At 72.4% G+C, this 56,815-nt stretch carries 52 protein-coding genes and 1 pseudogene (1 of these 53 cut by a window edge); 16 read left to right on the forward strand and 37 right to left on the reverse strand.

Annotated elements, in window-relative coordinates:
- Positions 1–264 precede the first annotated feature (264 nt).
- On the reverse strand, positions 265–480 hold the full coding sequence (locus AB0N17_RS13280) for a hypothetical protein (RefSeq protein ID WP_366011363.1): 216 nt from the start codon (positions 478–480) through the stop codon (positions 265–267).
- Positions 481–918: 438 nt separating this feature from the next.
- The gene (locus AB0N17_RS13285) at positions 919–1,506 is read right to left on the reverse strand and encodes a hypothetical protein (RefSeq protein WP_366011364.1); all 588 of its coding nucleotides are present in this window, start codon (positions 1,504–1,506) and stop codon (positions 919–921) included.
- Positions 1,507–1,936: 430 nt separating this feature from the next.
- Between AB0N17_RS13285 and AB0N17_RS13290 the strand changes: the two genes are divergently transcribed.
- From AB0N17_RS13290 to AB0N17_RS13310, 5 genes are read left to right on the forward strand one after another with little or no spacing between them, the layout of a single operon-like run.
- Entirely contained in the window at positions 1,937–3,562 is a 1,626-nt protein-coding gene (locus tag AB0N17_RS13290) for an ABC transporter substrate-binding protein (protein ID WP_366011365.1), read from the forward strand.
- Positions 3,563–3,566: 4 nt separating this feature from the next.
- A complete protein-coding gene (locus AB0N17_RS13295) occupies positions 3,567–4,523 on the forward strand; it encodes an ABC transporter permease (RefSeq protein WP_366011366.1) in 957 nt (318 codons plus the stop codon).
- Entirely contained in the window at positions 4,523–6,496 is a 1,974-nt protein-coding gene (locus tag AB0N17_RS13300) for a dipeptide/oligopeptide/nickel ABC transporter permease/ATP-binding protein (protein ID WP_366011367.1), read from the forward strand. The genes AB0N17_RS13295 and AB0N17_RS13300 overlap by 1 nt, the downstream gene beginning before the upstream one ends.
- Complete coding sequence (locus tag AB0N17_RS13305) at positions 6,493–7,497, forward strand: ABC transporter ATP-binding protein (RefSeq protein WP_366011368.1); 1,005 nt, start codon at positions 6,493–6,495, stop codon at positions 7,495–7,497. The genes AB0N17_RS13300 and AB0N17_RS13305 overlap by 4 nt, the downstream gene beginning before the upstream one ends.
- A complete protein-coding gene (locus AB0N17_RS13310) occupies positions 7,498–8,424 on the forward strand; it encodes a dihydrodipicolinate synthase family protein (protein ID WP_366011370.1) in 927 nt (308 codons plus the stop codon).
- A 173-nt stretch (positions 8,425–8,597) separates the two neighbouring features.
- On the opposite strand, the gene AB0N17_RS13315 is transcribed toward AB0N17_RS13310, so the two are convergent.
- The 3 genes from AB0N17_RS13315 to leuA form a co-directional block, all read right to left on the reverse strand.
- Positions 8,598–9,815, reverse strand: a complete 1,218-nt coding sequence (locus AB0N17_RS13315; protein ID WP_366011371.1) for a sialidase family protein — start codon at positions 9,813–9,815, stop codon at positions 8,598–8,600.
- Between the two features lie 50 nt (positions 9,816–9,865).
- Positions 9,866–10,561 (reverse strand): TerB family tellurite resistance protein, encoded by a 696-nt coding sequence (locus AB0N17_RS13320; RefSeq protein WP_366011373.1) that lies wholly within the window; start codon positions 10,559–10,561, stop codon positions 9,866–9,868.
- A gap of 184 nt (positions 10,562–10,745) precedes the next feature.
- Complete coding sequence (gene leuA / locus AB0N17_RS13325) at positions 10,746–12,467, reverse strand: 2-isopropylmalate synthase (protein WP_366011374.1); 1,722 nt, start codon at positions 12,465–12,467, stop codon at positions 10,746–10,748.
- A gap of 362 nt (positions 12,468–12,829) precedes the next feature.
- On the opposite strand from leuA, the gene AB0N17_RS13330 reads away from it, so the two are divergent.
- The 4 genes from AB0N17_RS13330 to AB0N17_RS13345 are packed head-to-tail and all read left to right on the forward strand — an operon-like array spanning position 12,830 to position 16,827.
- Positions 12,830–13,900: a M4 family metallopeptidase gene (locus AB0N17_RS13330; protein ID WP_366011375.1), complete on the forward strand. Its 1,071-nt coding sequence runs from the start codon at positions 12,830–12,832 to the stop codon at positions 13,898–13,900.
- A 21-nt stretch (positions 13,901–13,921) separates the two neighbouring features.
- Positions 13,922–14,188 carry a protealysin inhibitor emfourin gene (locus AB0N17_RS13335; protein ID WP_366011376.1) on the forward strand — a complete coding sequence of 89 codons (267 nt, stop codon included), beginning with the start codon at positions 13,922–13,924 and terminating at the stop codon, positions 14,186–14,188.
- 57 nt (positions 14,189–14,245) lie between these two features.
- Positions 14,246–15,574 carry a GH1 family beta-glucosidase gene (locus tag AB0N17_RS13340; protein ID WP_366011377.1) on the forward strand — a complete coding sequence of 443 codons (1,329 nt, stop codon included), beginning with the start codon at positions 14,246–14,248 and terminating at the stop codon, positions 15,572–15,574.
- A complete protein-coding gene (locus tag AB0N17_RS13345; RefSeq protein ID WP_366011378.1) occupies positions 15,571–16,827 on the forward strand; it encodes an MFS transporter in 1,257 nt (418 codons plus the stop codon). The genes AB0N17_RS13340 and AB0N17_RS13345 overlap by 4 nt, the downstream gene beginning before the upstream one ends.
- A gap of 1 nt (position 16,828) precedes the next feature.
- Here AB0N17_RS13345 and AB0N17_RS13350 read toward each other — a convergent pair whose 3' ends face one another.
- A complete protein-coding gene (locus AB0N17_RS13350; RefSeq protein WP_366011379.1) occupies positions 16,829–17,689 on the reverse strand; it encodes an NAD-dependent epimerase/dehydratase family protein in 861 nt (286 codons plus the stop codon).
- Positions 17,690–17,813: 124 nt separating this feature from the next.
- On the opposite strand from AB0N17_RS13350, the gene AB0N17_RS13355 reads away from it, so the two are divergent.
- Entirely contained in the window at positions 17,814–18,662 is an 849-nt protein-coding gene (locus tag AB0N17_RS13355) for a helix-turn-helix transcriptional regulator (protein ID WP_366011381.1), read from the forward strand.
- 6 nt (positions 18,663–18,668) lie between these two features.
- Here the strand turns inward: AB0N17_RS13355 and era are convergent, their stop codons facing one another.
- Positions 18,669–19,622 (reverse strand): GTPase Era, encoded by a 954-nt coding sequence (gene era, locus AB0N17_RS13360; protein ID WP_366011382.1) that lies wholly within the window; start codon positions 19,620–19,622, stop codon positions 18,669–18,671.
- A gap of 150 nt (positions 19,623–19,772) precedes the next feature.
- On the opposite strand from era, the gene AB0N17_RS13365 reads away from it, so the two are divergent.
- Together AB0N17_RS13365 and AB0N17_RS13370 are read left to right on the forward strand one after the other, a co-directional pair.
- Positions 19,773–21,083, forward strand: coding sequence for an ammonium transporter (locus AB0N17_RS13365; protein ID WP_366011383.1), 1,311 nt, complete (start codon positions 19,773–19,775; stop codon positions 21,081–21,083).
- Positions 21,080–21,418, forward strand: coding sequence for a P-II family nitrogen regulator (locus AB0N17_RS13370; protein ID WP_366011385.1), 339 nt, complete (start codon positions 21,080–21,082; stop codon positions 21,416–21,418). Before AB0N17_RS13365 ends, AB0N17_RS13370 begins: the two co-directional genes overlap by 4 nt.
- Here the strand turns inward: AB0N17_RS13370 and AB0N17_RS13375 are convergent.
- The 11 genes from AB0N17_RS13375 to AB0N17_RS13425 all read right to left on the reverse strand — a co-directional run bounded on the left by AB0N17_RS13375 (position 21,312) and on the right by AB0N17_RS13425 (position 32,006).
- Positions 21,312–22,322: a DUF916 domain-containing protein gene (locus AB0N17_RS13375; RefSeq protein ID WP_366011387.1), complete on the reverse strand. Its 1,011-nt coding sequence runs from the start codon at positions 22,320–22,322 to the stop codon at positions 21,312–21,314. The two genes, AB0N17_RS13370 and AB0N17_RS13375, sit on opposite strands and share 107 nt — an antisense overlap.
- 112 nt (positions 22,323–22,434) lie before the next feature.
- Complete coding sequence (locus tag AB0N17_RS13380) at positions 22,435–23,772, reverse strand: beta-xylosidase (RefSeq protein ID WP_366011388.1); 1,338 nt, start codon at positions 23,770–23,772, stop codon at positions 22,435–22,437.
- Positions 23,773–23,945: 173 nt separating this feature from the next.
- The gene (locus tag AB0N17_RS13385) at positions 23,946–24,422 is read right to left on the reverse strand and encodes a hypothetical protein (protein WP_366011389.1); all 477 of its coding nucleotides are present in this window, start codon (positions 24,420–24,422) and stop codon (positions 23,946–23,948) included.
- 194 nt (positions 24,423–24,616) lie between these two features.
- Positions 24,617–24,970: a cytidine deaminase gene (locus AB0N17_RS13390; RefSeq protein WP_366011390.1), complete on the reverse strand. Its 354-nt coding sequence runs from the start codon at positions 24,968–24,970 to the stop codon at positions 24,617–24,619.
- Between the two features lie 173 nt (positions 24,971–25,143).
- On the reverse strand, positions 25,144–25,503 hold the full coding sequence (locus AB0N17_RS13395) for an MmcQ/YjbR family DNA-binding protein (protein ID WP_366011391.1): 360 nt from the start codon (positions 25,501–25,503) through the stop codon (positions 25,144–25,146).
- A complete protein-coding gene (locus tag AB0N17_RS13400) occupies positions 25,500–26,801 on the reverse strand; it encodes a hemolysin family protein (protein ID WP_366011392.1) in 1,302 nt (433 codons plus the stop codon). The genes AB0N17_RS13395 and AB0N17_RS13400 overlap by 4 nt, the downstream gene beginning before the upstream one ends.
- A gap of 9 nt (positions 26,802–26,810) precedes the next feature.
- The gene (gene ybeY / locus AB0N17_RS13405) at positions 26,811–27,308 is read right to left on the reverse strand and encodes an rRNA maturation RNase YbeY (protein WP_366011393.1); all 498 of its coding nucleotides are present in this window, start codon (positions 27,306–27,308) and stop codon (positions 26,811–26,813) included.
- Between the two features lie 12 nt (positions 27,309–27,320).
- The gene (locus tag AB0N17_RS13410; RefSeq protein WP_366011394.1) at positions 27,321–28,400 is read right to left on the reverse strand and encodes a PhoH family protein; all 1,080 of its coding nucleotides are present in this window, start codon (positions 28,398–28,400) and stop codon (positions 27,321–27,323) included.
- Positions 28,401–28,542: 142 nt separating this feature from the next.
- Positions 28,543–29,667 (reverse strand): PfkB family carbohydrate kinase, encoded by a 1,125-nt coding sequence (locus AB0N17_RS13415; protein ID WP_366011481.1) that lies wholly within the window; start codon positions 29,665–29,667, stop codon positions 28,543–28,545.
- Between the two features lie 96 nt (positions 29,668–29,763).
- Entirely contained in the window at positions 29,764–31,053 is a 1,290-nt protein-coding gene (locus AB0N17_RS13420; protein ID WP_366011395.1) for a glucarate dehydratase family protein, read from the reverse strand.
- A complete protein-coding gene (locus tag AB0N17_RS13425; protein WP_366011396.1) occupies positions 31,050–32,006 on the reverse strand; it encodes a 5-dehydro-4-deoxyglucarate dehydratase in 957 nt (318 codons plus the stop codon). Before AB0N17_RS13425 ends, AB0N17_RS13420 begins: the two co-directional genes overlap by 4 nt.
- Before the next feature lie 464 nt (positions 32,007–32,470).
- Between AB0N17_RS13425 and AB0N17_RS13430 the strand changes: the two genes are divergently transcribed.
- The gene (locus tag AB0N17_RS13430; RefSeq protein ID WP_366011397.1) at positions 32,471–33,709 is read left to right on the forward strand and encodes an MFS transporter; all 1,239 of its coding nucleotides are present in this window, start codon (positions 32,471–32,473) and stop codon (positions 33,707–33,709) included.
- Here the strand turns inward: AB0N17_RS13430 and AB0N17_RS13435 are convergent.
- The 10 genes from AB0N17_RS13435 to hrcA form a co-directional block, all read right to left on the reverse strand.
- Positions 33,661–34,665: an adenosine deaminase gene (locus AB0N17_RS13435; RefSeq protein WP_366011398.1), complete on the reverse strand. Its 1,005-nt coding sequence runs from the start codon at positions 34,663–34,665 to the stop codon at positions 33,661–33,663. The two genes, AB0N17_RS13430 and AB0N17_RS13435, sit on opposite strands and share 49 nt — an antisense overlap.
- 20 nt (positions 34,666–34,685) lie before the next feature.
- Positions 34,686–35,591 carry a ribonuclease Z gene (locus tag AB0N17_RS13440; RefSeq protein ID WP_366011399.1) on the reverse strand — a complete coding sequence of 302 codons (906 nt, stop codon included), beginning with the start codon at positions 35,589–35,591 and terminating at the stop codon, positions 34,686–34,688.
- Positions 35,592–35,597: 6 nt separating this feature from the next.
- Positions 35,598–35,951, reverse strand: coding sequence for a histidine triad nucleotide-binding protein (locus AB0N17_RS13445; RefSeq protein WP_366011400.1), 354 nt, complete (start codon positions 35,949–35,951; stop codon positions 35,598–35,600).
- Between the two features lie 47 nt (positions 35,952–35,998).
- Complete coding sequence (locus AB0N17_RS13450; protein ID WP_366011483.1) at positions 35,999–39,145, reverse strand: PDZ domain-containing protein; 3,147 nt, start codon at positions 39,143–39,145, stop codon at positions 35,999–36,001.
- A gap of 109 nt (positions 39,146–39,254) precedes the next feature.
- Positions 39,255–39,800: a hypothetical protein gene (locus tag AB0N17_RS13455; RefSeq protein ID WP_366011401.1), complete on the reverse strand. Its 546-nt coding sequence runs from the start codon at positions 39,798–39,800 to the stop codon at positions 39,255–39,257.
- Between the two features lie 92 nt (positions 39,801–39,892).
- A complete protein-coding gene (locus AB0N17_RS13460; protein WP_366011402.1) occupies positions 39,893–40,285 on the reverse strand; it encodes a VOC family protein in 393 nt (130 codons plus the stop codon).
- A 20-nt stretch (positions 40,286–40,305) separates the two neighbouring features.
- Entirely contained in the window at positions 40,306–41,058 is a 753-nt protein-coding gene (locus tag AB0N17_RS13465) for a 16S rRNA (uracil(1498)-N(3))-methyltransferase (protein ID WP_366011403.1), read from the reverse strand.
- Positions 41,055–42,131: a nitronate monooxygenase gene (locus AB0N17_RS13470; protein WP_366011404.1), complete on the reverse strand. Its 1,077-nt coding sequence runs from the start codon at positions 42,129–42,131 to the stop codon at positions 41,055–41,057. The genes AB0N17_RS13465 and AB0N17_RS13470 overlap by 4 nt, the downstream gene beginning before the upstream one ends.
- 446 nt (positions 42,132–42,577) lie before the next feature.
- Positions 42,578–43,714: a molecular chaperone DnaJ gene (gene dnaJ / locus AB0N17_RS13475; RefSeq protein ID WP_366011405.1), complete on the reverse strand. Its 1,137-nt coding sequence runs from the start codon at positions 43,712–43,714 to the stop codon at positions 42,578–42,580.
- Complete coding sequence (gene hrcA, locus AB0N17_RS13480; protein ID WP_366011407.1) at positions 43,715–44,731, reverse strand: heat-inducible transcriptional repressor HrcA; 1,017 nt, start codon at positions 44,729–44,731, stop codon at positions 43,715–43,717.
- 173 nt (positions 44,732–44,904) lie between these two features.
- Between hrcA and AB0N17_RS13485 the strand changes: the two genes are divergently transcribed.
- Entirely contained in the window at positions 44,905–45,627 is a 723-nt protein-coding gene (locus AB0N17_RS13485; protein ID WP_366011408.1) for an MBL fold metallo-hydrolase, read from the forward strand.
- 34 nt (positions 45,628–45,661) lie between these two features.
- Positions 45,662–46,531, forward strand: coding sequence for a DUF3097 domain-containing protein (locus AB0N17_RS13490; protein WP_366011409.1), 870 nt, complete (start codon positions 45,662–45,664; stop codon positions 46,529–46,531).
- Here the strand turns inward: AB0N17_RS13490 and AB0N17_RS13495 are convergent.
- From AB0N17_RS13495 to lepA, 5 genes and pseudogenes are all read right to left on the reverse strand, one after another.
- A pseudogene (locus tag AB0N17_RS13495) lies at positions 46,509–46,709 on the reverse strand (Uma2 family endonuclease); the annotation flags it as partial. The gene AB0N17_RS13490 and the pseudogene AB0N17_RS13495 sit on opposite strands and share 23 nt — an antisense overlap.
- A 162-nt stretch (positions 46,710–46,871) precedes the next feature.
- Positions 46,872–48,104, reverse strand: coding sequence for a radical SAM family heme chaperone HemW (gene hemW, locus AB0N17_RS13500; RefSeq protein ID WP_366011410.1), 1,233 nt, complete (start codon positions 48,102–48,104; stop codon positions 46,872–46,874).
- 27 nt (positions 48,105–48,131) lie between these two features.
- The gene (locus AB0N17_RS13505) at positions 48,132–49,958 is read right to left on the reverse strand and encodes a SpoIIE family protein phosphatase (RefSeq protein WP_366011484.1); all 1,827 of its coding nucleotides are present in this window, start codon (positions 49,956–49,958) and stop codon (positions 48,132–48,134) included.
- Between the two features lie 206 nt (positions 49,959–50,164).
- Entirely contained in the window at positions 50,165–52,039 is a 1,875-nt protein-coding gene (locus AB0N17_RS13510) for an AMP-dependent synthetase/ligase (RefSeq protein ID WP_366011411.1), read from the reverse strand.
- Positions 52,040–52,300: 261 nt separating this feature from the next.
- On the reverse strand, positions 52,301–54,175 hold the full coding sequence (lepA, locus tag AB0N17_RS13515; RefSeq protein WP_366011412.1) for a translation elongation factor 4: 1,875 nt from the start codon (positions 54,173–54,175) through the stop codon (positions 52,301–52,303).
- Between the two features lie 226 nt (positions 54,176–54,401).
- Here lepA and rpsT point away from each other — a divergent pair, with 226 nt between their 5' ends.
- Positions 54,402–54,668, forward strand: a complete 267-nt coding sequence (rpsT, locus tag AB0N17_RS13520) for a 30S ribosomal protein S20 (protein ID WP_031158784.1) — start codon at positions 54,402–54,404, stop codon at positions 54,666–54,668.
- Between the two features lie 188 nt (positions 54,669–54,856).
- Here rpsT and AB0N17_RS13525 read toward each other — a convergent pair whose 3' ends face one another.
- From AB0N17_RS13525 to AB0N17_RS13540, 4 genes are all read right to left on the reverse strand, one after another.
- Positions 54,857–55,252, reverse strand: coding sequence for a nuclear transport factor 2 family protein (locus tag AB0N17_RS13525; RefSeq protein WP_366011413.1), 396 nt, complete (start codon positions 55,250–55,252; stop codon positions 54,857–54,859).
- A 183-nt stretch (positions 55,253–55,435) separates the two neighbouring features.
- Positions 55,436–56,425 (reverse strand): DNA polymerase III subunit delta, encoded by a 990-nt coding sequence (gene holA, locus AB0N17_RS13530; RefSeq protein ID WP_366011414.1) that lies wholly within the window; start codon positions 56,423–56,425, stop codon positions 55,436–55,438.
- 87 nt (positions 56,426–56,512) lie between these two features.
- Positions 56,513–56,758 (reverse strand): hypothetical protein, encoded by a 246-nt coding sequence (locus AB0N17_RS13535; protein ID WP_366011415.1) that lies wholly within the window; start codon positions 56,756–56,758, stop codon positions 56,513–56,515.
- Positions 56,759–56,800: 42 nt separating this feature from the next.
- A protein-coding gene (locus AB0N17_RS13540) for an arylamine N-acetyltransferase (protein ID WP_366011417.1) crosses the window boundary here: on the reverse strand, positions 56,801–56,815 show its end. The gene runs 822 nt beyond the window's last position; only the last 15 of its 837 coding nucleotides appear in the window; its start codon lies beyond the right edge, outside the window; it ends in the stop codon at positions 56,801–56,803.

Raw genomic sequence — 56,815 nt, forward strand, 5'->3', positions numbered from 1 at the left:
GCCGGGGGTCCGGGGGTCGCCCCCCGGGACAGCACAGCATGATCCTGTCCGCCTCACCCGGCTTCCGGGTGCGCAGCACGATGCCGTCGTCGCGGAAGAGACTCACAGCCCACCCCCGCTTCCCGCCGGCCGGGGGTCCGGGGGTCGCCCCCCGGGACAGCACAGCATGATCCTGTCCGCCTCACCCGGCTTCCGGGTGCGCAGCACGATGCCGTCGTCGCGGAACAGACTCATGGCACCCATTCTCGCCCATGCGGGGAGCGGCTAGAGCGTCTCTCCCCGACTGCGGGCGTTGGCGTGCGCGGTCGCCGCGCTCAGCCGCTCGGCGGAGGTGGCCGGCCGTACGGCCTCGGGCTCGGCGTCCCACTCCCGCCCCCCGCCGTAGGGTCTCAACTGAACGTAGGGACCCTCATGCCCCATGACGATCCCGACCCGCCCGGTACGGGTGTCCACGACATGGCTGCCGACGGGGTGCTTCACCGGGGCATCGCCTCCCCCGCGAGCGCTTCGGCCCTTCCCGGAGCCGACCGCAATTCCTTCAAGGTCTCGTCTCCTCCGCCTCTCGGGTTCCAGCCATCCCGCTCCCCGCTCTTTCCGAGTTTCACTCTTCGTACATCGGACGTGACGCTCCGCCTCTACACTCGGCAGGTGTCTGCGTCCTGCAAGTGCGGGGCAGCACACGGGGTTTGGGTGCCCGCCGACGGGGCGCCGGTGACCGAACCCCGCCGCGCGGGCGCCGCTGCCGAGGCAGAAACGAGCTTGTCCGGCCCCGACAGCGCGTGCACAGCGCCTGTCAGGGCCGGACAATGATCAGCACGGGCCGTCACCGGGGCGGCAACCCCGGGGACGGGCGGCCCTGGCGGAGACCCCGGCCCGATTACGGCGGGCCGGGGGATCCACTTCAGGCCGCGAGGAACGTCAGTCCTTGTCGTCGTGGTCGCCGCCGTGGTCGTCGCCGTGGTCGCGCTTGTGGACCACCCGGAAGCTGGCCAGGCAGGGCGTCATGGGGGTGGGCACGCAGTTGCCGTCCCCCGGGTTCTGGGCGATCACGTTGTAGCTGGTGTCGTCGGGCCCGACGTGTGCGATGGGAGCCCCGTTGTCGCACACGTCCCCGCTGAACACGTCGACGTCCCGGTGGCTGTCGTTGAAGATGTTCATGCCGGTGGCGGGGAACCGGAGGACCACGGCGACGCACTCACCCGGGTGGCTGGAGTAGCTCCGCTCGTTGATCTGGATCCGACCCTCCTCGTGGTGCTCGCGGTGCTCGCGGCGCTCACCCTGGCGAGGCTGGGTGATGCCCCCCACCACAGCGACGCCCTCGTTGCCCTTGCTGGCGCTCCCGGGGTCGGTGACGACGGGAGCCGTACCGGTGCCGCCGGCGATGACGCTGGGCGCCCGGGTGGCGCCCGAGGGGGACGCCGAGGCGTAGGTGATGCCGCTTGCGACCAGGGCCGCGGCGGCGGCGATCCCCGCGGTGACAGCGGTGGAGCGGTGGATCTTGAGCATGAAGCTTCTCCTTCTTGCGTCTGGCGAGAGACAGCCGAATCAGTCGGCGTGTGATGAACGTACTAACCACCTGAATACCTGTCATATCGGGCAACTCGGCAGACCCGTTCCCTTGGGCCGAACGAGGGACCCCAAGCGCCTGACGGGCCGTCGGAGGTGACATCAACAGCCGCTACATAGAAGTCAGTTGACATCCAGTTAGTCTTTCAAGGTGATAATCTGATCTATCGTCACCCTCTGAGCTGAGCGACCGTCAGAGCCGGGCTCCCGTCCACCGCTTTCGAGCCGATCATTGGCACGACCTCTGACGGCTCCGCCATTCGCGTGCGGCCCCTTGACCACCCCCACCGGCTTTCCTAAGGTCGCGCTGACCGACCGGACGTAGGACGTCGTACCTCCCCCCTCCCCCACCCACTCAGCAGGAGGACCCGTGCGCGACGACGTGACGATCCCCGACGTACCGGCGCCGCGACGCCGGTCCTTCCTGACGGGTGCCGCGGCGCTGGGCGTGGGCGCCGCGCTGGCGGGCTGTTCCGCCGGCCCCGAGTCCACCAACGACACCGGGAGCGGGGGCAGCGGCAAGGACCGGACGCTGACCGCCGTGATCGGGTACGGCAACGACGGCAGCTGGGACCCCACACAGACGGCGTCGGCGTTCAGCATGGCCGCCAACAACCACATCTACGAGGGGCTGCTGGACACCGACCCGATCACCCGGGTCCCCTATCCGGCGCTGGCCACCGCCGTCCCGAAGGACGCGCACGCCACCACCTGGCGGTTCACCCTCCGCAGCGGCGCGACCTTCCACGACGGCAGGCCCGTCACCGCCGACGACGTGGTCTTCGTCTTCGACCGGATCCTCGACCCGAAGACCCAGACCCTCGCCAAGGGCTTCTTCGAGAGCTGGCTGAAGGAGGCCAGGAAGGTCGACGCGCACACCGTCGAGCTGGTGCTGAAGTTCCCCTTCCCGGACGGGCTCGCCCGCCTCACCCTGGCCAAGGTCATGCCGAAGCACGTGTTCTCCAGGGCCGGCGCCTGGGACGACGCCATCAAGGGGCTGGCGGTGGGCTCCGGACCGTACCGGCAGACCGCGCACCACCCGAAGTCCAACACCACCTTCGAGGCGTTCGCCGCCTACAACGGTCCGCGCAAGCCCGCCTTCAAGCGGATGAACTGGCTGACCATCGTGGACGCCGCTCCGCGCGTCGCGAAGATCTCCGGAACCGACGCCGGCGCGCAGATCGCCGACAACATCCCCTACGCCAACATCCCGCGCCTGGAGCAGGGCGGCATGAAGGTCGCCGGCGGTGCCGGGATGAACAACCTGTTCCTGATGTTCAACACCCGGCACAAGCCGTTCGACGACGTGCGGGTGCGGCAGGCCCTGCACTACGCCATCGACACCGAGAAGATGGTGCAGGTCGCCCTGAAGGGACACGGCCGGCCCGCGTCCTCCTTCCTGAACGAGGGCAATCCGAGCTACCGGCGCGCCAGGACCGTCTACGGCTACGACCCCGAGAAGGCGAAGGCCCTGCTGAAGGCGGCGGGCGTCCGGGATCTGAGGATCGAGATCCTCGCGGTGAACGTGAGCTGGATCGTCGACTGCCTGCCGACCATCAAGTCCTCCTGGGACGCGGTCGGCGTGCGGACGACCCTCGCGCCGCAGGAGACCACGGCCGTGTTCACCAAGATGGACCAGAAGCAGGACTACCAGGTCGTCGCCGCGGCCTCGAACCCCAACCAGTTCGGGCTCGACGCCGACCTGATCATGCATTACAACTACGGGCCGCAGAACCTGTGGATGAGGTACACCCGCTGGGCCGACGACCCGGTCGCCAAGCAGCTCTTCAAGGACATGGACCGGGCCACCCGGGAGCCGGATCCCGCGCGGAAGACGGCGATGGTCCAGGACTACATCGACGTCGTCGCCGAGCAGGCCGTGCTGTATCCGGTCGTCCACAACGAGCTGATGACGGCGTGGGACCCGCGCAAGCTGACCGGGATAAGGGCGCAGCCCTACCCCGGCATCAACCTCCTCCGGGCCACGTGGGCCTGACGGCATGACGGCCGTCGTACGGATCCTGCTGCGCCGCGTCGCGCTGCTGGTGCCGCTGCTGCTCGGGATCGTGCTGTTCGTGTTCCTGGTGATGCGGTTCTCGGACGTCGACCCCGCGTCCGCGTTCTTCCAGGGGGCGAACCCGACCCCGCGGCAGCTGCACGACTTCCGGGCGCGCAACGGGCTGCTCGATCCGCTGCCCGTGCGGTACGCCCACTTCGTCGGCGATCTCCTCCACGGCGACCTCGGCACCAGCGCCCTGACCCGGGCACCGGTCGTCGACCAGGTCACCACGGCCCTGCCGCTCACCCTGCAGCTGACCTTCCTCGGGCTGCTGATCGCGGTCGTCCTCGCGCTGGCCGGCGGGGTCACGGCGGCCGTCTACCGGGACCGGCTGCCGGACCAGGTCATCCGGGTGGTGTCGCTGGTCGGGGTCGCAGCACCCGGGTTCTGGCTGGCGCTGCTGATGATCCAGTACCTGGCGGTGGACCGGGGCTGGTTCCCGACCGGCGGATACATCAACCCGGCCGACTCCGTCTCCGGCTGGCTGAAGACCATGGCACTGCCCGCCTTCGCCCTGTCCCTGCCGGTGGCCGCCCAGCTCACCCGGATCGTGCGGACCTCGGTGGTGGAGGAGCTGGACAAGGACTACGTACGGACCGCGATCGGCAGCGGGCTGCCGCCCCGGGTGGTGGTCGGGCGCAACGTGCTCCGCAACGCCCTGGTCAACCCGCTGACCGTGCTCGGGCTGCGGGTCGGCTATCTGCTGGGCGGTGCCGTCGTCATCGAGACGATCTTCTCGCTGCCGGGCATGGGCAAGCTGATGATCGACGCCGTGCAGAACGGCGATCCGGCCGTCGTGCAGGGCGTGGTCCTCACCACCGCCACCGGGTTCGTCGTCGTGAACCTCGTCATCGACATCCTGTACCTGCTGGTCAACCCACGTCTGAGGGCGGCCTGATGATCACGCGCGCGTCGCTCGCCGAGCACCTCTCACGGCCCGGGGTCCGGCTGCGCGGCCTGCGCCGGCTGCCGCTGCCGTCGAAGGTCGCCGTCTGCTTCCTGACCGTGGTGGTGCTGGTCGCCGTACTCGCCCCGCTGCTCGCCCCGGACGACCCGCTGGACCAGCAGGACCCGGTCGGCGGCACCGGGCATCCGTCGGCCGCGCACTGGATGGGGCAGGACAGCCTGGGCCGGGACATCCTCAGCCGCCTCATGTACGGCGCCCGCTGGTCCCTGGCGATCGGGCTCGGCGCGACCGGGCTCGCCCTGGTCGTCGGCGCGCTGCTCGGAGCGCTCGCCGCCACCTCCCGCAAGGCCGTGGACGAGACGCTGATGCGCTGCCTGGACGTGGTGATGGCGTTCCCGGGGATCGCGCTCGCGGCGGTGCTGGTGGCCGTGTTCGGCGGCGGGATCGGGGTGCTGATCTGCGCGATCGCGTTCCTGTTCACACCACCGGTGGCGCGCGTGGTGCGGGCGAACGTCCTCGACCAGTACGGGGAGGACTACGTCACGGCGGAACGGGTCATCGGCGCCCGTACGCCGCACATCGTGCTGCGGCACGTGGCCGTCAACTGTGCCGCCCCGGTGCTGGTGTTCTGCACGGTGCAGGTCGCCGAGGCGGTCGTGTTCGAGGCGTCGCTGTCCTTCATCGGCGCGGGCGTGCGGCCCCCGGACCCGTCCTGGGGCAGTGTCATCGCCGACGGCAAGAACATGGTGCTGACCGGGGGCTGGTGGGCGACCGTCTTCCCCGGGCTGCTGATCCTGCTCACCGTCCTGTCGCTGAACATCCTCTCGGAGGGCGTCTCGGACGCCTGGGCGGCACCGGCCGCGCGGGAGGTCGAGGCGCCCCGGGACCGGCTGCAGACGCCGGAGACCGGCACCGGTGAGGTGCTGCGCCTGCCCGGTCTGGCCGAGGCGGCCCGGCGGCTGCGCTCCCGGGCCCGGCCGTTGCCCGGCCGCGGCGGGCAGCCGGTGCTCGCGGTCGAGAACCTCGCCATCGGCTTCCCCGGCCGGCACCGGGGCGCGGACGTCGTGGACGGGGTCGGCTTCGAGGTGTACGCCGGGGAGGTGCTGGGGCTGGTGGGCGAGTCGGGGTGCGGGAAGTCGCTGACCGCGCTCGCGGTGATGGGCCTGCAGCCGAAGGGGGCCCGGGTCCGCGGCCAGGTCCGCTTCCGGCAGCGGGACCTGCTCGCCGAGCCGATGCGGGCCCGGCGGCGGCTGCTCGGGCACGAGATGGCGATGGTCTACCAGGACGCCCTGTCCTCGCTGAACCCGGCGATGACGATCCGCGCCCAGCTGAAGCAGCTGGTCCGGCGCGGCGGCCGGCGCGGTCCGCGGGAGCTGCTGGAGCTGGTCGGGCTGGACCCCGAGCGCACGCTGCGCAGCTACCCGCACGAGCTGTCCGGCGGTCAGCGGCAGCGGGTGCTGATCGCCATGGCCCTGTCCCGCGACCCGAAGCTGATCGTCGCCGACGAGCCGACGACCGCCCTGGACGTCACCGTGCAGGCCCAGGTCATGCAGCTGCTGCTGCGGCTGCGCGAGGAGCTGGGCTTCGCGCTGGTCCTGGTCTCGCACGACCTGGCGCTCGTCGCCGACGTCACCGACCGGGTGGCGGTGATGTACGGCGGGCGGATCGTGGAGACCGGGGTGACCGCCGACCTGGTGGCCGCACCGGCCCACCACTACACGCGCGGCCTGCTCGGCAGCGTGCTGTCGCTGGAGTCGGCCGAGGCGCGGATGACGCAGATCAAGGGGGTCGTACCGGCCCCGGCCGACTTCCCGGCGGGCTGCCGGTTCGCCGACCGCTGCCCGCTGGCCACCGAGGTCTGCCACACCACCGCGCCCGTCCTCGCGGGCACGGCCACGCACACCGCCGCCTGCCACCACCCGGCGGTCCATCCGACCGCGGAGAGCGAGGAGGCCCTGCAGTGACCGCTGTCGTCGAGGTACGGGACGCCCATGTGGTCCACCGGGCACGCAGCGGCGGCCTGTTTCGCCGGGACCGGGTGTACGCCCTGACCGGCGCCGGTCTCAGCGTGGCGCCCGGTGAGACGGTGGGGGTGGTCGGTGAGTCGGGGTGCGGGAAGTCGACGCTGGCGAAGGTGCTGGTGGGCGTCGAGCGGCCGACGTCCGGGACGGTGTCGTACGCGGGCCGGGACCTGTGGGCGATGCCGGGGGCGGAGCGCCGGGCCGCGGTGGGCGCCGGCACCGGGATGGTCTTCCAGGACCCGTCGACGGCGCTGAACCGGCGGCTGACCGTACGGCGGATCCTGCGCGACCCGCTGGACGTGCACCAGCGCGGGACGAGGGCAGAACGGGAGGAGCGGGTAAGGGAGTTGATGGGCCTGGTGGGGCTGCCCCGGGCCCTGGCGGACGCCCTGCCGGGGCAGCTGTCGGGCGGCCAGCGGCAGCGGGTCGCCATCGCCCGCGCGCTCGCCCTGGACCCGGCCCTGGTCGTCGCCGACGAGCCGACCAGCGCCCTGGACGTGTCGGTGCGCGCGCAGATCCTCAACCTCCTGCTGGATCTGAGGGAACGGCTCGGTCTCGCCCTGGTGTTCGTCTCGCACGACATCCAGACGGTACGGCGGATGAGCGACCGGGTGATCACCATGTACCTGGGCAGGATCGTGGAGGAGACCCCGGCCGACCGGGTCACCGACGCGGCCCGGCACCCGTACACCCGCGCCCTGTTCTCGGCCACGCCCGGGCTGCTGGACCCCATCGACCCGATCCCGCTGACCGGGCCGGTGCCCTCGGCGACCCGTCCGCCGAGCGGCTGCCCGTTCCGCACCCGCTGCTGGAAGGCGGATCACCTGTGTGCCGAGGCGATGCCGGAGTTCTCGGCCGCGTCGCAGCCGGGACACCGCTACCGCTGTCACCATCCTGTGGAGGAGGACCAGCCGACCCGTGACCTCGCACGCCAGGAGCCGTGAATGACCTTCCCCGCCCCGCTCACCGGTGTCGTCCCGCCCGTCTGCACGCCGCTCACGCCGGAGCGCGAGGTGGACGTGCCCTCGCTGCTCCGGCTGGTCGACCATCTGGTGGGGGGCGGGGTGCACGCCCTGTTCCTGCTCGGGTCGACCTCGGAGGCGGCGTTCCTGACCGACCGGCAGCGGCGGCAGGTGGTGGAGGCCGTGGTCGCCCATGCCGGCGGGCAGCTGCCCGTCCTCGCCGGGGCCATCGACATGACCACCCCGCGGGTCCTGGACCAGGTCGCCGCGGTCACCGCCGCCGGTGCGCAGGCCGTCGTCGTCACCGCGCCCTTCTACGCCCGCACCCACCGTTCGGAGATCGTCCACCACTACCGCCGGATCGCGGCCGCGAGCCCGGTCCCGGTCATCGCCTACGACATCCCCGTGGCCGTGCACAGCAAGCTCCCCGCCGACTTGCTGCTGGGGCTGGCCGCCGACGGGGTGCTGGCGGGCTTGAAGGACTCCAGCGGGGATCTGGGCGCCTTCCGGGAGGTGGTGGTGGGGGCCCGGGCGCACGCCGGGTTCAGCGTGCTGACCGGCTCCGAGCTGATCGTGGACTCGGCCCTCGCGCTGGGCGCCGACGGCGCGGTGCCGGGCCTCGCCAACGTCGACCCGCACGGCTACGTCCGCCTGTACCGGCTGTGCCGGGCGGGCGACTGGGAGGGCGCCCGGGCCGAGCAGGAGCGGCTGTACGCGCTGTTCGGGATGGTGGGGGCCGGCGACCCGGCCCGGATGGGCGGGAGCTCCTCGGCGCTGGGCGCGTTCAAGGCGGCACTGCATCTGCGCGGGGTCATCGACTGCGCGGTGACGGCCGAACCGCAGGTGCCGTTGTCGGGCGAGGAGGTCGAGAAGGTCGGCAAGTTCCTCGCGGCGGCGGGGCTCCTCTAGGTCCTGTCGGCAAACTCCCGTCGTTCGCCCGGAGGGCGGGCTCTGCGGCGTCAGGTGCGTGCTCTCGGCGTGCCGGGCCTCGTCCCTCGTACTGGATGTACTTGGGTCGGGGCCCGGTGCGGCGAGAGTGCGTGCATGGCGTCGCGGAGCAGGCGGGAGTTTGACGACAGGGCCTAGGACGGCCGCAGCCGGGGCAGCCGCACGCGGCGGAACTCGATTCCGGCGGAGGCGCCGGTCTCGTAGAGGACGCCGACCGTGGTGGGGGCGAGCTGGACCAGGTCGGAGTAGGCGGCCGGCCGGTCCGAGAGGGTGAGCAGCTTGCCGAAGGTGCGGCCGGCGTCCGTGCTGGACCAGAGCGCCATGGCCCGGCGGGCCGTGGGGACGGAGGGGGCGGAGAGCAGCAGGGGGGCGTGCGGGCCCTGGAGCTGGAGGAGGGCGGCCTGCACCATGGGGACGGCGTTCAGGGTGGGCTGGACGGTGTAGGGGCGGGCCAGGGTCAGGCCGCCGTCGTCGGAGTAGCTGCCGAGGCGGTTGCCCGGGGTGCTGCCGCCCTGGTCGCGTGCGCTGAAGTACAGGCGCCCGTCGGGTAGTTGGGCCGCGCTGGTCTCGTTGGTGTTGGTGCGGCCGTCGTAGGTGGCGTCCTCGGAGCCGAGGTGCCAGGTGTGGCCCCCGTCGTCGCTGTAGAGGGCGTGGCCGCCGTAGTACCGGGGCTCCCGGCCGGTGTCGTGGGAGCCCGCGGGCGGGGCCGCGGAGTGGTCGGCGGGGACGAGCAGGCGGCCGGAATGCGGGCCCCGGGTGAGGGCCACCGCGTGGCCGGGGCCGGTCGCGTACCAGCGCCAGCCGGGCCGTTTCACCTGGGCCGTGATCTCCCTGGGGCGCGAGAAGTGCCGGCCGTCGTCCCCGCTGCGCTGCACGTACACCCGGCGGCCCCGGCTCTCCGGGACCTCGCCGCGCATGATCTGCGCCTCCGTCGCCGTCCCGCTGTTGCCGCAGGTCACGACGATGACGGCGCCCGTGCTCGGGTCGACCACGGGCGCCGGGTTGCCCCGGGTGTCGCCGTGCCCGGCGGCCACCACCGTCAGCGGGCCCCAGGTGCAGCCGTCGTCGGTGGAGCGGCGCAGCACCACGTCGATGTCACCGGTGTCGCCCGCGCCGTCGCGCCGGCCCTCGGCGAAGGCCAGGACGGTGCCCGCCCTGGTGCGCACCACGGCGGGGATGCGGTACGCGGCGTAGCCGCCCTTCCCGGACACGTACGGCACCGAGGAGACGCATCCGGGGCCGGCCTGGACGAGGCCGGCCTGGGCGGGTCCGGCGTGGGCGGCGGGCGGGCGGGGGGTGAAGGAGGCGAGGAGGGCGAGGCCGGTGAGCAGGGCGCGGTTCAGCGGGGTCACGCTGTGATGCTGCCCCGATCCGGTGGCCCGCCGTTACTCCGTCGGGGTCGTCACGACGGCGTGCGGGCGGCGGCCAGCAGCCGGGTCACGTCGGCCGAGCAGATCGTCAGGGCGGCGCCGACCGTAGTGAGGGCGTCGCGTTCGGCGGGGGTGTAGGGGCCGTCGGCGAGGGCGATGCGGGCCGCCTGCAGGAGCAGGGACTCGCGGCCGGCCCGGGCGAGGTGCGGGGCGAGCGGGTCCAGGGCCTCGTGCAGCTCTATCGTCAGGCTGGTGCCGCACGGCTGCTCGCAGACCCGTCCGGTGTCGGCGGCGAGGGCCTCGACCAGGGCGGCCAGCTGGTCCTCGGTGCAGTCGTCGAAGCCGGCCGCGCGGACCGTGGTGGCGGCCGTCTCCAGCACCGTACGGGAGGAGGTGCCGCCCGCGGCGAGCACGGCCAGGGCGACGGTGTGCACGGCGTCGCGGAGCATCCCCGAGAAGCGGCGCGTGGTGGGGTGGTCGAGGACGTCGGTGCCGAAGTGCTGGCGGCAGGCGGCGCACTCCACGACCGGTCCGGTGGCGCCGCGGGGCAGCAGCGGCAGCCCGAGCAGGGTGAGGCGGCGGCGGCCGGTGAGCCGCTGGTAGTTGCGGTCGCCTCCGCAGCCGGGGCAGAAGAACTCGCCGTCTCCCACGGGTGTCCATGCGGTGCGGGTGCCCAGGATGCGCACAGCCCTGGTGGCACGGTCGTCTCGTCCCCGTACTGGCAGCACGTCGCACCTCCGTAACCGCGCGGCAACATCGCCGTGCTGGCGTGATGTTAGCCACATCCCGGAGCTGAGTCAGTACCTCGTACGAGACCTTTCCGTGACCTGAGGGTCGCGATGGCCGAGAAACGACGGCGCCCCGGCCGCCGTTCCCGGCGGCCGGGGCGTCGAAACCCCCGGTCGGAGGGGGTCAGCGGGACGCGCGGTTGACGGCGGAGACGACCGCCTTCAGCGACGCACGCGTCGTGTTCGCGTCGATGCCGATGCCCCACAGGACCTTGTCGTCGATCGCGCATTCGATGTAGGAGGCGGCCTGCGCGGAGGCACCCTCGCTCATCGTGTGCTCCTGGTAGTCCAGCAGGCGTACGTCCAGGCCGATGGACTGCAGGGCGTCGAAGAAGGCCGAGATCGGACCGTTGCCGGAGCCGGTCAGGACGGTGTCCTCGCCGTCGACGGTGGCCTCGACGGTGAGGGTGTCCACGCCGTCGGTGTCCGTCGTCGACTGGCCGGTCCTGACCTGGACGCGGCCCCACGGGTTCTCCGGGTTCGGCAGGTACTCGTCCTGGAAGACCGCCCAGATGTCCTTCGGCGTGATCTCGCCGCCCTCGGCGTCCGTCTTCGCCTGGATGAGCTTGGAGAACTCGATCTGCATCCGGCGCGGCAGGTCCAGCTTGTGGTCGTTCTTCAGGACGTAGGAGATACCGCCCTTGCCGGACTGCGAGTTGACGCGGATGACGGCCTCGTAGGAGCGGCCGACGTCCTTGGGGTCGATCGGCAGGTACGGCACCGCCCACTCGATGTCGTCGACGGTGACGCCCTTGGCCCTGGCGTCGGCCTCCATGGCGTCGAAGCCCTTCTTGATGGCGTCCTGGTGGGAGCCGGAGAAGGACGTGTAGACCAGGTCGCCCACGTACGGGTGGCGCGGGTGGACCTCCATCTGGTTGCAGTACTCCCACACGCGACGGATCTCGTCGATGTCGGAGAAGTCGATCTGCGGGTCGACGCCCTGCGAGAACAGGTTCATGCCCAGGGTGACCAGGTCGACGTTGCCGGTGCGCTCGCCCTGCCCGAACAGACAGCCCTCGACGCGGTCGGCGCCGGCCATCACCGCCAGCTCGGCCGCGGCGACGGCCGTGCCGCGGTCGTTGTGCGGGTGGACGGACAGGCAGACGTACTCGCGGCGGGAGAGGTTGCGGTGCATCCACTCGAAGCGGTCCGCGTGCGTGGAGGGGGTGGAACGCTCCACGGTGGCGGGCAGGTTGAGGATGATCTCGCGGCCCGGGCCCGGCTGGTAGACGTCCATGACGGCCTCGCAGACCTCCAGCGCGAAGTCCAGCTCGGTGTCGGTGAAGATCTCCGGGCTGTACTGGTAGCCGAACTCGGTCTCGGGGCCCAGCAGCTTCTCGGCGTACTCCATCACCAGGCGGGTGCCGTCGACGGCGATCTGCTTGATGTCGTCCTTGGAGCCGCGGAAGACGACCCGGCGGAAGACCGGGGCGGTGGCGTTGTACAGGTGGACGGTGGCCCGGCGGGCGCCCTTCAGGGACTCCACGGTCCGCTCGATCAGGTCCTCGCGGGCCTGGGTCAGGACGGAGATCGTCACGTCCTCGGGGATCGCGCCCTCTTCCTCGATGATGGAGCGCACGAAGTCGAAGTCGGTCTGACCGGAGGCGGGGAAGCCGACCTCGATCTCCTTGTAGCCCATCTTCACCAGCTGGTCGAACATCCGGCGCTTGCGCTCGGGCGACATCGGGTCGATCAGGGCCTGGTTGCCGTCGCGCAGGTCGGTGGAGAGCCAGCGGGGCGCCGCGGTGGTCCGCTTCTCCGGCCAGGTGCGGTCCGGGATGTCCACCTGCTCGTAGCGGCCGTACTTGTGGGTCGGCATGGGGCTGGGCTGCTGGCGGTTCGCCATGATGCGGGGGCTCCTTGAGGGTGTCCGGATGTCCGACTGGACGGCCGACGACGCAACGCCAAGCTCCGCGGGGAGGGAGTCGGCCTCGACTACAGGCCCTCGCCGCGGCAGCTAAGAAGAAGCAGCCCGAAACTCATGATGCTTCGCAGCCTAGCCGAGCCGCCTTGGACGCGGGGACGCGTTCCAGTATGCGGGACCGCCCGAATAAAAGGGACAAAAAGTGCGCTGCCCCACATTGCCACCACCCGACACTTCATCGCCGTAGCACATCGTCACGGAGCGTCGCGGCCGCTGTCCCGGTATTTCACCAATCATGGTGGCAGGTAGTGACACCGAGGTCACGCAGTGCAAGGGTGCCGGGCATGACGACCAACGGGGGCTTCGAGCCCGTCTTCTGCACGATCGTGCCGCCGCACGTCCTCGACCGGCTCGCCCGCAACGAGGACCCCGCGCTCTCCACCCCGGCCCGCCGGTCCCTGGAGCACGACGCGTTCCAGCGCACCAAGCGCCGCCTGACCACGGTGATCGGCGCACCCGCCGTCGCCCTCCCCGCCGGCGCCGGCACCGACCAGCCGCACCGCACCGTCTACGACGCCCGCCACACCCAGGACCTGCCCGGCACGAAGGTCCGCGAGGAGGGCTCCGACCCGGGCTCCGACGCCACCGTCAACCGCGCCTACGCGGGCCTCGGCGCCACCTTCGAGCTGTATCTGAAGGCGTACGGCCGGCACTCCATCGACGGCGACGGGCTGCCGCTGGACGCCACCGTGCACTTCGGGGAGTCGTACGACAACGCCTTCTGGAACGGCGAGCAGATGGTGTTCGGCGACGGCGACAACGAGATCTTCCTCGACTTCACCATCCCGGTCGACGTCATCGGCCACGAGCTGACCCACGGCGTCACCCAGCACACCGCCAACCTGGCCTACTTCGGCCAGTCCGGCGCGCTCAACGAGTCGCTGTCCGACGTCTTCGGCTCGCTGATCAAGCAGTACTCGCTCGGCCAGACCGCCGCCGAGGCCGACTGGCTGATCGGCGCCGGACTGCTCGCCCCGAACGTCCACGGCACCGCGCTGCGCTCCATGAAGGCACCGGGCACCGCCTACGACGACCCGCGGCTCGGCAAGGACCCGCAGCCGGCGACGATGGAGCACTTCGTCCGCACCGGCCGCGACAACGGCGGTGTGCACATCAACTCCGGCATCCCCAACCACGCCTTCTACCTGGTCGCCAACGCCCTCGGCGGGTACGCCTGGGAGAAGGCCGGGCAGGTCTGGTACGACGTGCTGACCGGCGGCGAGCTGAAGGAGGACGCGCTGTTCGCCGAGTTCGCCACGCTGACGGTGAAGGCGGCCCGGGAGCGGTACGGCGCCGGGGACGAGCTGCAGGCCGTGCAGAAGGCGTGGGAGCAGGTCGGGGTGCGGACGCTGTAGTTCCGTACTAGACAGTCACCCATGCGTATTCGAGTGCGGCGCACGGGCGGTTTCGCGGGCATCGAGCGCCGGGCCGAGGTGGACACCTCGGCCCGGCCCGACGCGGCTCAGTGGCGGGCCCTGGGCGAACGCGTCCTGGCGTCCGGCCGGTCCGCCCCGCCCCCCGGCGTCCCGGACGGCTTCCGGTACGAGATCACCGTGGACGACCGCACGGTGTACGCGGCCGACCCCCGACTCACCGAGGACGAACGGGAGTTGGTCTCCCGGGTGTTGAAGGAGGGTGCCTGACGGCCGGTTTCCGCCGGGGCGTTGACTTCCGTTACCGGGGGTAAGGATGATCCGGCCATGGCGACTGACGCAGGCAATCCGATACCTCGGTTCCCGGACGGCTTCCTGTGGGGTGTCTCGACCTCCGCCCATCAGATCGAGGGGGCGGCCGACGAGCGGGAGCCGTCCGTGTGGGACGTGTTCACCGCCGAGCCGGGGCGGGTGAAGGACGGCTCGACCGCGGCGGTGGCCTGCGACCACTACCACCGCTACCCCGAGGACGTGGCCCTCCTCGCCGGCCTCGGCGTGGACGCGTACCGCTTCTCCGTCTCCTGGCCCCGCGTGAACTCCCCCGGCGGACTGGACTTCTACGACCGCCTGGTCGACGCGCTGTGCGCGGCCGGCGTACGGCCCGTGCCCACCCTCTTCCACTGGGACCTGCCCGCCTCGCTGGACTGGCTGGAGCGGGACACGGCGGCCCGGTTCGCCGAGCACGTGTCCGTGGTGGCCGAACGGCTCGGCGACCGGGTCACCAAGTGGATCACCCTCAACGAACCGGCCGAGCACACCCTGCTGGGCCACGCCCTCGGCGCCCACGCCCCCGGCAGGAAGCTGCTCTTCGACGCCCTCCCGGTCGCCCACCACCAGCTGCTCGCCCACGGCCTCGCCGTACGGGCCCTGCGCGCGGCCGGCGCCGCGGACATCGGCATCGCCAACTCCCACGGCCCCACCTGGCCCGCCTCGCGGGAACCCTCCGACACGGAGGCGGCCGGCTTCTACGACCTCCTGCTCAACCGCCTGTTCGCCGACCCGGTGCTGCTCGGCCGCTACCCGGACGGGCTGGACGCGCTGATGCCGGGGGACGCCGAGGCCGACCTGAAGGTCATCTCCGAACCGCTCGACTGGTACGGCGTCAACTACTACGCGCCGACGAAGGTGGGGGCACCGGGCGGCGGCGACGCCGAGTACGGCGGACTCAGCCTGCCCGCCGAACTCCCTTTCTCGGTCCGGGAGATCGAGGGGCGCCCGGTCACCGACTTCGGCTGGCCGGTGGTCCCGGAGGGCCTCACTGAGCTGCTGTGCGGCTTCCGGGACCGGTACGGCGACCGGCTCCCGCCGGTCGTCGTCACCGAGAACGGCTGCTCCTACGAGGGCATCGACGACCAGGAGCGCATCGCCTACCTGGACGGCCATCTGCGCGCCCTGCACACCGCGCTGGAGGCCGGCGTGGACGTGCGCGGCTATTTCGTCTGGTCCCTGCTGGACAACTTCGAGTGGGCCGAGGGGTACGCGCGCCGCTTCGGCCTGGTGCACGTGGACTTCGACACCCAGGAGCGCACCCCCAAGGCCTCCTACCACTGGTTCCGGGACGTGCTCCGGGCCCAGGGACGACCGGCACGGGGATGACCACCGTCCGGCCGGTCCACGCCGCCCTCGCCGAGCCCGTCGAACCGGTCGGCCGGGGCTGGACGGCCGCGCTGTCACTGGCCAACGGGGCCATCTGGGTGGGCTGGTTCGGGCCGCTGCAGATCCTGCTCGCCTCCCAGGCCAAGGAGTTCGCGCCCGGCTCCGGGATGGCGAAGGAGACGCTGCTGGCGTGGGTGACGGGGGCGGGCGCGGTGGTCTCGCTGCTCGCCAACCCCCTGTTCGGCGCGCTGTCGGACCGGACGACGGCCCGCCGGGGCCGCCGTACCCCATGGATCGTGGCCGGTACGGCGGGCGGGGCGCTGTCCCTGCTGTTGCTCGCGGGCGCGGGCGGGGTGTGGACGATGACGCTGGGCTGGTGCCTGGCGCAGCTCACCCTGAACGCGGCGTTCGCGGCGGTGACGGCGGCCGTGCCGGACCGGGTGCCCCGGCGTCAGCGGGGCGCGGTGGGCGGCTGGCTGGGTGCCGCGCAGATCCTGGGCGTGGTCGGCGGCACGGGTCTGGCCACGGCGGCGGGCGGGACCGGCGCCGGGTACGTGGCCTGCGCGGTGTTCACGGTGGTGGGGGTGCTGCCGTACGTGCTGCGGTTCGAGGATCTGCGGCTGGCGGCCGAGGACCGCCCCGCGTGGTCGTGGCGGGGCTTCCTGGCGGGGTTCTGGCTGAGCCCGCGCCGCCATCCCGACCTCGGCTGGGCGTGGCTGACCCGGTTCCTGATCAACCTCAGCAACTCCCTGGTCCTGCTGTACCTGCTCTACTACCTCCGCGACCGCCTCCACCACCACGACCCCGAGCAGGGCGTGCTGATCCTGACGGCGGTCAACGGCCTGACCCTGATGGCGACCGTCGTGGTGGGCGGCGTCTGGTCCGACCGGGTGGGCCGGCGCAAGCCGTTCGTCGTCTGGTCGGGGCTGCTGATGGCGGTGGCCACGGCGGCGCTGTCCGCCTGGCAGACCTGGCCGGGCGCGGTCACCGCGGCGGCGGTGCTGGGCGTCGGCTTCGGCGTGTTCACCTCCGTCGACTTCGCTCTCATGACCGACGTGCTGCCGAAGGCCCTGGACCGGGGCAAGGACCTCGGCGTGATCAACGTGGCCAACGCCCTGCCCCAGGTCGCGGCCCCCGCCCTGGCCGCGCCGATCGTCACCTACCTCGGCGGATACCGGGTGCTGTACCTGGTGGCGGCGGTGATCGGGCTGGCCGGGGCGGTGCTGGTGGGCCGGATCCGGGGGGTGGACTGAGTCACAGGGCTCCGGCGTCCCGGGCGGACCACACCGTCGGGTAGAGCGGCCGGAAACCGAGGTCCCGGCGGATCCGCTCGGTGGACATGATGCCGAGCCACGGGTCGGGGTCGGTCCGGGCGTGCAGGCCGGCGGGCGGTTCGGCGCCGTTGATCTGGTGCAGCTCGACCGCTGTCACCGGGGCGTCGTCGGCGATGTTGTGGACGGGGCCGCGCACGGCCGGGGCGTGCAGCAGGCGCAGCAGTCCCTGGGCGACGTCCGCGTGGTGGCCCATGTGCAGCCGCTGGGTCGCCGCCCAGTGCGCGGCCCAGCGCAGGGACTGGGCGAGGTGCGGATCGCCGTCGCCGTAGACGAAGGGGAGGCGGGCGATGCGCACCTCCATCCGGCCGTCCAGCGCGAGGAGTTCGCGTTCGGCCTCGGCCTTGGACTCGGGGTAGGCGCCCCACATCGCGCCGCCGGGCCGGCTCTCGTCGTCCTCGGTCAGCGGGCGCCCTCGTCCGACGCCGTACACGAGCCCCGTGCTGACCTGCACGAACCGCCGCACTCCGGAAGTCAGCGCGGCCCGCCCCAGGGCCACGGCCGCGTCTCGGTTGACGGCGCGCGCCTCCTCGTCGGGGACGCCCCGGAAGGAGGCGGCGACGTTGACGACGGCGTCCGCCCCCGCCACCGCCTTGCCGAGTACGTCCTCGTCCCGCAGGTCCCCGGTCACGACCTCCGCGCCCAGCTCGGCGAACCGCTCCCCGCGCGCCGCGTCACGCACCAGCACCCGCACCTGCTCCCCGGCGCGGGTCTGTGCCAGCAGCCTCGGCACGAAGCGCCGCCCGACCTGTCCCGTCGCGCCCGTCACCAGTGTCACCGTCATGGTCCGCTCCCTCTCGTATCGGTGCCACCACGGTCGGACGGTGCGGTGCCGGGCGGGAGAGACCTTCCGATCAGGGGACCAGCACTCCCTGGATAAGCCCCGCGGTCTCCCGCACCCTGGAGGGGTGAACCGAGCCGAACTCGCGGACTTCCTGCGCCGTGGCCGCACCCGCCTCGACCCGTCCGACGTGGGCCTGACGCCCGGCGCCCGCCGCCGCACCCCCGGTCTGCGACGGGAGGAGGTGGCGTCGCTGGCCGGCATGTCGGTCGACTACTACACGCGGCTGGAGCAGCGCCGGGGGCCGCGCCCGTCCCGGCAGATGCTGACGGCGCTGGCGCGCGCCCTGCGCCTGACCGACGACGAGCGGGACCATCTCTTCCATCTGGCGGGCGAGGAGCCCCCGCGGCGGGACACGGCCTCCGCACACGTGCGTCCGGGACTGCTGCTGGTGCTGGACCGGCTGTACGACTGCCCGGCGCAGGTGGTGACGGACTGCGGGACGGTACTGGCGCAGAACGCGCCGGCCAAGGCGCTGGTCGGCGACGCGCTCGCCCGTCCGCCGCGGGAGCGGAACCTGACGCGGAGGTTCTTCCTGGACCCCACGGCCCGCGCGCTCTTCCCGCCCGAGGACCGGCCGGCGCACGCCCACGCCCACGTGGCCAACCTCCGCGCGGTGGCGGCGGCCCGTCCCGACGACCCGGAGCCGGTCTCCCTGGTCGCCGAACTCCGCTCGGCCAGCGAGGAGTTCGACCGGCTATGGGACGCGCACGAGGTCTCTTTGCGCCGCCCCGCCACGAAACGCTTCCTGCACCCCGTGGTGGGCCTGCTGGAACTGGACTGCGAGGTCCTGCTGACCCACGAACGTCACCAGCACCTCGTCATCCACACGGCCCGCCCGGGGACGGAGTCGCACGAGAGACTGCAACTGCTGAGGGTGGTGGGGACGCAGGACCTCGCGCCGTCGCGGTCGTGAAGGGTGTCAGAACCCCAGCTTGCGCAGCTGCTTCGGGTCCCGCTGCCAGTCCTTCGCCACCTTCACGTGCAGGTCCAGGAAGACGGGAGTGCCAAGCAGTGCCTCGATCTGCCTGCGGGACTTGATGCCGACCTCCTTCAGGCGCTTGCCCTTGGGGCCGATGATGATGCCCTTCTGGCTGGGGCGCTCGATGTAGACGTTGGCGTGGATGTCGAGGAGGGGACGGTCGGCGGGGCGGTCCTCGCGCGGGAGCATCTCCTCCACGACCACCGCGATGGAGTGCGGCAGTTCGTCGCGGACGCCCTCCAGCGCGGCCTCACGGATGAGCTCCGCGATCATGACCTGCTCGGGCTCGTCGGTGAGGTCGCCCTCGGGGTAGAGGGCCGGGCCCTCGGGCAGCATCGGGATCAGCAGGTCCGCCAGGAGGTCGACCTGCTTGTTCGCGGTCGCCGACACCGGGACGATCTGCGCCCACTCGATGCCCAGCTCCTTGCCCAGCTGGTCGATCGCGATCAGCTGCTCGGCCAGGGTCTTCGAGTCGACCAGATCGGTCTTGGTGACGATGGCGACCTTCGGGGACTTCTTGATCCCCGCCAGCTCCTTGGCGATGAAGCGGTCACCGGGGCCGATCTTCTCGTTCGCCGGCAGGCAGAAGCCGATCACGTCGACCTCGGCCCACGTGGTGCGCACGACGTCGTTGAGCCGCTCGCCGAGCAGGGTGCGCGGCTTGTGCAGCCCCGGGGTGTCCACCAGGATCAGCTGGGCGTCGGGCCGGTGCACGATGCCCCGGACCGTGTGCCGCGTCGTCTGCGGCTGGTTCGCGGTGATCGCCACCTTCTGCCCGACCAGAGCGTTCGTGAGGGTGGACTTGCCCGCGTTGGGCCGGCCCACGAAGCAGGCGAAGCCGGCGCGGTGGACGGCCTCGGCCGGCGTCTCGGATGACTGGGTGCGAACGCTCATGCCGTTCATTGTCCCTGATCCACGAACCCCCGCCGCACGGTGAGGTCCCGGTAACCCTCAGGCAATGAAACGTCACGGAAACACACCTGTACGCGACCGGAAACCCGCACCGGTGACCCTCTGACGAGCCCCCCCACGTTGGAGACGCCCGTGACCCTCGCCGCCGCTCACGTGAACACCGGCGACACCGCCTGGCTGCTCGCCGCGACCGCCCTCGTCCTGCTGATGACCCCGGGCCTCGCCCTGTTCTACGGCGGCATGGTCCGCACGAAGAGCGTCCTCAACATGCTGATGATGAGCTTCGTCTCGATCGCCCTGGTCACGGTGGTCTGGCTGGCGGCCGGCTACTCCCTGGCCTTCGGCGACGACGCGTTCGGCGGCCTCATCGGCGGCCTCGGTCACGCGGGCATGAGCGGCCTCGGCCCCCACAGCGTGCACGGCACGGTCCCCACCCTCCTCTACGCCACCTTCCAGCTGACCTTCGCGATCATCACCGCCGCCCTGATCAGCGGTGCCGTCGCCGACCGGGCCAGGTTCCCGGCCTGGCTGGTCTTCGTCCCGGTGTGGGCCCTGCTCGTATACGTTCCGGTCACCCACTGGGTGTGGGGCCCGGGCGGCTGGATCCTCGACAAGCTCGGCGCGCTCGACTTCGCGGGCGGGCTGCCGGTGGAGATCACCTCCGGCGCCTCCGGTCTCGCCCTGTGCCTGGTCCTCGGGCCGCGGCTCGGGTTCAAGAAGGACGCCATGCGGCCGCACAACCTGCCGATGGTCGTCCTGGGCGCCGGTCTGCTCTGGTTCGGCTGGTTCGGCTTCAACGCGGGCAGCGCCCTCGGCGCGAACGGCCTGGCCGCCGCCGCCTTCCTCAACACGCTCGCCGCCGGCTGCACGGGCCTGCTCGGCTGGCTCTTCGTCGAGCAGCGGCGCGACGGCCACCCCACCACCCTGGGCGCCGCCTCGGGCGCGGTCGCCGGCCTGGTCGCGATCACCCCGGCCTGCGGCACGGTCTCGCTGCTCGGCGCCCTCGTCGTCGGCCTCGCCGCCGGAGTGGTGTGCAGCTACGCCGTGAGCTGGAAGTTCAAGCTGAACTACGACGACTCCCTGGACGTCGTCGGCGTTCACCTGGTCGGCGGCGTCATCGGCACCCTGCTGATCGGCCTGTTCGCCGAGAAGGCGATGACCGGCGGCGCGGAGGGCCTGTTCTACGGCGGCGGGCTCGCCCCGCTCGGCCGGCAGCTGCTCGCCGTGGTGGTCGTGGCCGGGTACGCCTTCACGGTGACGTACGGCCTGGGCAAGCTGATCGACAAGGCGATGGGCTTCCGCGCGAGCGAGGAGCAGGAGCACACCGGACTGGACCTTACGGTGCACGCCGAGACGGCTTACGATCACGGGGTGCTGGGCCACGGCGCCCCGGTCTCCCACTCCGTCCTTTCCTCTGCCCAGAAGGTCAAGAGCCAGGCATGAAGCTCATCACCGCGATCGTCAAGCCGTACCGTCTGGACGAGGTCAAGACCGCCCTGCAGGAGCTGGGGGTGCAGGGTCTGACCGTGACCGAGGCGAGCGGCTACGGCCGGCAGCGCGGCCACACCGAGGTGTACCGGGGGGCCGAGTACCGGGTCGACCTGGTGCCGAAGGCGCGGATCGAGGTCGTGGTGGAGGACGCGGACGCCGACCCCGTCATCGACGCGATCGTCAGGGCCGCGCAGACGGGGAAGATCGGGGACGGGAAGGTGTGGTCCGTGCCGGTGGAGACGGTCGTACGGGTACGGACCGGCGAGCGCGGCCCCGACGCGCTCTGACCAGCAGCACCCCGGTCACCAGGCCCGCGGCGAACAGCAGCGCGGCCACCGCCCACGGCAGCGCGACGAAGGAGGCGCTCGCCGACTGCCGGGTACCCGGCGCGCTCGCGGTCAGCGTGACGTCGGCCCGGTCGAGCTGGGGCGCTCCGCGCCAGGTCTCGGTGAGCCGCACCGACTGCCCCGGCAGCAGCTCGGAGGGCACCCGCGTCAGTTCGCGGTCGAGCAGCGTACGGCCGAACAGCCCGCGCGCCGTCAGCTCCACCTTCGGGTCCAGGGTGACGTTCCCGCTGTTGCGCAGGGTGTAGGAGACGGTCGCCGTGCTGCCGCCGAGGCCGGGGATCAGGGGCTGGTGGTGGCTGATGTGCACGTTTCCGACGGAGAGCGCGGGGAGCGTGGGGCCGCCGACCCGCAGGTAGACGCGGGCGCCGACGGCCCGCTGGACACCGAGGGCGAGCCGGCCGCTGCCGGGGTCGATCCGCTCGTCGAGGGCGACGAGCGCCCCCGGGTGGTCGCCGGGCTCGGCGCCCCGCGGGACCCGCATGGTGAACGGCACGGTGACGGTCTTGTGCCCGGGCACGGTGATCCGGGACTTCGCGAGCCTCGCCCAGGCGCCCACCCCGCGCATCCGCTCCTTCAGCGTGCGCACGGCGAAGCCGCCGTCGCGGGGCGTGTTGTAGGCGTCGGCCGCGTAGAGCCGGAAGGTGAGCGGCCGGCCGGTCCTGTTCTGGACGGCGACCTCGTCGGTGAGGGTCTGGCCGGGGCCGGCGGAGAGGTAGAAGTAGGGCCGGGCGGCGATCCGGGACGCGACCGGGTAGACGGACCAGCTGCCGTTGTCGGCGGCGTGCGCGGGCGCGGCCTGCGCTGCCAGCAGCAGACCCAGGAGGAGGACGTACAGCTTGCGCATGGGTGCGGACCCCCACGGACGGCGCGGACGGGCACGGACGGGAGACAGGGGAGCGGGCGGGTGCGGACGCCCCGTGCGTTCGGGGAACGGGCGGGTGCGGACGCCCGCACGCTCAGGTGAGCGTCAGTGTGAGCACGCCGGAGTACGCGCCCGGGGGCGTGAACGCCGGCACGTCCAGGGAGAGCCCGGCGTCGACGGTGAACTCACCGCCGGTGAGCGTGGAGTCGGGGGTCGACGCGAGGGTCGCCCCCGTGCCGCCCACGGCACCCGCCGAACCCGCCTTGCAGGTGCTGGGGCTGCCCGCCTTGGTCGCGCAGGCGGGGGTCCAGCTCAGCTTCCCGGCGTCGATCCTGCCGCCGGGGCCGGTGAAGTCGGTGACCTTGCCGGTCAGGGACCAGCCCGCGGGGCCGCCGCGGAAGTCCTGCACGGTCACGGTCTGGAGCTTCCCGGTGGAGGCGCCGCCCTTGCCGAAGTCGACCGCCGACAGCGCGACGGAGTCCCCGGCCTGGGTCATGGACAGCGTGCCCGCCTTGACGGTGGTGGTCAGCTTCTGGCTGCCCGGCGGGACGGGGGTGTTGTCGTTGACGACGTAGGCCGCGGGGCCCGCGCCCGTGTCCGCGTTCCAGGAGCCGCCCTCGTAGGCCACGATCCCGGTCGTCGTCTTGTCGCTGACGACGAGGGAGCCGCTGAAGGAGCCCTTGGAGTCGGCGGTCGCCTTGGCCGTGTCGCCGGTCTGGGTGGTCCCGGACCGCCCGGCCAGCGTGACCGTGGCGCCCGGCGTGAAGTTCGTCCCGGTGACCGTGACGCTCGCGCCGGGGTCACCGGAGGCCGAACTCAGCGAGATCGCCCGGGTGTTGGCAGGAGTGCCGGAGGTCGCGGTGACGGTCTGCGACACCGGAGCGGGCGGGTTGGTGACCGTGCAGGGGGTGTCCAGCTCCAGGATGTAGCTGGTGTGGATGTTGTAGTCGCCGGGCGAGAGGGTGATCTGCCCGGCCTTGGTGACGGTGAACGTGCCGGTCATGGAGAAGGACGGGAAGGCCGCCTTCCCCGGCACCGGCGGGTTCTTCTTCGGCCCGGTGACCGTCACGTCCCCCGTCTGCGCGCCACCGAGGGTGACCTTGCCGGTCGGGGTCATGATGTCGGCGGGCAGGGCCAGGTCCGTGGGGTTGGACGCGGCGGCGGTGACCACGGTGTAGGTCACGGTGACCGTGTCGCCGACCTTCGGGCTGGCGTTGTCCACCGAGACACCGGCGGTCGTGGTGCCGTCGATCGGCGGGATGCCCGCGACGGCGGGCGGGATGCAGTGCGTGGCGAAGTCCACGTTCGTGCCGGCCGCACCGGCCGGGCAGGCCAGCGCGCCGCCCGCGGTGACCGCGAGCGCGGTCGCCCCGAACAGCGACGCCCAGCGCCACCGTCGGGATCTTCGTGGACGTGGGGGTGTCGAACCCATGGGGCCCCCTCCTGAGGGTCGCGGGCGCAGCGGCTCATCTGCGCCGACAGGGGGCATTGATGTGGAGCAGGGGTGAGAAGTCAATGGAGATGCCGCAGAAATCTGACGGATCATCAGATTCTGCGGCATCCACGGGGCTTCCGGCCGGAACCGGAACAGATCGCTCAGGCCGGTCAGTCGAAGACGAAGGGGCCGGGCGACTGCGGGCCGCTCGCCTTGCAGGTCACGGTGATCCCGAAGATCACCATCTTCAGGGAGCCGCCGTAGGCGTCCAGGCTGTCACCGGAGGCGACGGTGCCGGGGAGCGGGCCGACGCTGACCGGGTCGCCGGTGTTCATGGCCGGGTTCTTCGTACCGCCGAACACGACGGAGCCGCCGCCGGCCCTGGCCAGGGTGAGCGTGGAGGAGATGGAGTCCTGGGCCACCGCGACGGGCGCGCTGATCGCGGAGGAGGTGAGGGTGATGGTGGCCGAGGTGCCGCTCTGGGTGGCGGTGAGCGTGGCCGTGCCGCCGCCGAAGATGCCGCAGCTCGCGGTGATGGTCGCCGACTGTGGGGTGACGGCGGCCGCGGTGGGCGCGAAGGTGAGTCCGGTGACCGCGAGGGCCCCGGCGACCAGCGCCGCACCCGTTGCCGTGCGCGTGCCTCTCATGGGGATCCGCTTCCCTTCCCTGGTGGGGAGTGCGCTGTGGGGGGACGCCGACGGACGAGAGAGAGGCCTGCGCAGGCGGGTGCGGCACGCTGCGCCGGCGGTGCGGATCTGACGGCCCGTCGGGAGTTACGGGTCCATTGATGCGCGGGAGCCCACGCCCAACAAGGTTGAAATCCAGCCGACCTTACGTTCGGTCACCCGGCGGACGCGGTGACCCGGACCTCACCGTCGGGCCCGGCCAGCAGCACGGGCGTCCCCGCGCCCCCGAGATCGGCGACGGCGGCCAGGTCCTCCGCGGCCAGCGACTCCCCCTCGCTCACCACGGCCGCCGCCTCCAGCGACCGCGCCCCGGACGCCACGGCCATCGCCACCGCGGTCCGCAGGGCACTCAGCTTCAGCGAGGCCAGCTCCACCGACCCGGCGACGTAGGTACGCCCGGTGTCGTCCCGCACGGCCGCCCCCTCGGGCACACCGTTGCGGACCCGGGCCGAGCGGGCCAGGGTGACGATCTTGCGGTCCTCGGGATCAAGCGCGTTGCTGTCGGTCATGCCCAGAGCATACGAAGCCGCCCGGGCCGCGCCGAGCTCAGTCCAGGGTCTGAACGATCTCGGGGGCACCGCGGCCCTGATCGCCGGGTCGGTCGGCGTCCCGCTCAGTGGACCCCGTCACGAACCCGGCGACGATCACGTCCCCGGTCCCCGTCGGGTCCAGCGCAACTCGATCACGGCCGGTCCAGCCGCAGCCGCTCCGCCCTCGGCAGCCCGGCGACGACGAGGTCGTACGAGTCCTCGATCAGCTCGCGGACCAGCCGGTCCGGCAGCCCGCCGTCGACGGTCACGGTGTTCCAGTGCCGTTTGTTCATGTGCCAGCCGGGGACGACCAGCCCCTCGTGCTCGGTGCGGAGCCGGATCGCGTCCTCCGGGTCGCACTTGAGGTTGGCCGTGAGGGGCCGCGCGCCCAGGTTCGTCAGGGCGAACATCTTGCCCCGCACCTTGAAGACCGAGGTCTCCGGGTTGAACGGGAAGTCCTCCTCGGCCGCGTTGAAGGACAGGCAGAACGCGCGCAGCGCCTCGGGCGTCACTCGGGCCTCGCCTCCTCGGCGACGGGCGCCGGAACGGGCTCGACGAGGACCGTCACGATCTTGTTGCGGCGGCCGGCGGCGGCCTCCGCGGTCAGCTTCAGCCTGCGCTCGTCGGGCAGCTCGACCTCGGCGGACGCACCCGCGATGGGGACGCGGCCGAGGGCCTTGGCGAGCAGTCCGCCGACGGTCTCCACGTCCTCGTCGTCGTACTCCTCCAGGCCGTACAGCTCGCCGAGGTCCGTGATGTCGAGGCGGGCGGTGACCCGGAAGCGGTCGTCGCCGAGCTCCTCCACGGGCGGGAGTTCGCGGTCGTACTCGTCGGTGATCTCGCCGACGATCTCCTCGAGGATGTCCTCGATGGTGACGATGCCGGCGGTGCCGCCGTACTCGTCGATGACGACGGCGACGTGGTTGCGCTCCTTCTGCATCTCGCGCAGCAGGTCACCTGCGTTCTTGGTGTCGGGCACGAAGACGGCGGGCCGCATCACGGTCGACACCAGGTCGCTCTCCGCCTCCCGGCTGATGTGCGTCCTGCGGACCAGGTCCTTCAGGTACACGATGCCGACGATGTCGTCCTCGCTCTCGCCGGTCACCGGGATCCGGGAGAAGCCCGAACGCAGGGCCAGCGTCAGCGCCTGCCGGATGGTCTTGTACCGCTCGATGACGACGAGGTCGGTCCGCGGCACCATGACCTCGCGCACCAGGGTGTCGCCCAGCTCGAAGACCGAGTGCACCATGCGGCGCTCCTCGTCCTCGATCAGCGACTCCTTCTCGGCGAGGTCGACGAGCGCGCGCAGCTCGGCCTCGGAGGCGAACGGACCGCGCCGGAAGCCCTTGCCGGGGGTCAGCGCGTTGCCGATGAGGATCAGCAGCGACGGGATCGGCCCCATGATCCGGGCGAGCGGCAGCAGCACGTACGCGGCCGCGGTCGCCGTGTTCAGCGGGTGCTGCCGGCCGATGGTGCGCGGCGACACGCCCACGGCGACGTACGACACCAGGACCATGACCCCGATGGCGACCAGCAGCGCCTGCCAGGTGGTGTCGAACTCCTGCAGGCAGGCGTACGTCACCAGGGCCGCGGCGGCCATCTCGCAGGCGACGCGGACCAGCAGGGCCACGTTCAGGTAGCGGGTGGGGTCGGCGGCGATCTGGGCGAGCCTGGCGCCGCCGCGGCGGCCGGACTTCACCGCCTCCTCGGCACGGAAGCTGGAGACCCGGGCCAGGCCCGCCTCCGCGCAGGCGGCGAGCCAGGCGACGACGACCAGCGCGATCGCGCCGATCACGATCTGCGGAGACATACGGCCCGCTTACGAGACGGTCGGCGCCGGGGACGGCCCGGTCAGCCCGCGCTCACCGCGCCATCCGTCCACGATGGCGGCCTGCAGCCCGAACATCTCGGCCTTCTCGTCGGGCTCCTCGTGGTCGTACCCGAGCAGGTGCAGCACGCCGTGGACGGTGAGCAGCTGGAGCTCCTCGTCCATGGAGTGCTGCGTGGGCGCCTCCGCCCCCTGCCTGGTGGCGACCTCCGGGCACAGCACGATGTCGCCGAGCAGCCCCTGCGGCGGCTCGTCGTCGTCCTTCGACGGCGGACGCAGCTCGTCCATCGGGAAGGACATGACATCGGTCGGGCCCGGCAGGTCCATCCACTGGATGTGCAGCTGCTCCATGGCGTCGGCGTCCACGACGATCACCGAGAGCTCGGAGAGCGGGTGGATGCGCATCCGCGCGAGCGCGTAGCGGGCGATGTCGAGGATCGCCTGCTCGTCGACCTCGGTGCCGGACTCGTTGTTGACGTCGATCGACATGGTCGTGCTGGTCTACTTCCCCTTGGGAGCCTTGGCGCCGGTCCTGCCACGGCCGCCCTTGTGGGTGCCGTTCTCCGTGCCGTGCTGGCTGTCGTACAACTCGTACGCGTCGACGATACGGCCCACCAGCTTGTGCCGTACGACATCGTGGGACGACAGCCGGGAGAAGTGGACGTCCTCGACGCCCTCCAGGATCTCCTGCACCTGCCGCAGACCGCTCTTGGTGCCGTTCGGCAGGTCGACCTGCGTCACGTCACCGGTGATCACGATCTTCGAGTCGAAGCCGAGGCGGGTGAGGAACATCTTCATCTGTTCGGGGCTCGTGTTCTGGGCCTCGTCCAGGATGATGAAGGCGTCGTTGAGCGTGCGTCCGCGCATGTAGGCGAGCGGCGCGACCTCGATGGTCCCGGCGGCCATGAGCCGCGGGATGGAGTCGGGGTCGAGCATGTCGTGCAGCGCGTCGTACAGCGGGCGCAGGTAGGGGTCGATCTTCTCGTAGAGGGTGCCGGGCAGGAAGCCGAGCCGCTCCCCCGCCTCGACCGCGGGACGGGTCAGGATGATCCGGTTGACCTGCTTGGACTGCAGGGCCTGGACGGCCTTGGCCATGGCCAGGTAGGTCTTGCCGGTACCGGCGGGGCCGATGCCGAAGACGATCGTGTGCTTGTCGATCGCGTCGACGTACCGCTTCTGGTTGAGGGTCTTCGGGCGGATCGTGCGGCCCCGCGAGGACAGGATGTTCTGCGTCAGCACCTCGGCCGGGGTCTCCGGCCCGTCGCTCGTCCCGTTCTCGCTCGACTTGAGCATGGCGATCGAGCGTTCCACTGCGTCCTCCGTCATCGGCTGCCCGGTGCGGAGCACCAGCATCATCTCGTCGAACACGCGCGAAATGAGGGCGACGTCCGCAGGGTCGCCGACCGCGCTGATCTCATTGCCCCGGACATGGATGTCGGCCGCCGGGAAGGCCCTCTCGATCACACGCAGGAGGGAGTCGCCGGACCCCAGCACGGTCACCATGGGGTGCTGGGCGGGGACGGTCAATTGCGCTCTCGCCTGCTCCTGCGCGGGGGTCTGAGCTGTGGGTGTCTGTGTCATGGGCCGGCGCTTAAGGCCTGCGCTTCCTCCTCGTCACGGCCGCATGGCTGAGGGCGGCCTCGCGGTTCCAGGGTACGACGGGGGGCTGACAAGACCGTAGGAGTTTTCGAAGGCCGTCACCCGGCCCCGGACGCCCGTCCGGTCAGCCGGACCGGCCGAACCCGATCGTCGGCACCGCCCGCCGCAGCGGCCAGGGCCGGTCCAGCCGCTCCGGCACCAGCCCCTCGAGGAACGCGTACCTCTCCAGCGCCTTCGGGTCCTGCCCCGGAAGGGACTGCACCCGCCGCCACCACGCCCCGATCTCCGACCACCCCGGCGCGGACAGGGACCCCCCGAACTCCTGCACCGACAGCGCGGCCGTGAGCCCGGCGAAGGCCAGCCGGTCGGCCAGCGGCCACCCCGCCAGGGACCCCGTCACGAACCCGGCGACGAACACGTCCCCGGCCCCCGTCGGGTCCAGCGCCTCCACGGCGATCGCGGGCACCTCGGCGGCCTCCCCGGTGCGCCGGTCCACCGCGTAGGCCCCCTCCGAGCCCAGCGTCACCACGGCCACCGGCACGTACTCGGTCAGCGCGTGCGCGGCGGCCCGCGGGCCGTCGGAGCCGGTGTACCGCATCGCCTCCGCCGCGTTGGGCAGGAACGCCTCGCAGTGCTCCAGGTCGGCCAGCCCCGACAGGTCCCAGGCCCCGGTGTCGTCCCAGCCGACGTCGGCGAAGATCCGGGTCCCCTCCCGGGCGGCCTGGGCGATCCAGGGCGCCCGGCGTCCCGGGGTGAGGGAGGCGACGGCGGCCCGCGCGGGGGGCGGGCAGTCGGGCGCCGGCTCCTCCGGCGGCGGCTCGTGGCCGTGGGACACCATGGTCCGCTCGCCCTCGTAGGCCATGGACACGGTCACCGGGGAGTGCCAGCCGGGCACGGTCCGCGAGGGCGACAGGTCGATGCCCTCGCCCTGTTCGAGGGCGTCCCAGCAGTACTCGCCGTAGTGGTCGTCGCCGAAGGCCGCGGCGAGGGACGTGCGCAGGCCCAGCCGGGCCAGCGCGGCGGCCATGTTGGCGACCCCGCCGGGGCTGGAGCCCATGCCCCGGGCCCAGGACTCGGTGCCCCGCACGGGGGCCGACTCCAGGCCCGTGAAGATGATGTCGAGGAAGACCGTGCCGGTCAGGTACACGTCCCAGGGGGGATCACCGGGGGCGCGCAGCGCGGCCAGCGGGTCGATCTGGGCCTGACGGCGCGCTGCCTGGGTGAGGTGTTCCGGTTCCTCTCCGGTGATCGTGTGTGACGGGGTCACGGTGCGCTCCCTGACGTGGTGCGGTTCTGGCCAGTGTGCACCACGTAGCGCTCCGTACAAGGGGCCCGCGGGCCGGGCTCACCAGCGCGGCATCACCGGCGTGCGCCACCCCGGCTCGGCCGCGCGCATCGCCTTCGCGTCGTCCCGGTCGCGCAGCGAGCCGTCGTCCTCGGCCCACCGCCGGTGCAGCCGGGCCAGCTCGTCGCGGTCCAGTTCGACGCCGAGTCCGGGGGCGTCGGAGACCGCGACCCGGCCGTCGGTGAAGGTGATCCGCTCGGTGAGCACGTCCTCCGCCTGCCAGGGGTAGTGGGAGTCGCAGGCGTGGTGCAGGTCCGGCACGGTGGCGGCCACCTGGGTCATCGCGGCCAGGCTGATGCCGAGGTGGGTGTTGGAGTGCATGGACACCCCGACCCCGAAGGCGGCGCAGACGGCGGCGAGGTGCCGGGTGTTGCGCAGCCCGCCCCAGTAGTGGTGGTCGGAGAGGACGACCTGTACGGCGTCGCGCGTGAAGGCCTCCGCGATCTCCCCGAAGGTGGTCACGCACATGTTGGTGGCGAGCGGGACCCCGGTGCCCGCGGACACCTCGGCCATGGCGGGCGTGCCCAGCGTCGGGTCCTCCAGGTACTCCAGGACGTCCCCCAGCTCCTCCGCCACCTTCAGGGAGGTCTCCACCGACCAGGCGCCGTTGGGGTCGAGGCGCAGCGGGTGGCCGGGGAAGGCGTCGGCGAGGGCGCGGACGGCCGCGATCTCCTCCTCGGGCGGGAACACCCCTCCCTTGAGCTTGAACGACCCGAACCCGTGCCGCCGCCGCAGGGTGCGCGCCTGCTCCACGACTCCGGCCGGGTCGAGGGCGGCGCCCCAGGAATCGGGCTCGGCCGGGACGCCCGCCGGGTGCCCGGCCCACTTGTAGAACAGGTAGGCGCTGTACTCGACGGTGTCCCGGAGCCTGCCGCCGAGCAGGGCGTGCACGGGCAGCCCGAGCGCCCTGCCCTGGGCGTCGAGGCAGGCGACCTCGAAGGCGGAGAGCACGGACAGCCTCAGCTTGTCGGCGCTCTGCACCCCGCGCAGCCCCCCGGCGTCCACCTCGCCGTCGACCCGGGACTCGTCCACACCGAGGTCGACCGCGAAGAGGGCGTTCACATCCATGACCGACCGGCCGGTGAGGTGGGCGGCGAGCGGACGGGCCAGGTCGAGGTACTTGGTGTCGCCGTACGTCTCACCGAGCCCGGTGATCCCGTCGGCCGTGACGACCTCGACGATCAGCCGGGGCGTGTACGGCTGGTGCACGCCCTGGGTGTTGAGCAGCGGCGCGTCGGCGACCAGGATCGGCGTCAGCCGTACCTCGGCGATGGTCAGGTCACGGGTCACAGGGAGGCTCCTACGAGGTCGAGTCCGGCGGTGAGGAGGGCCTTGAGGCCGGCGAGGTCGGCGGGCGCGGGGTCGGTGAGCGGGGCGCGCACCGGGCCGACGCGCTGCCCCCGCAGCCGGGCCGCCGCCTTCACCAGGGAGACGGCGTATCCGGGTGCGCGGTCGCGGAGTTCGACGAAGGGGACGTAGAACGCGCGCAGCAGCTTCTCCATGGTGCCGCGGTCCCCCTCGCCGAGCGCGGTGAAGAAGGCGCCGGCGATCTCGGGGGCGAAGGCGTGCACGGCGGAGGAGTAGGCGGGGACGCCGACGGTGGCGTAGGCGCGGGCCTGGATCTCGGCGGTGGCCGCGCCGTTGAAGAAGAGGAAGCCGTCGGGGGCGGCGAGGGTGAGGCGCTGGAGCCGGTCGAGGTCGCTGTGGCCGTCCTTGAGGCCGATGACGGTCGGGATGCGGGCGATGCGCCGCAACGTGTCGGCGTCGTAGGCGACTTGGCCGCGCTGGTAGGCGATCAGGGGCAGCCGGGTGCGGGCGGCGAGCCGCTCCAGCTGGGCGGCGAGTCCGTCCTGCGGGGCGTCGACCAGGTAGTGCGGCAGCACGAGCAGCGCGTCGGCGCCGGCCTCCTCGGCGATCCGCGCGAACCGGGCGGCCTGCGCCCAGCCGTACCCGGTGCCGGCGACCACGGGCACCCGGCCCGCCGCCTCCTCGGCCGTGACGCGCACGACGGTGCGGTACTCCTCCTCGTCCAGCGAGAAGAACTCGCCGGTGCCGCAGGCCGGGAAGACGGCGCCGGGTCCGGCGGCGAGGCGGTCCGCGACGTGGGCGCGGAAGCCGTCGGGGTCGAGGGCGCCGTCGTCGCGGAAGGAGGTGAGCGGGAAGGACAGCACGCCCTGCCGCATCCCGTCCCGCAGCCGCCGTGCCACATCCTCAGGACTCGGGTCGCCGCCCACCCAGATCATCTCCCCTTGTGAATACCGTCCATGTATGAGAACAGAGGCTAGATACACGGACCCGCGGTCGTCAATGGGAGGGGCCGCGTGCGGACATGCAGAAGAGCCCCGTCCCGCACAGGGCGGGACGGGGCTCGATGGAGCGCCGGGCAGGCCTTGCACCTGCATCTCCCCGCAGGAAGCGGGGCGTCTTTCCTTGGACCACCAACGCACAGTCCGGAACCGGAAGTTCGGTGTCCGCGACGTGATCAACCATAGCGCACGTCCGGCGGACCCACGACCATCGAGGACCGGCGACCACTTTTACCCCGACTCACCGAGCACAAACGCAGCAGTGACCCGGATCACACCATCCGGCCTTCTTCGCGGAACCCCGTGCTTGATACAACTTGCTCGCGCGTTCCTGTCGATCGACGGTCGTCGCCCTCCCCCCTCTCTCGTAGTCCTTCCTTTCGCCTGCCCTGGGAACGCCCGTGTCCGCCCCCCGCACCCTGCCCTGGCCCCTCGTCGCCCTCTTCACGGCCGGGTACCTCTCCCCCTACCTGCTGCCGACCACCGTCGGCCGGCTCGACGCCGGACTTCCGCTCAGCGCCACCCAGGCGGGGGCCGTCGGCAGCGCGCTGCTGCTGAGTTCGGCGACGGCGGGCTTCCTGCTGGCCTCCCGGGTGGAGCGGATCGGGGTCCGGACCCTCGCCCGGCTCGGCCTCGGGCTCGCCGTCCTCGGTTACGGCGGTGCCGCCCTCACCGGGTTCGTGCCCGCCGTCGTCGCCGGTGCGGTGCTCGGCGGATTCGGTTCGGGCACGGTCACGGCGGTCGCCGCGAGCGGCATCGCCGCCCAGAGGGACCCGCACCGCGTCACCACGCTCGGCCTGCTCGGCGTCTCCGCCCTCGCGGGCGCCCTCTATCTGACGATCCCCCGGCTCGGCCCCGGCCACGGGCTGCCGCTGGCCGCCCTCGCGCTGACCGCGCTCGCCGTCTGGCCGTTCACCGGCCGGCTGTCCGGCCCTGCCGCACCCGCCCGCACCCCGGCCGGGCGCGGCGGCCGGCTCCCCCGCCCGCGGGCCGGTCTGCTGCTGGCCGCCGCCATGCCCTGCTGGTCCCTGGCGCAGAACGCGCTGTGGGGCGTCAGCGGCCGGATCGGCCTCGGCCAGGCCCACCTCACCGAGGTCACCGTCGGCGTCGTGTTCGCGGTCGCGCTCGGCGCCGGTCTGGTCGGGGTCCTGGGCGCGGGGGCGCTCGGCGCCCGGCTGGGCCGGGCGGTGCCGATCGGCGCCGGCACGGCCCTGATCGCGGGCTGTATCGCGCTGAGCGCGTCCGCGACCAGCCTGCCCGCGTTCGCCGCCGGGGAGATCTCCTGGAACCTGCTCTACCCGGTCGTGCTGTCGTACGTCATCGGCCTCGCCGCCTCCCTCGACCCCCGGGGCCGCTGGGCGGTGCTGGTCGGCTCGGCGGCGTCGCTGGGCACGGCGGCGGGGCCGCTGGCCGGCAGCGTGCTGGCCGGCTGGGCGGGCTTCCCGGCGATGGGGCTGCTCCTCGCCGCCGGGCTGCTGCTGATCACCGTGCCGATGACGGCGGTGGCGCTGCGGGCGGGCAGGCGGCCCCTGCCGGTCGTGGAGGTCGTGGAGGTCGCGGTGGAGACGCCCGCCGTGCCCGCGCGGCACGCCTACGACACCGCGTCGCCGAACTCGTACGCGTCGACCTCGGCCAGGTAGCGGGCCCTGCGCTCCTCGTCGTCCTCCAGGAAGGAGGCGAGGAAGGAGTTGCGGGCCAGCTCCCGCAGCCGGTCCTCGGTGAGGCCCAGCGTGTCGCGCACGGCCGTGAAGTTGTCGCCCGCGTAGCCGCCGAAGTAGGCGGGGTCGTCGGAGTTGACCGTGCACAGCAGGCCGGCGTCGAGCATGGCCGGGAGCGGGTGGTCGGCGAGGGTGTCGACGGTGCGCAGCCGGACGTTGGACAGCGGGCAGAGGGTGAGCGGGATCCGTTCCCGCACCAGCCGCTCGACCAGTTCCGGGTCCTCCATGCAGCGCAGCCCGTGGTCGACGCGCTCGATGCCGAGCACGTCGAGGGCCTCGGTGATGTACGCCGGCGGCCCCTCCTCACCGGCGTGCGCGACGCGGCGCAGCCCCAGCCCGGCCGCGGCCTCGTACACCTCGCGGAACTTCGCCGGCGGATGCCCGACCTCGGCGGAGTCCAGGCCGATCCCGGTGATCCGGTCCAGGTACGGCGTCGCCGCCTGCAGCGTCTCCAGGGCCGAGTCGGCGGACTCGTCGCGCAGGAAGCACATGATGAGCCTGGTGGAGACGCCGTGGCCGCGTTCGCTGTCGCCGAGCGCCCGCCACAGCCCCTCCACGACCGTGCCGAGGCTCACGCCCCGCGCGATGTGGGCCTGCGGGTCGAAGAAGATCTCCGCGTGCCGCACGCCCTGTGCGGCGGCACGGGCCAGGTAGGCGTTCGCCAGGTCGGCGAAGTCCTGCTCGGTCCGCAGGACGGCCATGAGCTCGTAGTACAGGTTCAGGAAGGACTGCAGGTCCTTGAACCGGTAGGCCTGACGGAGGGCCTCCGTGTCGGCGTACGGCAGGGTCACCCCGTTGCGGGCGGCCAGCTCGAACGCCAGCTCCGGCTCCAGGGTGCCTTCGATGTGGAGGTGCAGTTCTGCTTTCGGGAGGGGCATCGAAGCATCGTACGGGTGCTTTACCGGCGTTTCGGAACCGGCACTCGCAGCAGGTCGTAGGCCACGGTCAGCTCGCCCTCGAACCCGGCCGCGCGGGCCTGCCGCTCGAACTCCTCGGGCTCGGTGTAGCGCTGGCTGAAGTGGGTGAGGACGAGGTGCCGTACGCCCGCTTCCCGGGCGACGGCGGCGGCCTGACCGGCGGTCAGGTGGCCGTGCTCCGTGGCCAGTGCGGCGTCCTCGTCGAGGAAGGTCGACTCGATGACGAGCAGGTCGCAGCCCTCGGCGAGCGCGTGCACGCCCTCGCACAGCCGGGTGTCCATGACGAACGCGAACCGCTGCCCGCGCCGCACCTCGCTGACGTCCTCCAGCGTCACGTCCCCGATCCTGCCGTCGCGCTGCAGCCGGCCGACGTCGGGCCCCTGGATGCCGTGCGCGGCGAGCCGGTCGGGCAGCATACGGCGGCCGTCGGGTTCGATCAGCCGGTAGCCGTAGGACTCGACGGGGTGGGACAGCCTGCGCGCCTCCAGGGTGTACGACGGGGTCACCGCGAGGACGCCGTCGGCGGCGACGGGTGCCTCGGTGACGCCGACCGTCTCCCGGTAGGCGGTGGCGTACCGCAGCCGGTCGAAGAAGCGCTGCCCGGAGCGCGGGTAGTGGGCGGTGACCTCGTGCGGCACCTGGTCCAGGTTGATCCGCTGGACGACCCCGGCGAGGCCGAGGCAGTGGTCGCCGTGGAAGTGCGTGACGCAGATCCGGTTCAGGTCGTGCGCGGCGACCCCGGCGCGCAGCATCTGGCGCTGTGTGCCCTCGCCGGGGTCGAAGAGGAGGCCCTCGCCGTCCCACCGCAGCAGATAGCCGTTGTGGTTGCGGTGCCGGGTCGGGACCTGGCTGGCGGTGCCGAGGACCACCAGTTCACGGACGGACATGGCGAGTCATCCGGGGGGCCATTGCAGGCCACGGCCGCCGAGGACGTGCGCGTGGGCGTGCCAGACGGTCTGCCCGGCGCCGCTGCCGGTGTTGAAGACGGTCCGGTAGCTCTCGAGTTTCTCCTCGTCGGCCACGGCCTGGGTCTCCGCGAGCACGTCGGCCGCGAGCTGCGGCGCGCCCGCGGCGAGGGCGGCGGCGTTCTCGTAGTGGGCCTTGGGGATCACCAGAATGTGGGTGGGGGCCTGGGGGTTTATGTCCCGGAAGGCGACGGTGGTGTCTGTCTCGCGGACGATCGTCGCCGGGATCTGGCCCCCGACGATCTTGCAGAACAGGCAGTCGTCCTGCGGTTCTCCGGCCATGCGTGGCCTCCTCACGCTGGTGATCAATACCGGTGCATCGTAGTCGTTCAGGCAGGCAGCGCCGGAGGCGTCTTGGCCGGTGCCGTCTCCAGGGCCGCGAGGGCCAGCCTCACCGCCTCGTCCAACTGGGCGTCGCGGCCCTCCGCCCAGTCCTGCGGCCTCTGGACGACCTCCACGTCCGGGTCCACGCCGTGGTTCTCCACGTCCCAGCCCACCCCCTCCAGCCACGTCGCGTACTTGGGCTGGGTGATCAGGGTGCCGTCGACCAGGTGGTAGCGGCTGTCGATGCCGATGACGCCGCCCCAGGTGCGGGTGCCGACGACCGGGCCGATGCCGAGTGCCCTGATCGCCGCGTTGACGATGTCGCCGTCGGAGCCGGAGAACTCGTTGGCGACGGCGACGACGGGGCCCCGGGGGGCGTCGAGCGGGTAACTGGTGGGGCGCATGCCGCGGGGCACGTCCCAGCCGATGATGCGGCGGGCCAGTTTCTCCACGACCAGTTGGGAGGTGTGGCCGCCGTTGTTCTGGCGGACGTCGACCACGAGTCCCTCGCGGGCGACCTCGACACGCAGGTCACGGTGGATCTGGGCCCAGCCGGGGGCCTGCATGTCGGGGACGTGGAGGTAGCCGAGCCGGCCGGCGGAGGCCTCGTGGACGTGGGCGCGGCGGTCGGCGACCCAGGCGTGGTAGCGCAGGGGTTCCTCGTCGGCGATCGGGACGACGACGGTGTGGCGGGGCTCGCCGCCGCCCGCCGGGGAGACGGTCAGCTCGACGGGGTGGCCCGCCGTGCCGGCCAGGAGCGGGCCGGGGCCGGTGACCGGGTCGACGGGGTGGCCGGCCACGGCGATGATCGCGTCGCCGGGGCGGACGGCGACGCCGGGTGCGGCGAGCGGGGAGCGGGCGTCCGGGTCGGAGGTCTCGGAGGGCAGGATGCGGTCGATGCGCCAGCCGCCGTCCTGGTGACGGGAGATGTCGGCGCCGAGCAGGCCGTGCCGGGCCCCGCCGCGCCGGCCGCCGGACGGGATCACGTAGGCGTGCGAGGTGCCGAGTTCGCCGTGCACCTCCCACAACAGGTCGACGAGGTCGCTGTGGGTGGCCAGGCGGCCCAGGACGGGGCGGTAGCGGTCGAGGACGCCGTCCCAGTCGACGCCGCCGAGGTCGGGCCGCCAGAAGTGGTCGCGCATGAGGCGGCCGGTCTCGTCGTACATCTGCCGCCACTCGGCGACCGGGTCGACGGTCTGCCGGACACGGGCCAGGTCGACGGTGACGCTGGTGTCGCCGTCGTCGTCGGAGCCGGTACGGCGGTCGCTGGGGACGACCCGGAGCCGGCCGTCGGTCCACAGCAGGACGCGCTTGCCGTCGCCGCTGACCTCGAAGTGGTCGGCGTCGGACGCCAGGTGTTCCAGGCGCCGCTGGGCGAGGTCGTACCGCTCCAGCTCGGTGTGCGGGTCGGGGTCCTCGGGGTGGGCGCGGGAGGCGCCGAGGACGCCCTGCACGGGGTGGCGCAGCCACAGGACGCCGTCCTTGGCGGCGCGCAGGCCCGAGTAGCGGCCGGCCTCGACCGGGAAGGGCACGATCCGGTCGGCGAGGCCGTCCAGGTCGACGCGGGTGGCCGGGGTGCCCTCGCTGTCGGGGGTCTCGTCCTTGTCGGAGGCCTCGAAGGGGCGGCCGTGGCGCTGCGGGCCGAACGGCGACGGGGTGGTGGCGGCCAGCGTTATCAGGTGCGGGCGGGCGCCCACCACGAACGCCAGGTCGAAGACGTGCTCGTCGTAGACCGGGTCGAAGGCGCGGTTGGAGAGGAAGGCGAGGTGTTTGCCGTCGAGGGTGAAGGCGGGCGCGTAGTCCTGGAAGCGCAGGGGTGTCGCCTCGGTGACCGACAGGTCGGTGGTGTGGGCGATGCGCAGCTGGGTGAGCGGGCGGGCGCCGGGGTGGGCCCAGGCGAGCCAGGCGGAGTCGGGCGAGAAGGCGAGTCCGGAGACCTCGCCGTCGTCGCTGCGGTCGACCTCGCGGACCTCGCCGGTCTCCCGCTCGACGAGCAGGAGGCGGCCGTCGTGCGCGGCGACGGCGGCCCGGCTGCCGTCGGGTGCCACGGCCAGCTCCAGGACCCGGCCGAGCTGCCCGGCGGCGAGCCGGCGCGGGATCGCGCCGGGGGCGAGGCCGGTGGCCGGGGCGAACTCCAGGGCGTCGGCGCCCTCCGCGTCCGTCACCCACACCACCCACTCCTCGCCCTCGGCGCGGAAGGCGCGCGGGGACCGGGCCCGGACGCCGGGGACGGCGGCGAGGGCGCGTGCGGGTCCCGAGCGGTGGGTGACCCAGTGGACACCACCGCGCACGCACACGGCGCTGCCGCGGGCGGTGTGGTCGGGGGAAGCCTCGCCGAACCAGCGGGAGGCGTTCACCGGGTGCGGCCGCAGGTCCGTGCGGGGGCCGCCGAGCCGTACGTCCAGCCGGCGCGGTTCGGCGCCCTCCAGGTCGTCCAGCAGCCACAGTTCACCGGCCGAGCCGTAGACGACGCGGCTGCCGTCGCCGGCCGCCTGCCGGGCGTAGAACCCGTCGAGCGGGGTGTGCCGGCGCAGGTCGGAGCCGTCGGCGAGGGAGGAGTACAGGGCTCCGGTGCCCTCGTGGTCGCTGAGGAAGGCGATGCGGTCGCCCGCCCACACCGGGCACTCGATGTTGCCGTCGAGCTCCTCGTGCAGCCGGACGAACGCGCCGTCGCCGTCGCGGTCGATCCACAGCTTGCCCGCCGTGCCGCCCCGGTAGCGCTTCCAGTGGGCGGCCTCGCGGCCCATCGGCGCGGACAGCAGCACGGTGGCCGGCCCGAACGCCACGGCGCCGACGGGCCCGTACGGCAGGGTCTCGGCCGGCCCGGCGTCCAGCGGGACGGCGTGCGCCCAGGTGTGGCGGAAGGTGGGGCGGCCCTGCGCGCCGAGCGCGAGCACCCGCCCGTCGGGTGTCCAGCCGCGCACCTCGGTGCGGCGGTTGCCCCAGTACGTCAGCCGCTCGGCGGGGCCGCCGTCGACGGGGGCGACATGCACCTCGGGTGCGCCGTCCCGGGTGGAGGTCCAGGCGAGGGACCGCCCGTCCGGCGATATCCGGGGCTGGGTCACCGGCGTGTTGTCGGCGCTGACCCGCCAGGCCCGGCCGCCGTCGAGGGGCGCGAGCCAGACGTCGTCCTCGGCGGCGAAGGTCACCAAGTCGCCGTGCACATGGGGATATCGGAGATAGGCGGCACCCTGAGTCACCCCGTCACTGTACGCAGTGACCGGTGGGCCCCGCTCGCGGTTCCCGTCACACGCCGCGCGGTCACTTGCCTTCGACGGGCCAGCAGGTGGGATCGCCCTTGCACCACAGGGTCCGGGTGACGGTCACCGTCACGGTGGGTTTTCCGCCTCCCGGCCCGTACGTGGGCGGCCGGTACGTCGGTCCGGGCGTGGCACCGCAGTCGCCGAGTCCGTCGACGTGGAACACCCGCCTGCCGCCGACCCTGGCCGTGAGATCGCCGCGTACGCAGGCGCCGTCGACGGCCTTGGTCACCTTCCCGGTGACGGTGATCTTCCGCCGGTCCCGGGTCTCGCCCTGGCAGTCGACGGAGACGACGGTGGTCTCACTCGGCGCGGGCGTCCTCGCCGCCGGGCCGTGGTCCCCCCAGTCGCCGGTGCAGCTGAGCCAACTGACGTCGACGTGCTGCTGCTTGAGCTTGGCGGTCGCGGTGGTGTCGGTGGTGTAGGCGGCGGTCACGGTGTCGAGATCACCGGGCTGACACGCCACCAGGGCCCCACCGGCCACCACGACCAGCCCGGCGGCGGCCACGACCTGCACACGGCGTCGATTCCCTCTCAGAACCCCCATGCAGGGCAGCGTGCCACCGGCGGCGGCACCGGGGAAGGTCGCTTACGGCCACTCACCCGTTCGGGGCGTCCCCGAGGGGCGCAGGAGGGAAGCTAGCCGCGCAGCAGCAGCCACTGCTGGAGTTCCACCAGGTTGCCCTCGGGGTCCCTGAGGTGGGCCACGCGCATGCGGTCGGTCATCGGGGCCGGGCCGTGCAGCAGCGTCGCGCCCCGGGCGGTGATCTCCGCGCAGTAGGCGTCCAGGTCGTCGACGCGCAGGACGACCAGGGAGCGGTGCCCGGTGGCGGCCTCCTCCAGCTCCCGCAGGATCTGCGCCATCATCGCCCGGTCCTGCAGCGCGATCCCCGCGGAGCCGGTGTGCGGGCTGAACTTCTCGTACGGTCCCCCGGTCGCGCCGGACTGCGGCTTGAGGCCGAGGACGTCGGCGTAGAAGCGGTAGCAGGCGGCGAAGTCGGTGACGAGGAGCCGCACTTGGGCGAGTTCCATGGCTTTCCCCCAGATGTGTGTCAGGACCAGCGGCCGGTGCGGCCCAGCAGGAGGGCCGTGGCGGCGGTGCCGGCGGTGGATGTGCGCAGCACGGTGGGACCGAGCACGCACGCCTTCGCGCCCGCCTCCTCGAAGAGGGCGAGCTCGTCGCGGGAGACGCCGCCCTCGGGGCCGACGACCAGCACGATGTCGCCGCGGGCGGGGAGTTCGGCGGTGGCGAGGGGCACGCTGGTGTGCTCGAAGTCGGAGTGCAGCACGGCGGCGAAGTCGGCTTCGGCGAGAAGCGCGGCGACCTGCTTGGTGCTCGCCGCGTCCGCGACCTCCGGGAAGCGCAGCCGGCGGGACTGCTTGCCGGCCTCGCGCGCGGTGGCCCGCCACTTGGCGAGCGCCTTCAGGCCCCGGTCGCCCTTCCACTGGGTGATGCAGCGGGCGGCCTGCCAGGGCACGATCGCGTCGACACCGGTCTCCGTCATCGTCTCCACGGCCAGCTCGCCCCGGTCGCCCTTGGGCAGGGCCTGGACGACGGTGATACGGGGGCTGGGCTCGGGTTCCACCGGGAACTCGAACGGCTCGACCACCAGGTGGTCCTTGCCCGACACGCTGACGACGACCCCGGCCGCCCCCCGGCCGTCGCCGTCGGTGAGCACCACGTTCTCCCCGGGCTGCAACCGCCGCACGGAGACCGCGTGCCGCCCCTCGGGGCCGGTGACGTCGACGACCGAGCCGGGGCCCACGCCCTCCAGCGAGTCGACGAGGAACACGGGAGCGGTCATCTCGGGCCTCCCTCGGCCGACAACGCTGTCCTGGCGGCGTCGAGTTCCTCGGCCAGCACCTCCACCAGCCGCCCGGCGGGCAGCTCCCGGGCCATCCGGTGCCCCTGACCGGCCCACAGCGCCATGCCCTGGGCGTCCCCGGCCTTGGCGGCGGCCTTGCGCAGCGGAGTGGTGAGGTGGTGGATCTCCGGGTACGCGGCGGGGGCGTACGGACCGTGCTCGCGCAGGAAGCGGTTGACCAGTCCGCGCGCCGGGCGGCCGGAGAAGGCGCGGGTCAACTCGGTGCGCGCGAACAGGGGGTTGGTGAGTGCCTGCTTGTGCAGGGCGTGGGCGCCGGACTCCGGGGTGGCGAGGAAGGCGGTGCCCAGCTGGGCCGCGCTCGCGCCCGCCGCGAGGACGGCGGCGATCTGGCTGCCGCGCATGAGACCGCCGGCGGCGACGACCGGTATGCCGACGGCCTCCCTGATCTGCGCGATCAGGGACAGCAGCCCGATGCCGGAGCCGTCGTTCTCCGGGATGTCCCGGTGCGTGCCCTGATGGCCGCCGGCCTCCACGCCCTGGGCGATCACCGCGTCCGCGCCGGCCCGCTCGACCGCGCGGGCCTCCTCCGCGGTGGTGGCGGTGACCAGGGTGAAGGTCCCGGCGCGGCGCAGGGCGTCGAGGGCCTCGCGGCTCGGCACGCCGAAGTGGAAGGAGACCACCGGCACCGGGTTGTCGAGCAGCACGGCGAGCTTGGCGTCGTACCCGTCGTCCCGCCCGCTGTCCGGGTCGCCCAGCTCCGTGTCGTACCAGGCGGCCTCGCCGGCCAGCTGGTGGGCGTAGAGGTCGACCGCTCCCGACTCGGCGTATTCGGGCTGGGGCATGAACACGTTCACGCCGAAGGGGCGGCCGGTGAGCCCTCGCAGCTGCTTGATCTCCTGGTACATGCCGTCGGCGGTCTTGAGACCGGCGGCGAGGAATCCGAGACCGCCGGCCTCGGAGACGGCGGCGGCGAGCTGCGGGACGGAACCGCCGCCCGCCATGGGAGCCTGCACGATCGGGTGGGGGAAGAGATCGGTCAGCGCGGAGGACATGACCGCATGTTGTCACGTCCTTTGAAAGAGTCCGAATCCGGGCTTCCCGCGGCATAGGCCAGGGGCATAGGGGGTGCCGCGGCACCGCCCATGCCCCTTTCCGCCCGGCCGGATCAGCGCCCGTTGAACGCGTCCTTCAACCGCGAGAACAACCCCTGCTGCCCCGGCTGACCGTGCCTGCCCGGGAGCCGACCCCCGGACCCCCAGCCAGGCCGCAGCTCGCGTCAACGCCCGTTGAACGCGTCCTCCAACCGCGAGAACAACCCCTGCCACCCCGGCTGACCGTGCCCGCCCGGGAGCCGACCCCCGGACCCCCAGCCAGGCCGCAGCTCGCGTCAACGCCCGTTGAACGCGTCCTCCAACCGCGAGAACAACCCCTGCCACCCCGGCTGACCGTGCCCGCCCGGGAGCCGACCCCCGGACCCCCAGCCAGGCCGCAGCTCGCGTCAACGCCCGTTGAACGCGTCCTTCAACCGCGAGAACAACCCCTGCTGCCCCGGCTGGAACTGGCCCGTCGGGCGCTCCTCGCCGCGCAGCTTGGCCAGTTCGCGCAGCAGGCGCTCCTGCTCGGGGTCGAGCTTCGTCGGGGTCGTGACCTCCACGTGCACGATCAGGTCGCCCCGGCCGCCGCCGCGCAGATGCGTGACGCCCCGGTTGTGCAGCGGGATCGACTGGCCGGACTGGGTGCCGGGCCGGATGTCGACCTCCTCCATGCCGTCCAGGGTCTCCAGCGGGACCTTGGTGCCGAGGGCCGCCGCGGTCATCGGGATGGTGACCGTGCAGTGCAGGTCGTCGCCGCGCCGCTGGAACGTCTGATGCGGCAGCTCGTGGATCTCGACGTAGAGGTCACCGGCCGGGCCGCCGCCGGGGCCGACCTCGCCCTCGCCGGCGAGCTGGATCCGCGTGCCGTTGTCCACACCGGCCGGGATCTTCACCGTCAGGGTGCGGCGGGAACGGACCCGGCCGTCGCCGGCGCACTCCGGGCACGGGGTCGGCACGACCGTGCCGAAGCCCTGGCACTGGGGGCAGGGGCGCGAGGTCATGACCTGGCCGAGGAAGGACCGGGTGACCTGCGAGACCTCACCGCGGCCACGGCACATGTCACACGTCTGGGCGGACGTGCCCGGGGCCGCGCCGTCACCGTTGCAGGTGTTGCAGACGACCGCGGTGTCGACCTGGATGTCCTTGGTCGTGCCGAAGGCCGCCTCGTCCAGCTCGACCTCGATCCGGATCATCGCGTCCTGGCCGCGCCGAGTGCGCGAGCGCGGGCCGCGCTGCGACGCCGTACCGAAGAACGCGTCCATGATGTCGGAGAAGTTGCCGAAGCCACCGGCGCCGAAGCCGCCCGCACCGGCACCGCCGGCCTGCGAGAGCGGGTCGCCGCCGAGGTCGTAGACCTGCTTCTTCTGCGGATCCGACAGCACCTCGTAAGCGGCGTTGATCTCCTTGAACCGCTCCTGGGTCTTCGGATCGGGGTTGACGTCCGGGTGCAGCTCGCGCGCGAGCCGGCGGAACGCCTTCTTGATCTCATCCTGCGACGCGTCGCGGCGCACGCCGAGAACGGCGTAGTAGTCCGTGGCCACTTACGACTCCGCCAGGATCTGTCCGACGTACCGTGCCACTGCGCGTACCGCTCCCATCGTTCCCGGGTAGTCCATGCGGGTCGGTCCGACCACGCCGAGCTTGGCAACCGCCTCGCCGCCCGAACCGTAGCCCACCGACACCACGGAGGTGGAGTTGAGTCCTTCGTGGGCGATCTCGTGCCCGATGCGCACGGTCATGCCCGGATCCTTCGCCTCGCCCAGGAGCTTGAGGAGCACGACCTGCTCCTCCAGCGCCTCCAGGACGGGCCGGATCGTGAGGGGAAAGTCATGCCCGAAGCGGGTGAGATTGGCCGTGCCGCCGATCATCAGCCGCTCCTCGTTCTCCTCGACGAGTGTCTCCAGGAGGGTGGAGAGCACCGTGGAGACCGTACCGCGGTCCTCCGGATCGAACGCCTCCGGCAGGTCCTCGACGAGCTTCGGCACATCCGTGAACCGGCGGCCCGCGACCCGGCTGTTCAACCGCGCCCGCAGATCCGCGAGCGAGGCGTCCCCGAACGGCGCCGGGCAGTCGACCATCCGCTGCTCGACCCGGCCGGTGTCCGTGATCAGCACGAGCATCACGCGCGCGGGGGCGAGCGCGAGCAGCTCCACGTGCCGCACGGTGGACCGGGTCAGGGACGGATACTGCACCACGGCGACCTGCCGGGTCAGCTGCGCGAGCAGCCGTACGGTCCGCGCCACGACGTCGTCGAGGTCGACGGCGCCCTCCAGGAAGTTCTGGATGGCCCGCCGCTCGGGCGCCGTCATCGGCTTGACGCCCGCCAGCTTGTCCACGAACAGCCGGTAGCCCTTGTCGGTGGGGATGCGTCCCGCGCTGGTGTGCGGCTGCGCGATGTACCCCTCGTCCTCCAGGGCCGCCATGTCGTTGCGGACGGTCGCCGGGGAGACACCGAGGCTGTGCCGTTCCGTGAGCGCCTTGGAGCCCACGGGCTCCTCGGTGCCGACGTAGTCCTGGACGATCGCGCGCAGCACCTGAAGCCTGCGTTCACTCAGCATGCGCGCACCTCCAGCACGTCGTCCCGTCGTCCGTCCGAGTCGTCCACCTGGCACTCTTCCCGTGCGAGTGCCAGCGTTCCCCGCGCCCAGTGTACGGCTGTCGGGTACACACAGGGCAAGGTCGGTCCCGCCCCCTTCGGTTCCGTACCACCTCGTACCGTTAGCGTCGCGGTATGACGGTGACTTGGGAAGACCTGGGATGGGAGCGGCTGGCCGCCGGGGTCGGGCGGTGCCGGCTGCCCGGCTGGGACTGCACGGTGGGGCTCGTCCTCGGCGAGGGTACGGCACTCATGGTGGACGCCGGCTCGAGTCTGGCCGAGGGAGCGCGTCTGCGGGCCCAGGGGCAGGAGCTGGCCGGCGGGCGTGTGACCCATCTCGCGCTCACCCACCCCCATTTCGACCATGTCTTCGGGGCGTCCGCGTTCGCCGGGGCCGAGGTGTACGCGGCGGTGGGGACGGACGCGGTGCTGGCGTCGGAGCGCGCGGAACTGCGCGGGGACGCGATCCGCAACGGTCTGCCGGAGGCCGACGCGGACGAGGCGGTGGACGCACTGGTCCCGCCGCAGCACCTGGTCTCCGGCGAGTGGACGCTGGACCTGGGCGGCGGCCGGCAGGTGCTGCTGGCCAACGTCGGCCCGGGCCACACCCCGCACGACCTCGCCGTCCTGGTCGCCGGGGACCGTGAGGTGGTGTTCTGCGGCGACCTGGTCGAGGAGTCGGGCGAGCCCCAGGCGGGCCTGGACGCGGTCCCGTCCCGCTGGCCGGACGCGCTGGACCGGCTGCTCGCGCTGGGCGGGGCGGACGCCCTGTACGTGCCCGGGCACGGAGCGGCGGTGGACGCGGCCTTCGTACGGCGGCAACGGGACGCCCTGGCGGCGCGGTTCGGCGTGTCGTGAGCACGGCCACGTCGCTTCTCCTATCGTCATCCGAATGCGCCCACCCGTCTCCCGCCACCGCCCTTCCAACGAGGGCCCTTCGGGCCCGCGCCCTCGTACGTACTCCGCCGACCTGACCCCGCCGTGGAAGAAGCAGAAACCCGCACCCGAGGTGGCGGCGGAGCCGGGCCTGGTGGTGGAGGAGCCCGGCACCGGGTTCTGCGGGGCGGTGATCCGCTGCGAGGCGGGCACGGTGACGCTGGAGGACCGCTTCGGCAAGCACCGGGTGTTCCCGCTGGAACCGCGCGGCTTCCTCCTGGAGGGCCGCGTGGTGACGCTCGTACGGCCGTCCGCGGGTCCGGTCCGCCCCTCCCGGACGGCCTCCGGCTCGGTCGCCGTCCCCGGCGCACGCGCGCGCGTGGCCCGCGCCGGCCGCATCTACGTCGAGGGTCGGCACGACGCCGAGCTGGTCGAGAAGGTGTGGGGCGACGACCTGCGCATCGAGGGCGTGGTCGTGGAGTACCTGGAGGGCGTGGACGACCTGCCGTCGATCGTGGAGTCCTTCGCCCCGGGCCCGGACGCCCGTCTGGGCGTCCTGGTGGACCACTTGGTGCCGGGCACCAAGGAGTGGCGGATCGCGGAGGCGGTGACCAGCGAGCACGCCCTGGTGGTCGGCCACCCGTACATCGACATCTGGCAGGCGGTGAAGCCGGCGGCGCTGGGGATCGACGCCTGGCCGACGGTGCCCAAGGGGCAGGACTGGAAGACGGGCGTGTGCCGGGCGCTGGGCTGGCCTTCGGAGAACACCGGGGCGGTGTGGCAGGCGATCCTGAAGCGGGTGGGCTCCTACAAGGACCTGGAGCCGGAGCTGCTGGGCCGGGTGGAGGAGCTGATCGACTTCGTCACGGGTAGCGGTGGGGCCTGACCTTCTCGTAGGGGGCGAAGTCGCTGGTGTCAAGTTCGATGCCGAGTGGCTCCAGCGGCGTAAGGTCGCCGAACTTGGTGGTCCGCTGGCACCGGTAATCCGCGTCCTCTCCATTGCCCGTCGGCTCAGTGAGCAGTACGCACTGGCCCATGACGGGATCGATGATGAGGTAGGCGGGAGTTCTCGAAGATCTTCACGATGCTGGCGGTCGTCGGTCGGTCGTCCACAGCAGTCATCTCCGCAGCCCTCCGGTTGCCGCCACCGTGCTGTTACGGCGGCGGCCTACGAACCAGGTTAGGGACCGAACCGGAGTCCCGGGGCGATTCGCTCGCCGGAGTGATCAGTCCACCAGGTCCCGCACCACCGCGTCCGCCAGCAGCCGCCCGCGCAGCGTCAGCACGGCCCGCCCCTCCCCGTACGGCCCCTCCTGGAGGAGTCCGTCCGCCAGCGCGCGCCGGGACGCCGCGAGGCCGTCCTCCTTCAGCAGGGACAGCGGCACGCCTTCGCGCAGCCGCAGCTCCAGCAGGACGCGCTCCACGCGCCGGTCCTCGTCCGTCAGCAGCTCCCGCCCGGCCCCCGGGGACCGGCCGTCCGCCAGTGCCGCCGCGTACGCCCCGGGGTGCTTGACGTTCCACCAGCGCACCCCGCCCACGTGCGAATGCGCGCCGGGGCCGGCGCCCCACCAGTCGGCGCCGCGCCAGTACAGCTCGTTGTGCAGGCAGCGGGCCGCCTCGGAGGTGGCCCAGTTGGAGACCTCGTACCAGGAGAAGCCCGCCGCGGAGAGGGTCTCCTCGGCGATCAGATAGCGGTCCGCGTGCACGTCGTCGTCGGTCATCGGGACCTCGCCGCGGCGGATGCGGTGGGCGAGCCGGGTGCCCTCCTCCACGATGAGCGCGTAGGCGCTGACGTGGTCCGGCCCCGCGCCGATCGCCGCCTCCAGGGACGCCCGCCAGTCGTCGTCGCTCTCGCCCGGGGTGCCGTAGATCAGGTCCAGGTTGACGTGCTCGAAGCCGGCCGCCCGCGCCTCCGCCACGCAACGCTCGGGGCGCCCGGGGGTGTGGGTGCGGTCCAGGATCCTGAGCACGTGCTGCCTGGCGCTCTGCATGCCGAACGAGATCCGGTTGAAGCCGCCCGCGCGGAGGGTGGCCAGGTAGGCGGGGTCGACGGACTCCGGGTTGGCCTCGGTGGTGACCTCGGCGTCCGGTGCCAGGCCGAACTCGTCACGGACCGCGCCCAGCATCCGGACCAGGTCGTCGGCCGCCAGCAGCGTGGGCGTGCCGCCGCCGACGAAGACCGTACGGACCTCGCGCGGGTCGTCGCCCAGGACCTTCCGCGCCAGGCGGATCTCGTCGGTCAGGGTCTGCGCGTAGTTGTCGCGGGACGCCAGCACGCCGCCCGTGCCGCGCAGCTCGGTCGCGGTGTAGGTGTTGAAGTCGCAGTAGCCGCAGCGGGTCGCGCAGTACGGGACGTGCAGGTAGAAGCCGAGCGGGCGGTCACCGGCCCCGGCCAGGGCCTGCGCGGGCAGCGCGCCGTCGGCGGGGACGGGCTCGCCGTCGGGGAGTGCGGAAGGCATGCCCTCCATTGTCCAGCACCGGCGCCGTTACTCCGCCTGCAGCACCAGCAGGGCCAGGTCGTCCTCGGGCAGGCCGCCGCCGAAGTCGTGCACCATGCGGCGGATCCTTTCCGCGATCAGCTCGGCGCCGAGCCCGGCACAGCCGGACAGGGCGCGGGCCAGGCCGTCGCCGTCGTCGAACTGGCGGGAGCCGGAGCGCCGCTCGGTCACCCCGTCGGTGACGCACAGCAGGCTGTCGCCCGGCAGCAGCTCCAGGGTCTCGCTGGTGTAGGTCTCGTCCTCGACGACGCCGAGCAGGGTCTGCGGCCGGGCGGCGGTGCGCACCGTGCCGTCGGGGCCGAGGACGAGCGGCAGCGGGTGGCCGGCGGAGGCGAGGGTGCAGCGGACCCCGTCCTCGTGGGGTGTCAGCTCGCCGTAGAGGAGGGACAGGAAGCGGGTCTGCGGGCCGTCGCCGGGGGCCACGGGCCGGCCGCCGGCGGCGACCAGGGCGCGGGCGGCGGCGTCGGCGGCCTCGGTGGCGTCGTCGAGGAGCAGCTGGTTGAGGCGGTCGAGGACGTCGGCGACCCGGTAGCCCTCGCGGGCCAGCAGGCGCAGCCAGGGCCGGGCGAGGCCGATCACGACCGCCGCCTCGGGGCCCTTGCCCTGCACGTCCCCGACGGCGAAGCACCAGCGGCCGTCGCCCGCCGGGAACACGTCGTAGAAGTCGCCGCTGGGGCCGCCCTTGTCGCAGGGCTCGTAGACGAGCGCGCTGCGCATCCCGGGGATCTCGGCGACCGCGCCGGGCAGCAGGCCGCGCTGCAGGACGGCGCTGATGGTGGCCTGGCGGGCGTACTGGCGGGCGGCGCCGATGGCGAGGGCGACCCGGCGGCTGAGGTCCTCCACGAGCCCGGTGACCTCGTCGGGGAAGCCGAGCAGTCCGCACCGGCCGATCACCAGCGTGCCGAGCGGCCGGCCGCCCGCGATCAGCCGGTACGACAGGGCCGTGCCGTCGCCGCTGTGCGGGCCGAGCGCGTCCCCGGGCCACGGGTACGGCTCGGGGCCGGAGCGCAGCCCGTCGCGCGGGTCCGGCGGCTCCTTCTCCAGGGCGCAGCGCAGTTCCTCGATGCGGTTCTCGCTGGCGTGCCAGACCCGGGCGGGTCCGGTGCCGGCGCCGCCGCGCACGGTCGCCTCGTCCTCCAGCCACACCGCGCACCAGTCGGCGAGCCGGGGCACGATCAGCTGGCCGGTGAGGGCGGCGACCAGGTTCTCGTCCAGCTGTCCCGCGAGCAGGTCGGAGGCCTCGGCGAGGAAGGACAGCGCGCCCCGGCCGAGCCAGTCCCGCTCGCCGCCGGCCCGGTGCGGCTGCGGGGCGAGGTCCTCGGCGACCTCCAGGGCGGCCTCCGGGCCTGGGCCGTCCGTGACCGTGCTGCCGCCCGGGGGCAGCCGGGCCCAGACCGTCTTGGTGCCGGTGCGGTAGGTGACGCCCCAGGACTCGGCGAGCGTGCCGACCAGCCGCAGACCGCGCCCGTACTCGGCGGTGTCGTACCTCGCCTCCGGGTCGAGCGCGTCGCGGGGGCCGCGGGAGGGATGCTGGTCGCGGACCTCGACGACGAACGCGCCGGTGTCCTCCAGCCGCCAGTCGACGTCCACGTCCGTACCGGCGTGCACGACGGCGTTGGTGACCAGCTCGCTGACGACGGCCATGGCGTCGTCGACGAGCCGCGCCGTGGCCCCGGGCGCCTCGGCCAGCGCGGACCGCACCAGCGCACGGGCGGACCCCGGCGCGAGCGGGCTCCCGGACAGGGTCGCGCGCCCGCGCACCTCACTGGCGCGGTTCCGCTCCTCGCTCTCCCGCTGCGTCGGTATGGCCGCCATGTCCATGCGGCCCAGGGTGACAGACCGGGGGCACCCATAAGCGCTGAGTCACTGAAGTGTGCAGAAGACGGCCACTTTCGAACGCCGTCGGGCGCAACCTGGCCAGGGGCGCGGAGTGCCTTCGGAGTGCCTCGATGGGCGGATCCGCCGTACGGGAGGCGGGCGACCACGGCGGAACCGCGGTCGCCCGCACACCGAAGCGCCGCCTACTTCTCCCTGGCCCCCGCGTACATCTCGTCGATGAGGTGCTTGTACTCCCGCTCCACCACGGGCCGCTTCAGCTTCAGGCTCGGCGTGATCTCCCCGTGCTCCACGTCGAGGTCCCGGGGCAGCAGCCGGAACTTCTTGATGGTCTGCCACTTCTGCAGCCCGGCGTTGAGCTGCTTGACGTACCCGTCGACCATCTCCACCGTCTGCGGCGCGGCGACGATCTCGGCGTAGGACCTGCCCTCCAGGCCGTTCTCCTTCGCCCAGTCCAGGAGCGCGGGCTCGTCCAGGGCGATGAGTGCGGTGCAGTAGTTCCGGTCGGCGCCGTGCACGAGGATGTTGGAGACGTACGGGCAGACGCCCTTGAACTGGCCTTCGACCTCGGCCGGCGCGACGTACTTGCCGCCGGAGGTCTTGATCAGATCCTTCTTGCGGTCGGTGATGCGCAGGTAGCCGTCGGGGGACAGCTCACCGATGTCGCCGGTGTGGAACCAGCCGTCGGACTCCAGCACCTCGGCGGTCTTCTCGGGCAGCCCGTGGTAGCCCTCCATGATGCCGGGGCCGCGCAGCAGGATCTCGCCGTCCTCGGCGATGCGGACCTCCGTGCCGGGCAGCGGCTTGCCGACCGTGCCGGTGCGGTAGGCCTCGCCGGGGTTGACGAAGGAGGCCGCGGAGGACTCGGTGAGGCCGTAGCCCTCGAGGATGTGGATGCCGGCGCCGGCGAAGAAGTAGCCGATCTCCGGGGCGAGCGCGGAGGCGCCGGAGACACAGGCGCGCAGCCGGCCGCCGAAGGCCTCGCGGAGCTTGGCGTAGACGAGGGTGTCGGCGACCTTGTGCTTGGCGGCGAGGCCGAACGGCGCCGCGTGGGTGCCGGTGCGGCGGAAGTTGTCCTGGGTGACCTTGGCGTACTCGCGGGCGACGTCGGCGGCCCACTGGAAGATCTTGTACTTGGCCGGGCCGCCCTCACGGGCCTTGGCGGCGACGCCGTTGTAGACCTTCTCGAAGATGCGCGGCACGGCCGCCATGTACGTCGGCTGCACCACCGGAAGGTTCTCGATGATCTTGTCTACGCGGCCGTCGACGGCGGTGACGTGGCCGACCTCGATCTGCCCGGAGGTGAGCACCTTGCCGAAGACGTGGGCGAGCGGCAGCCACAGGTACTGCACGTCGTCCACGGTGACCAGGCCGGTCGAGGCGATCGCCCGCGCCATGTACGCCCAGTTGTCGTGCGGCAGGCGCACGCCCTTGGGGCGGCCGGTGGTGCCGGAGGTGTAGATCAGGGTGGCGAGCTGGTCCCTGGTGATCGCGCCGACCCGCTCCTTGATCAGCTGCGGGTGCTGCTCCAGGTAGGCGGCGCCGCGCTTCTCCAGCTCGGCGAGGGTGATCACCCAGTCGCTCGTCTCCGCGCCGGCCGGGTCGACGACGACGACCTTGGTCAGCTCGGGCAGCTCGGCGCGCTTCTCGAGCGCCTTGGCGACCTGGGCCGCGTCCTCCGCGATCAGCACCCGGCTCTCGGAGTCGGAGAGGATGAACGCCGACTCGTCCGCGTTGGTCTGCGGGTAGATGGTGGTCGTCGCGCCGCCCGCGCACATGATGCCGAGGTCGGCGAGGAGCCACTCGACGCGGGTGGAGGAGGCGAGGGCCACGCGCTGCTCCGGCTGCACGCCCAGTTCGACGAGGCCGGCGGCGATGGCGTACACCCGCTCGGCCGCCTGCGCCCAGCTGAGCGACTTCCATTCGTCGGGGCCCTGCCCGGAGGCTGCGGGCACCGGATAGCGGTACGCCTCGGCGTCCGGTGTGGCCGCCACGCGCTCCAGGAAGAGGGCCGCCACGGACGGCGGACGGTTCTCGATCAAGGTCTGTGTGTCGCTCACGACATCCTCCGGGGGCCCGCGACGGTGCGGCTGACTCGGTGCGGCTGGGTTAACTCACGGTGTGGTTTCGAGCTGTTGTTTAACTCGCGAGTAACTATCGAGCAGGCATCAGGGTAAGCCGCGACCGGCCGCTGCGTAAGGGGCATCGGCCTGTCACTTTCCACGGAGAGCGACGCTACGCACGCGTAGGGGCCCGCCGCACTTTCGCACGACGGACCCCCTTGTGCCCGGATTGCGGACGTAACCCGTTGTTACCCGTGGTTACTTCTTGCCCTTGGCCGACCCCGCGCTGTCATCACTCGACAGGACGGCGATGAAGGCTTCCTGCGGAACCTCCACGGAACCCACCATCTTCATCCGCTTCTTGCCTTCCTTCTGCTTCTCCAGCAGCTTCCGCTTACGGGAGATGTCACCGCCGTAGCACTTGGCGAGGACGTCCTTGCGGATGGCGCGGATGGTCTCGCGGGCGATCACCCGCGAGCCGATGGCGGCCTGCACCGGCACCTCGAAGGCCTGCCGCGGGATCAGCTCCTTGAGCTTGGCGACGAGCCGCACGCCGTAGGCGTACGCCTGGTCCTTGTGGGTGATCGCGGAGAACGCGTCGACCTTGTCGCCGTGCAGCAGGATGTCGACCTTGACCAGGGAGCTGGTCTGCTCGCCGGTGGGCTCGTAGTCCAGCGAGGCGTAGCCGCGGGTCTTGGACTTCAGCTGGTCGAAGAAGTCGAAGACGATCTCCGCGAGCGGCAGCGTGTAGCGGATCTCGACCCGGTCCTCCGAGAGGTAGTCCATGCCGAGCAGGGTGCCGCGCCGGGTCTGGCACAGCTCCATGATCGAGCCGATGAACTCGGTCGGCGCGAGGATGGTGGCCCGCACGACCGGCTCGTAGACCTCGTCGATCTTGCCTTCGGGGAACTCGCTCGGGTTGGTGACCGTGTGCTCGCTGCCGTCCTCCATGACCACGCGGTAGACCACGTTGGGGGCGGTGGCGATCAGGTCGAGGCCGAACTCGCGCTCCAGGCGCTCCCGGATCACGTCCAGGTGCAGCAGGCCGAGGAAGCCGACGCGGAAGCCGAAGCCGAGGGCCGCGGAGGTCTCCGGCTCGTAGACGAGGGCGGCGTCGTTGAGCTGCAGCTTGTCCAGGGCCTCGCGCAGTTCCGGATAGTCGGAGCCGTCGAGCGGGTACAGCCCGGAGAAGACCATCGGCTTGGGGTCCTTGTACCCGCCGAGGGCCTCCGTGGCTCCCTTGCTCTGGCTGGTGACGGTGTCACCGACCTTGGACTGCCGGACGTCCTTCACACCGGTGATGAGGTACCCCACCTCGCCGACGCCCAGGCCGTCCGCCGGGAGCATCTCGGGCGAGCTGACGCCGATCTCCAGCAGCTCGTGCGTCGCGCCGGTGGACATCATCCTGATGCGCTCGCGCTTGTTGAGCTGGCCGTCGATGACACGGACGTACGTCACCACACCGCGGTAGGAGTCGTAGACCGAGTCGAAGATCATCGCGCGGGCGGGCGCGTCGGCGACCCCGACCGGCGCCGGGATCTCCTTGACGACCTTGTTCAGCAGCGCGTCGACGCCGAGACCGGTCTTCGCCGAGACCTTCAGGACGTCGTCCGGGTCGCAGCCGACCAGGTTCGCCAGCTCCTCGGCGAACTTCTCCGGCTGCGCGGCCGGCAGGTCGATCTTGTTGAGGACCGGGATGATCGTGAGGTCGTTCTCCATCGCCAGGTAGAGGTTGGCGAGGGTCTGCGCCTCGATGCCCTGGGCGGCGTCGACGAGGAGGATGGTCCCCTCACAGGCGGCGAGCGACCGCGAGACCTCGTAGGTGAAGTCGACGTGCCCCGGGGTGTCGATCATGTTGAGGATGTGGGCCGTGCCCTGGTCGGGGCCCTCGGTCGGGGCCCAGGGCAGACGCACCGCCTGGGACTTGATCGTGATGCCGCGCTCGCGCTCGATGTCCATCCGGTCGAGGTACTGAGCACGCATCTGCCGCTGCTCGACCACACCGGTCAGCTGGAGCATCCGGTCGGCGAGCGTGGACTTGCCGTGGTCGATGTGCGCGATGATGCAGAAATTGCGGATCAGAGCCGGGGCGGTACGGCTCGGCTCGGGCACATGGTTAGGGGTCGCGGGCACGCAGGGTCCTGTCTCTTGAGGCGCCTTATGCCTCGGGTCGGATCGATACGTAGTCTCCATGGTCCCACGCGGAGGGACCGAGGACCGTTTTGGGCCGGTCGCTGGGCCACTGGTACTGTAGATGGCTGTGCCTCATGCCCTCTCAGCGCGAGGCACGTCAGAGAAATTTTGGATCACCGGTACGGGACCTTCCTGGCCCCGCACCTGAACCTGAAAAGGCTCCTTCGTGGCGAACATCAAGTCCCAGATCAAGCGGATCAAGACCAACGAGAAGGCTCGGCTGCGCAACAAGGCCGTCAAGTCCTCCCTGAAGACCGCGATCCGCAAGGCCCGTGAGGCCGCTGCCGCGGGTGACGTCGAGAAGGCCACCGAGCTGCAGCGCGCTGCCGCGCGTGCGCTCGACAAGGCCGTCTCGAAGGGCGTCATCCACAAGAACCAGGCCGCCAACAAGAAGTCGGCGCTTGCTTCCAAGGTCACGACCCTCAAGGGCTGAACCTCCTTTCTGATCTGACCGCCGGAAGGACCCAGAGCGGGCCCTCTCTCATCCGCTCCCGCCCGGCACCCAGGATTCGCACGCGGCCTGCGTTCGCCACGCGGGTGCGAGTCCGTCCAGCTTGATCCGAAGGCCTCGGCGCCCTCCCTTCCCCGGGGTGGGCGGCGGGGCCTTCGGCACGTCCGGGCTCACGACCAGAAGTCGTCGTCCCTGTCGATGTCGGGCACGCACTCGTCGATGTCGGTGATCTTGTCCCCGACGATGCGGAACACCAGGCAGCCGTCCTCGGCGTAATGCCGGCTGCCGCGTTCCGCGGTGATGTGGTGCAGGGCCACGGCGTGGCCCCGGCCGTCGACGAACACGTTCCTGAGCCGGGCGCGCAGGCTGCCGCCGCTGTCCTGAATGAGCCGGCGGTACATGCCCAGCACCGCGTCCCGGCCCTTGAAGTCACCGGCCAGCGGGTGGCCGCCGGGCACATGATGCGTGACGTCCGCCGTCATCAGCCCGAGCAGACCGTCCAGGTCGGCGCGGGAGAAGTCGTCGTACACCTCGCGGACGAGACGTGCGTGCGGGTGTTCAGCCATGGCGATCGCCACCTTCCCGTACGTCGGCGAAAGACGGCTGACACATACGATTCTCCGCCGATTCCCCGCCCTGACGATTGGGACAGACCGGGACAGGACAGGACAGGACGGGATAGGGCAGGGGCGCGAGGCATCAGGCAGGCTGCCGGGGCGTCGGACCGGGGCGCGATCGGCCGGGCCGGCCTAGGCGCGGCCTCTGGAGCGTGCGGCTCGGGCGATCGTGACGACCGCCTTCTCCAGGGCGTACCCGGGGTCGTCGCCGCCGCCCTTCACGCCCGCGTCGGCCTCCGCGACCGCGCGCATCGCCACCGCGACCCCGTCCGGGGTCCAGCCGCGCATCTGCTGGCGCACCCGGTCGATCTTCCACGGCGGCATGCCCAGCTCACGGGCCAGATCGGCCGGCCTGCCGCCGCGCGCGGAGGACAGCTTGCCGATCGCCCGCACCCCCTGCGCCAGCGCACTGGTGATCATCACCGGGGCCACCCCGGTGGCCAGCGACCATCTGAGCGCCTCCAGCGCCTCCGCCGTGCGCCCCTCCACCGCCCGGTCCGCGACCGTGAAGCTGGAGGCCTCGGCCCGCCCGGTGTAGTACCGCCCGACGACCGCCTCGTCGATCGTGCCCTCCACATCGGCGACCAACTGCGAGGCCGCCGAGGCCAGTTCCCGCAGATCGCTGCCGATGGCGTCGCACAGCGCCTGGCACGCCTCGGGCGTGGCCGACCGCCCGAACCCCCGGAACTCCCCTCTCACGAACGCCAGCCGGTCCGCCGGCTTGGTCATCTTCGGACAGGCCACCTCCCGCGCCCCCGCCTTGCGCGCGGCGTCCAGCAGCCCCTTGCCCTTCGCACCGCCCGCGTGCAGCAGCACGAGCGTGATCTCCTCGGCGGGCGCCCCGAGGTACGCCTTCACGTCCTTGACCGTGTCGGCCGACAGGTCCTGCGCGTTGCGTACGACCACGACTTTGCGCTCGGCGAAGAGCGAGGGACTGGTGAGCTCGGCGAGCGTGCCGGGCTGCAACTGGTCCGGGGTGAGGTCGCGTACGTCCGTGTCGGCGTCGGCGGCCCTGGCGGCGGCCACCACCTCCTGCACGGCACGGTCGAGCAGGAGGTCCTCCTGGCCCACGGCGAGCGTCACCGGGGCGAGAGGGTCGTCATTCGCAGTCTTCCTGGCCATCGCCTACAGCATCCCACGCGGCACCGACAACGAGGCGGCCCGCGCACCCCGAGCGGTCCCGGACCGGGCCCGGAGTGCGTCTCGGGGTCACGGCTCCTCGCGCCAGCCGTCCCACTCCCCCGCGAACGCGTCCAGTTCGGCCGGGTCCAGCCTGTCGGCCTCGTCCCGCAGGACCAGCAGCCACTGGGCGTCCTCGGCGTCGTCCTCGCCGGCCAGCGCGTCCCGCACGAGGCGGGGCTCCTCGTCGGTCCCGAACCGCTCCCCGAGCGCCTCGGCCGCCTCCTCCGCGGCGTCCCGGTCGGGCAGCACCAGCACATGTCGCACATCGCTCACGGGACCATTCTCCGGTACCGCGTACCCGCGGACGGCCACGCATCAGGAGCCCTGGTG

Source organism: Streptomyces sp. NPDC051133 (genome assembly GCF_040682635.1).
Lineage (GTDB): Bacteria > Actinomycetota > Actinomycetes > Streptomycetales > Streptomycetaceae > Streptomyces.

Coding starts and splice junctions, on each gene's coding strand:
- AB0N17_RS13285 (WP_366011364.1), bottom strand. CDS start 1,506: ATGCTCAAGATCCACCGCTCCACCGCTGTCACCGCGGGGATCGCCGCC.
- AB0N17_RS13295 (WP_366011366.1), top strand. CDS start 3,567: ATGACGGCCGTCGTACGGATCCTGCTGCGCCGCGTCGCGCTGCTGGTG.
- AB0N17_RS13300 (WP_366011367.1), top strand. CDS start 4,523: ATGATCACGCGCGCGTCGCTCGCCGAGCACCTCTCACGGCCCGGGGTC.
- AB0N17_RS13310 (WP_366011370.1), top strand. CDS start 7,498: ATGACCTTCCCCGCCCCGCTCACCGGTGTCGTCCCGCCCGTCTGCACG.
- leuA (WP_366011374.1), bottom strand. CDS start 12,467: ATGGCGAACCGCCAGCAGCCCAGCCCCATGCCGACCCACAAGTACGGC.
- AB0N17_RS13330 (WP_366011375.1), top strand. CDS start 12,830: ATGACGACCAACGGGGGCTTCGAGCCCGTCTTCTGCACGATCGTGCCG.
- AB0N17_RS13335 (WP_366011376.1), top strand. CDS start 13,922: ATGCGTATTCGAGTGCGGCGCACGGGCGGTTTCGCGGGCATCGAGCGC.
- AB0N17_RS13340 (WP_366011377.1), top strand. CDS start 14,246: ATGGCGACTGACGCAGGCAATCCGATACCTCGGTTCCCGGACGGCTTC.
- AB0N17_RS13345 (WP_366011378.1), top strand. CDS start 15,571: ATGACCACCGTCCGGCCGGTCCACGCCGCCCTCGCCGAGCCCGTCGAA.
- AB0N17_RS13350 (WP_366011379.1), bottom strand. CDS start 17,689: ATGACGGTGACACTGGTGACGGGCGCGACGGGACAGGTCGGGCGGCGC.
- era (WP_366011382.1), bottom strand. CDS start 19,622: ATGAGCGTTCGCACCCAGTCATCCGAGACGCCGGCCGAGGCCGTCCAC.
- AB0N17_RS13370 (WP_366011385.1), top strand. CDS start 21,080: ATGAAGCTCATCACCGCGATCGTCAAGCCGTACCGTCTGGACGAGGTC.
- AB0N17_RS13375 (WP_366011387.1), bottom strand. CDS start 22,322: ATGCGCAAGCTGTACGTCCTCCTCCTGGGTCTGCTGCTGGCAGCGCAG.
- AB0N17_RS13380 (WP_366011388.1), bottom strand. CDS start 23,772: ATGGGTTCGACACCCCCACGTCCACGAAGATCCCGACGGTGGCGCTGG.
- AB0N17_RS13385 (WP_366011389.1), bottom strand. CDS start 24,422: ATGAGAGGCACGCGCACGGCAACGGGTGCGGCGCTGGTCGCCGGGGCC.
- AB0N17_RS13390 (WP_366011390.1), bottom strand. CDS start 24,970: ATGACCGACAGCAACGCGCTTGATCCCGAGGACCGCAAGATCGTCACC.
- AB0N17_RS13400 (WP_366011392.1), bottom strand. CDS start 26,801: ATGTCTCCGCAGATCGTGATCGGCGCGATCGCGCTGGTCGTCGTCGCC.
- ybeY (WP_366011393.1), bottom strand. CDS start 27,308: ATGTCGATCGACGTCAACAACGAGTCCGGCACCGAGGTCGACGAGCAG.
- AB0N17_RS13410 (WP_366011394.1), bottom strand. CDS start 28,400: ATGACACAGACACCCACAGCTCAGACCCCCGCGCAGGAGCAGGCGAGA.
- AB0N17_RS13425 (WP_366011396.1), bottom strand. CDS start 32,006: ATGATCTGGGTGGGCGGCGACCCGAGTCCTGAGGATGTGGCACGGCGG.
- AB0N17_RS13435 (WP_366011398.1), bottom strand. CDS start 34,665: ATGCCCCTCCCGAAAGCAGAACTGCACCTCCACATCGAAGGCACCCTG.
- AB0N17_RS13440 (WP_366011399.1), bottom strand. CDS start 35,591: ATGTCCGTCCGTGAACTGGTGGTCCTCGGCACCGCCAGCCAGGTCCCG.
- AB0N17_RS13445 (WP_366011400.1), bottom strand. CDS start 35,951: ATGGCCGGAGAACCGCAGGACGACTGCCTGTTCTGCAAGATCGTCGGG.
- AB0N17_RS13455 (WP_366011401.1), bottom strand. CDS start 39,800: ATGGGGGTTCTGAGAGGGAATCGACGCCGTGTGCAGGTCGTGGCCGCC.
- AB0N17_RS13460 (WP_366011402.1), bottom strand. CDS start 40,285: ATGGAACTCGCCCAAGTGCGGCTCCTCGTCACCGACTTCGCCGCCTGC.
- AB0N17_RS13465 (WP_366011403.1), bottom strand. CDS start 41,058: ATGACCGCTCCCGTGTTCCTCGTCGACTCGCTGGAGGGCGTGGGCCCC.
- AB0N17_RS13470 (WP_366011404.1), bottom strand. CDS start 42,131: ATGTCCTCCGCGCTGACCGATCTCTTCCCCCACCCGATCGTGCAGGCT.
- hrcA (WP_366011407.1), bottom strand. CDS start 44,731: ATGCTGAGTGAACGCAGGCTTCAGGTGCTGCGCGCGATCGTCCAGGAC.
- AB0N17_RS13485 (WP_366011408.1), top strand. CDS start 44,905: ATGACGGTGACTTGGGAAGACCTGGGATGGGAGCGGCTGGCCGCCGGG.
- AB0N17_RS13490 (WP_366011409.1), top strand. CDS start 45,662: ATGCGCCCACCCGTCTCCCGCCACCGCCCTTCCAACGAGGGCCCTTCG.
- hemW (WP_366011410.1), bottom strand. CDS start 48,104: ATGCCTTCCGCACTCCCCGACGGCGAGCCCGTCCCCGCCGACGGCGCG.
- AB0N17_RS13505 (WP_366011484.1), bottom strand. CDS start 49,958: ATGGCGGCCATACCGACGCAGCGGGAGAGCGAGGAGCGGAACCGCGCC.
- AB0N17_RS13525 (WP_366011413.1), bottom strand. CDS start 55,252: ATGGCTGAACACCCGCACGCACGTCTCGTCCGCGAGGTGTACGACGAC.
- holA (WP_366011414.1), bottom strand. CDS start 56,425: ATGGCCAGGAAGACTGCGAATGACGACCCTCTCGCCCCGGTGACGCTC.